The sequence below is a fragment of the Variovorax sp. GW821-FHT09B01 genome (genome assembly GCF_059418345.1).
In genome coordinates this window covers 55,110-108,697 of the sequence record NZ_JBWKPQ010000027.1, presented here as the reverse complement: position 1 = coordinate 108,697, position 53,588 = coordinate 55,110, and the positions used below count along the sequence as shown (strand labels likewise).

Annotated in this window: 61 protein-coding genes (2 of these 61 cut by a window edge); 46 read left to right on the top strand and 15 right to left on the bottom strand. The window is 69.4% G+C overall.

From position 1 onward, the window contains the following. The 9 genes from rplW to AC07RV_RS39865 all read left to right on the top strand — a co-directional run. A protein-coding gene (gene rplW, locus AC07RV_RS39905; protein ID WP_057596149.1) for a 50S ribosomal protein L23 crosses the window boundary here: on the top strand, positions 1 to 313 show its 3' portion. The gene continues 23 nt to the left of window position 1, outside the view; 313 of the gene's 336 nt are visible here — the last part of the coding sequence; its start codon lies beyond the left edge, outside the window; the stop codon is at positions 311 to 313. A 2-nt stretch (positions 314 to 315) separates the two neighbouring features. Continuing rightward, positions 316 to 1,140: a 50S ribosomal protein L2 gene (rplB, locus tag AC07RV_RS39900; protein ID WP_057596151.1), complete on the top strand. Its 825-nt coding sequence runs from the start codon at positions 316 to 318 to the stop codon at positions 1,138 to 1,140. Between the two features lie 10 nt (positions 1,141 to 1,150). Beyond that, a complete protein-coding gene (gene rpsS, locus AC07RV_RS39895; protein ID WP_007838132.1) occupies positions 1,151 to 1,429 on the top strand; it encodes a 30S ribosomal protein S19 in 279 nt (92 codons plus the stop codon). A gap of 9 nt (positions 1,430 to 1,438) precedes the next feature. Beyond that, entirely contained in the window at positions 1,439 to 1,771 is a 333-nt protein-coding gene (gene rplV, locus AC07RV_RS39890) for a 50S ribosomal protein L22 (RefSeq protein WP_007838134.1), read from the top strand. Positions 1,772 to 1,786: 15 nt separating this feature from the next. After that, positions 1,787 to 2,698 carry a 30S ribosomal protein S3 gene (rpsC, locus tag AC07RV_RS39885; RefSeq protein ID WP_057596153.1) on the top strand — a complete coding sequence of 304 codons (912 nt, stop codon included), beginning with the start codon at positions 1,787 to 1,789 and terminating at the stop codon, positions 2,696 to 2,698. A gap of 66 nt (positions 2,699 to 2,764) precedes the next feature. Continuing rightward, entirely contained in the window at positions 2,765 to 3,181 is a 417-nt protein-coding gene (gene rplP / locus AC07RV_RS39880; protein ID WP_057596155.1) for a 50S ribosomal protein L16, read from the top strand. A 13-nt stretch (positions 3,182 to 3,194) separates the two neighbouring features. Beyond that, the gene (rpmC, locus tag AC07RV_RS39875) at positions 3,195 to 3,446 is read left to right on the top strand and encodes a 50S ribosomal protein L29 (RefSeq protein WP_371268850.1); all 252 of its coding nucleotides are present in this window, start codon (positions 3,195 to 3,197) and stop codon (positions 3,444 to 3,446) included. Between the two features lie 9 nt (positions 3,447 to 3,455). Beyond that, the gene (gene rpsQ, locus AC07RV_RS39870; protein ID WP_015867662.1) at positions 3,456 to 3,725 is read left to right on the top strand and encodes a 30S ribosomal protein S17; all 270 of its coding nucleotides are present in this window, start codon (positions 3,456 to 3,458) and stop codon (positions 3,723 to 3,725) included. 97 nt (positions 3,726 to 3,822) lie between these two features. Continuing rightward, positions 3,823 to 4,329 (top strand): peroxiredoxin, encoded by a 507-nt coding sequence (locus AC07RV_RS39865; protein WP_208510579.1) that lies wholly within the window; start codon positions 3,823 to 3,825, stop codon positions 4,327 to 4,329. A 46-nt stretch (positions 4,330 to 4,375) separates the two neighbouring features. Here the strand turns inward: AC07RV_RS39865 and AC07RV_RS39860 are convergent, their stop codons facing one another. Together AC07RV_RS39860 and AC07RV_RS39855 are read right to left on the bottom strand one after the other, a co-directional pair. Next, on the bottom strand, positions 4,376 to 4,963 hold the full coding sequence (locus AC07RV_RS39860) for a GNAT family N-acetyltransferase (protein ID WP_208510580.1): 588 nt from the start codon (positions 4,961 to 4,963) through the stop codon (positions 4,376 to 4,378). Continuing rightward, a complete protein-coding gene (locus AC07RV_RS39855; protein ID WP_296777829.1) occupies positions 4,960 to 5,667 on the bottom strand; it encodes a cytochrome b/b6 domain-containing protein in 708 nt (235 codons plus the stop codon). The genes AC07RV_RS39860 and AC07RV_RS39855 overlap by 4 nt, the downstream gene beginning before the upstream one ends. A gap of 168 nt (positions 5,668 to 5,835) precedes the next feature. Between AC07RV_RS39855 and AC07RV_RS39850 the strand changes: the two genes are divergently transcribed. Then, positions 5,836 to 6,282 (top strand): c-type cytochrome, encoded by a 447-nt coding sequence (locus AC07RV_RS39850; protein ID WP_203203924.1) that lies wholly within the window; start codon positions 5,836 to 5,838, stop codon positions 6,280 to 6,282. Between the two features lie 73 nt (positions 6,283 to 6,355). Here the strand turns inward: AC07RV_RS39850 and AC07RV_RS39845 are convergent, their stop codons facing one another. Continuing rightward, on the bottom strand, positions 6,356 to 6,853 hold the full coding sequence (locus tag AC07RV_RS39845; RefSeq protein WP_208510583.1) for a TlpA family protein disulfide reductase: 498 nt from the start codon (positions 6,851 to 6,853) through the stop codon (positions 6,356 to 6,358). 103 nt (positions 6,854 to 6,956) lie between these two features. On the opposite strand from AC07RV_RS39845, the gene AC07RV_RS39840 reads away from it, so the two are divergent. From AC07RV_RS39840 to AC07RV_RS39765, 16 genes are all read left to right on the top strand, one after another. After that, positions 6,957 to 7,520, top strand: a complete 564-nt coding sequence (locus AC07RV_RS39840) for a hypothetical protein (protein WP_208510584.1) — start codon at positions 6,957 to 6,959, stop codon at positions 7,518 to 7,520. Between the two features lie 43 nt (positions 7,521 to 7,563). Continuing rightward, positions 7,564 to 8,814 carry an MFS transporter gene (locus AC07RV_RS39835; RefSeq protein ID WP_296777838.1) on the top strand — a complete coding sequence of 417 codons (1,251 nt, stop codon included), beginning with the start codon at positions 7,564 to 7,566 and terminating at the stop codon, positions 8,812 to 8,814. Beyond that, the gene (locus tag AC07RV_RS39830; protein WP_093350228.1) at positions 8,811 to 9,266 is read left to right on the top strand and encodes a PTS sugar transporter subunit IIA; all 456 of its coding nucleotides are present in this window, start codon (positions 8,811 to 8,813) and stop codon (positions 9,264 to 9,266) included. The genes AC07RV_RS39835 and AC07RV_RS39830 overlap by 4 nt, the downstream gene beginning before the upstream one ends. Then, complete coding sequence (locus tag AC07RV_RS39825; protein WP_209546125.1) at positions 9,235 to 9,504, top strand: HPr family phosphocarrier protein; 270 nt, start codon at positions 9,235 to 9,237, stop codon at positions 9,502 to 9,504. Before AC07RV_RS39830 ends, AC07RV_RS39825 begins: the two co-directional genes overlap by 32 nt. 12 nt (positions 9,505 to 9,516) lie before the next feature. Next, positions 9,517 to 11,313: a phosphoenolpyruvate--protein phosphotransferase gene (ptsP, locus tag AC07RV_RS39820; protein WP_093350231.1), complete on the top strand. Its 1,797-nt coding sequence runs from the start codon at positions 9,517 to 9,519 to the stop codon at positions 11,311 to 11,313. Between the two features lie 125 nt (positions 11,314 to 11,438). Then, positions 11,439 to 11,807 (top strand): DUF4148 domain-containing protein, encoded by a 369-nt coding sequence (locus AC07RV_RS39815; protein WP_208510587.1) that lies wholly within the window; start codon positions 11,439 to 11,441, stop codon positions 11,805 to 11,807. Positions 11,808 to 11,985: 178 nt separating this feature from the next. Further along, positions 11,986 to 12,450: a Spy/CpxP family protein refolding chaperone gene (locus AC07RV_RS39810; protein ID WP_093350236.1), complete on the top strand. Its 465-nt coding sequence runs from the start codon at positions 11,986 to 11,988 to the stop codon at positions 12,448 to 12,450. Positions 12,451 to 12,533: 83 nt separating this feature from the next. Continuing rightward, positions 12,534 to 13,007, top strand: a complete 474-nt coding sequence (locus AC07RV_RS39805; RefSeq protein ID WP_296777848.1) for a DUF4260 domain-containing protein — start codon at positions 12,534 to 12,536, stop codon at positions 13,005 to 13,007. Continuing rightward, positions 13,004 to 13,399 (top strand): hypothetical protein, encoded by a 396-nt coding sequence (locus tag AC07RV_RS39800; protein WP_296777849.1) that lies wholly within the window; start codon positions 13,004 to 13,006, stop codon positions 13,397 to 13,399. The genes AC07RV_RS39805 and AC07RV_RS39800 overlap by 4 nt, the downstream gene beginning before the upstream one ends. A 38-nt stretch (positions 13,400 to 13,437) precedes the next feature. Next, a complete protein-coding gene (locus AC07RV_RS39795; protein WP_093350245.1) occupies positions 13,438 to 14,133 on the top strand; it encodes a response regulator transcription factor in 696 nt (231 codons plus the stop codon). Next, on the top strand, positions 14,130 to 15,536 hold the full coding sequence (locus AC07RV_RS39790; protein WP_296777850.1) for a HAMP domain-containing sensor histidine kinase: 1,407 nt from the start codon (positions 14,130 to 14,132) through the stop codon (positions 15,534 to 15,536). The genes AC07RV_RS39795 and AC07RV_RS39790 overlap by 4 nt, the downstream gene beginning before the upstream one ends. A gap of 119 nt (positions 15,537 to 15,655) precedes the next feature. Continuing rightward, a complete protein-coding gene (locus AC07RV_RS39785; RefSeq protein ID WP_093350249.1) occupies positions 15,656 to 16,705 on the top strand; it encodes an NADP-dependent oxidoreductase in 1,050 nt (349 codons plus the stop codon). 199 nt (positions 16,706 to 16,904) lie between these two features. Continuing rightward, positions 16,905 to 17,441, top strand: coding sequence for a fimbrial protein (locus tag AC07RV_RS39780; protein WP_093350252.1), 537 nt, complete (start codon positions 16,905 to 16,907; stop codon positions 17,439 to 17,441). A 252-nt stretch (positions 17,442 to 17,693) separates the two neighbouring features. Then, positions 17,694 to 18,419: a fimbrial biogenesis chaperone gene (locus AC07RV_RS39775; RefSeq protein ID WP_296777851.1), complete on the top strand. Its 726-nt coding sequence runs from the start codon at positions 17,694 to 17,696 to the stop codon at positions 18,417 to 18,419. 19 nt (positions 18,420 to 18,438) lie between these two features. Further along, on the top strand, positions 18,439 to 21,237 hold the full coding sequence (locus tag AC07RV_RS39770; protein WP_296777852.1) for a fimbria/pilus outer membrane usher protein: 2,799 nt from the start codon (positions 18,439 to 18,441) through the stop codon (positions 21,235 to 21,237). Next, complete coding sequence (locus AC07RV_RS39765; RefSeq protein WP_093350262.1) at positions 21,234 to 22,289, top strand: fimbrial protein; 1,056 nt, start codon at positions 21,234 to 21,236, stop codon at positions 22,287 to 22,289. Before AC07RV_RS39770 ends, AC07RV_RS39765 begins: the two co-directional genes overlap by 4 nt. Before the next feature lie 80 nt (positions 22,290 to 22,369). Here the strand turns inward: AC07RV_RS39765 and AC07RV_RS39760 are convergent, their stop codons facing one another. The 12 genes from AC07RV_RS39760 to AC07RV_RS39705 all read right to left on the bottom strand — a co-directional run bounded on the left by AC07RV_RS39760 (position 22,370) and on the right by AC07RV_RS39705 (position 34,809). Further along, on the bottom strand, positions 22,370 to 22,693 hold the full coding sequence (locus AC07RV_RS39760; protein ID WP_093350265.1) for a hypothetical protein: 324 nt from the start codon (positions 22,691 to 22,693) through the stop codon (positions 22,370 to 22,372). A 117-nt stretch (positions 22,694 to 22,810) separates the two neighbouring features. Further along, positions 22,811 to 23,962, bottom strand: coding sequence for an SLC13 family permease (locus tag AC07RV_RS39755; protein WP_296777855.1), 1,152 nt, complete (start codon positions 23,960 to 23,962; stop codon positions 22,811 to 22,813). After that, positions 23,959 to 25,200, bottom strand: a complete 1,242-nt coding sequence (locus AC07RV_RS39750; RefSeq protein WP_296777857.1) for an MFS transporter — start codon at positions 25,198 to 25,200, stop codon at positions 23,959 to 23,961. Before AC07RV_RS39750 ends, AC07RV_RS39755 begins: the two co-directional genes overlap by 4 nt. A gap of 19 nt (positions 25,201 to 25,219) precedes the next feature. Then, on the bottom strand, positions 25,220 to 25,957 hold the full coding sequence (locus tag AC07RV_RS39745; protein ID WP_296777859.1) for a hypothetical protein: 738 nt from the start codon (positions 25,955 to 25,957) through the stop codon (positions 25,220 to 25,222). 147 nt (positions 25,958 to 26,104) lie between these two features. After that, positions 26,105 to 27,463 (bottom strand): sigma-54-dependent transcriptional regulator, encoded by a 1,359-nt coding sequence (locus AC07RV_RS39740; protein ID WP_296777861.1) that lies wholly within the window; start codon positions 27,461 to 27,463, stop codon positions 26,105 to 26,107. Then, on the bottom strand, positions 27,448 to 28,908 hold the full coding sequence (locus AC07RV_RS39735) for a sensor histidine kinase (protein ID WP_296777864.1): 1,461 nt from the start codon (positions 28,906 to 28,908) through the stop codon (positions 27,448 to 27,450). The genes AC07RV_RS39740 and AC07RV_RS39735 overlap by 16 nt, the downstream gene beginning before the upstream one ends. Before the next feature lie 37 nt (positions 28,909 to 28,945). Further along, on the bottom strand, positions 28,946 to 30,478 hold the full coding sequence (locus tag AC07RV_RS39730) for a class I adenylate-forming enzyme family protein (protein ID WP_296777974.1): 1,533 nt from the start codon (positions 30,476 to 30,478) through the stop codon (positions 28,946 to 28,948). A 178-nt stretch (positions 30,479 to 30,656) separates the two neighbouring features. After that, entirely contained in the window at positions 30,657 to 31,640 is a 984-nt protein-coding gene (lipA, locus tag AC07RV_RS39725; RefSeq protein WP_093350284.1) for a lipoyl synthase, read from the bottom strand. Between the two features lie 11 nt (positions 31,641 to 31,651). Continuing rightward, complete coding sequence (gene lipB / locus AC07RV_RS39720) at positions 31,652 to 32,347, bottom strand: lipoyl(octanoyl) transferase LipB (protein WP_296777866.1); 696 nt, start codon at positions 32,345 to 32,347, stop codon at positions 31,652 to 31,654. Continuing rightward, entirely contained in the window at positions 32,344 to 33,576 is a 1,233-nt protein-coding gene (locus tag AC07RV_RS39715; protein WP_296777868.1) for an MBL fold metallo-hydrolase, read from the bottom strand. Before AC07RV_RS39715 ends, lipB begins: the two co-directional genes overlap by 4 nt. A 13-nt stretch (positions 33,577 to 33,589) precedes the next feature. Continuing rightward, entirely contained in the window at positions 33,590 to 33,916 is a 327-nt protein-coding gene (locus AC07RV_RS39710; RefSeq protein ID WP_093350292.1) for a YbeD family protein, read from the bottom strand. Then, on the bottom strand, positions 33,913 to 34,809 hold the full coding sequence (locus AC07RV_RS39705; RefSeq protein WP_296777871.1) for a D-amino acid aminotransferase: 897 nt from the start codon (positions 34,807 to 34,809) through the stop codon (positions 33,913 to 33,915). The genes AC07RV_RS39710 and AC07RV_RS39705 overlap by 4 nt, the downstream gene beginning before the upstream one ends. A 126-nt stretch (positions 34,810 to 34,935) precedes the next feature. On the opposite strand from AC07RV_RS39705, the gene AC07RV_RS39700 reads away from it, so the two are divergent. The 20 genes from AC07RV_RS39700 to AC07RV_RS39605 form a co-directional block, all read left to right on the top strand. Next, positions 34,936 to 35,409 (top strand): ATP synthase subunit I, encoded by a 474-nt coding sequence (locus AC07RV_RS39700; protein ID WP_093350299.1) that lies wholly within the window; start codon positions 34,936 to 34,938, stop codon positions 35,407 to 35,409. A gap of 24 nt (positions 35,410 to 35,433) precedes the next feature. Beyond that, complete coding sequence (gene atpB / locus AC07RV_RS39695; protein WP_093350304.1) at positions 35,434 to 36,330, top strand: F0F1 ATP synthase subunit A; 897 nt, start codon at positions 35,434 to 35,436, stop codon at positions 36,328 to 36,330. 61 nt (positions 36,331 to 36,391) lie between these two features. Then, complete coding sequence (gene atpE / locus AC07RV_RS39690) at positions 36,392 to 36,655, top strand: F0F1 ATP synthase subunit C (protein WP_057593982.1); 264 nt, start codon at positions 36,392 to 36,394, stop codon at positions 36,653 to 36,655. Between the two features lie 34 nt (positions 36,656 to 36,689). Beyond that, positions 36,690 to 37,160 carry a F0F1 ATP synthase subunit B gene (locus AC07RV_RS39685; RefSeq protein WP_093350307.1) on the top strand — a complete coding sequence of 157 codons (471 nt, stop codon included), beginning with the start codon at positions 36,690 to 36,692 and terminating at the stop codon, positions 37,158 to 37,160. A 7-nt stretch (positions 37,161 to 37,167) separates the two neighbouring features. After that, entirely contained in the window at positions 37,168 to 37,698 is a 531-nt protein-coding gene (locus tag AC07RV_RS39680; protein WP_093350310.1) for a F0F1 ATP synthase subunit delta, read from the top strand. Positions 37,699 to 37,748: 50 nt separating this feature from the next. Then, the gene (gene atpA / locus AC07RV_RS39675) at positions 37,749 to 39,302 is read left to right on the top strand and encodes a F0F1 ATP synthase subunit alpha (protein WP_093350313.1); all 1,554 of its coding nucleotides are present in this window, start codon (positions 37,749 to 37,751) and stop codon (positions 39,300 to 39,302) included. Positions 39,303 to 39,323: 21 nt separating this feature from the next. Further along, a complete protein-coding gene (atpG, locus tag AC07RV_RS39670; protein ID WP_057593978.1) occupies positions 39,324 to 40,199 on the top strand; it encodes a F0F1 ATP synthase subunit gamma in 876 nt (291 codons plus the stop codon). 89 nt (positions 40,200 to 40,288) lie between these two features. Continuing rightward, positions 40,289 to 40,696 (top strand): hypothetical protein, encoded by a 408-nt coding sequence (locus AC07RV_RS39665; protein ID WP_093350315.1) that lies wholly within the window; start codon positions 40,289 to 40,291, stop codon positions 40,694 to 40,696. A 153-nt stretch (positions 40,697 to 40,849) separates the two neighbouring features. After that, a complete protein-coding gene (gene atpD, locus AC07RV_RS39660; RefSeq protein WP_203203954.1) occupies positions 40,850 to 42,250 on the top strand; it encodes a F0F1 ATP synthase subunit beta in 1,401 nt (466 codons plus the stop codon). Between the two features lie 12 nt (positions 42,251 to 42,262). Next, positions 42,263 to 42,682: a F0F1 ATP synthase subunit epsilon gene (locus tag AC07RV_RS39655; RefSeq protein ID WP_057593975.1), complete on the top strand. Its 420-nt coding sequence runs from the start codon at positions 42,263 to 42,265 to the stop codon at positions 42,680 to 42,682. Positions 42,683 to 42,935: 253 nt separating this feature from the next. Next, positions 42,936 to 44,105: an ROK family protein gene (locus AC07RV_RS39650; RefSeq protein WP_057593974.1), complete on the top strand. Its 1,170-nt coding sequence runs from the start codon at positions 42,936 to 42,938 to the stop codon at positions 44,103 to 44,105. Continuing rightward, the gene (locus AC07RV_RS39645; RefSeq protein WP_296777886.1) at positions 44,102 to 45,619 is read left to right on the top strand and encodes a sugar ABC transporter ATP-binding protein; all 1,518 of its coding nucleotides are present in this window, start codon (positions 44,102 to 44,104) and stop codon (positions 45,617 to 45,619) included. The genes AC07RV_RS39650 and AC07RV_RS39645 overlap by 4 nt, the downstream gene beginning before the upstream one ends. 23 nt (positions 45,620 to 45,642) lie before the next feature. Beyond that, positions 45,643 to 46,653 carry an ABC transporter permease gene (locus AC07RV_RS39640; RefSeq protein WP_057593972.1) on the top strand — a complete coding sequence of 337 codons (1,011 nt, stop codon included), beginning with the start codon at positions 45,643 to 45,645 and terminating at the stop codon, positions 46,651 to 46,653. A gap of 67 nt (positions 46,654 to 46,720) precedes the next feature. Continuing rightward, the gene (locus AC07RV_RS39635; RefSeq protein WP_209546173.1) at positions 46,721 to 47,683 is read left to right on the top strand and encodes a substrate-binding domain-containing protein; all 963 of its coding nucleotides are present in this window, start codon (positions 46,721 to 46,723) and stop codon (positions 47,681 to 47,683) included. Between the two features lie 84 nt (positions 47,684 to 47,767). Next, on the top strand, positions 47,768 to 48,931 hold the full coding sequence (locus AC07RV_RS39630; RefSeq protein WP_296777891.1) for a Gfo/Idh/MocA family protein: 1,164 nt from the start codon (positions 47,768 to 47,770) through the stop codon (positions 48,929 to 48,931). Between the two features lie 49 nt (positions 48,932 to 48,980). After that, positions 48,981 to 49,691, top strand: a complete 711-nt coding sequence (locus tag AC07RV_RS39625; RefSeq protein WP_296777894.1) for a phosphatase PAP2 family protein — start codon at positions 48,981 to 48,983, stop codon at positions 49,689 to 49,691. An 88-nt stretch (positions 49,692 to 49,779) separates the two neighbouring features. Next, positions 49,780 to 50,325: a DUF3617 domain-containing protein gene (locus tag AC07RV_RS39620; protein WP_093350332.1), complete on the top strand. Its 546-nt coding sequence runs from the start codon at positions 49,780 to 49,782 to the stop codon at positions 50,323 to 50,325. 98 nt (positions 50,326 to 50,423) lie between these two features. Continuing rightward, complete coding sequence (locus tag AC07RV_RS39615; RefSeq protein WP_296777899.1) at positions 50,424 to 51,470, top strand: ligase-associated DNA damage response exonuclease; 1,047 nt, start codon at positions 50,424 to 50,426, stop codon at positions 51,468 to 51,470. Then, entirely contained in the window at positions 51,467 to 53,122 is a 1,656-nt protein-coding gene (locus AC07RV_RS39610; protein ID WP_296777902.1) for an ATP-dependent DNA ligase, read from the top strand. Before AC07RV_RS39615 ends, AC07RV_RS39610 begins: the two co-directional genes overlap by 4 nt. Next, positions 53,119 to 53,588 carry the 5' portion of a ligase-associated DNA damage response DEXH box helicase gene (locus AC07RV_RS39605; RefSeq protein ID WP_296777904.1) on the top strand. The gene runs 2,134 nt beyond the window's last position, so the window shows 470 of its 2,604 coding nt (coding positions 1–470); it begins with the start codon at positions 53,119 to 53,121; its stop codon lies beyond the right edge, outside the window. The genes AC07RV_RS39610 and AC07RV_RS39605 overlap by 4 nt, the downstream gene beginning before the upstream one ends.

Genomic DNA, 53,588 nt, shown 5'->3' with positions numbered 1-53,588 from the left:
TGCTCAACGTCAGTTCGACGAAGGCCGTCTCATGAACGTGCTGGTCGCCCCGATCGTGTCCGAAAAGGCCACGATGGTCGGCGAGAAGTCGAACGCTGTCACTTTCAAGGTGTTGCAAGACGCCACCAAGCCCGAGATCAAGGCCGCCGTCGAACTGATGTTCAAGGTCGAAGTCAAGGGCGTGTCGGTTGCCAACATCAAGGGCAAGACCAAGCGCTTCGGCAAGTCCGTCGGCCGCCGCGACCACGTTCGCAAGGCCTACGTCACGCTGAAGGCCGGTCAAGAGCTCAACCTCGTCGGGGAAGGCGCTTAATCATGGCCGTCATCAAGATGAAACCCACTTCGCCGGGCCAACGCGGCGCGGTGAAGATTTCGCGTGACCACCTGTACAAGGGTGCTCCGCTCGCATCCCTGCTGGAACCCCAGTTCCAGAAGGCCGGCCGCAACAACAACGGCCACATCACGACCCGTCACAAGGGCGGCGGTCACAAGCACCACTACCGTGTGGTCGACTTCCGTCGCAACAAGGACGGCATCCCGGCGAAGGTCGAGCGCATCGAGTACGACCCGAACCGCACCGCCCACATCGCGCTGGTCTGCTACGCCGACGGCGAGCGCCGCTACATCATCGCCCCGCGCGGTCTGGAAGCCGGTGCAACGCTGCTGTCGGGTTCGGAAGCTCCGATCCGCGCCGGCAATACGCTGCCGATCCGCAACATTCCGGTGGGTTCGACGATCCACTGCATCGAACTGCAGCCCGGCAAGGGCGCGCAGATCGCCCGCTCGGCCGGTACCTCGGCCACGCTGCTGGCCCGTGAAGGCGTCTACGCCCAGGTCCGCATGCGTTCGGGCGAAGTCCGCCGCATTCACATCGAATGCCGCGCGACCATCGGTGAAGTGGCCAACGAAGAACATAGCCTGCGCCAGCTCGGCAAGGCCGGTGTGAAGCGTTGGATGGGTATCCGCCCGACCGTTCGCGGCGTGGTGATGAACCCGGTCGACCACCCGCACGGTGGTGGCGAAGGCAAGACCGGCGAAGGCCGTCACCCTGTCGACCCGTGGGGCAACCTGACCAAGGGTTACCGTACCCGTAACAACAAGCGCACGCAGGTCTTCATCGTGTCGCGCCGCAAGAAGTAAGGGATAGCAAATGACTCGCTCTCTCAAAAAGGGTCCGTTTGTTGACCATCACCTCGTTGCCAAGGCCGACAAGGCCGTGACGACGAAGGACAAGAAGCCGATCAAGACCTGGTCGCGCCGCTCGATGGTCCTGCCCGAGTTCATCGGCCTGACCATTGCCGTGCACAACGGCAAGCAGCACGTGCCTGTCTACATCACCGACCAGATGGTCGGCCACAAGCTCGGCGAATTTGCGCTCACGCGCACGTTCAAGGGGCACCCCGCGGACAAGAAAGTCCAGAAGAAGTAAGGAACGACCATGTCTGAAACACGTGCAGTCCTCCGCGGTGTCCGCCTCTCGGTCGACAAGGGCCGTCTGGTCGCCGACCTGATCCGCGGCAAGAAGGTCGATCAAGCGCTCAACGTTCTGCAATTCACGCAGAAGAAGGCCGCTGTGATCATCAAGAAGGTGCTCGAGTCGGCCATCGCCAACGCGGAGCACAACGACGGTGCCGACATCGACGAACTGAAGGTCAAGACCATCTACGTCGAACAGGGCGCCACGCTCAAGCGCTTCACGGCGCGCGCCAAGGGTCGCGGCAATCGCATCAGCAAGCCCACGTGCCATGTGTACGTGACGGTTGGCAACTAAGAGCCTGGAAGAAATATGGGACAGAAAATCCATCCGACCGGCTTCCGTCTGGCGGTTACCCGTAACTGGTCCAGCCGCTGGTATGCCAGCGACCGCGATTTCGCGGGCATGCTGGCCGAAGACATCAAGGTTCGCGAATACCTGAAGAAGAAGCTGAAGAACGCTTCGGTGTCGCGCGTCCTGATCGAGCGTCCCGCCAAGAACGCCCGCATCACGATCTACTCGGCTCGTCCGGGCGTCGTGATCGGCAAGAAGGGCGAAGACATCGAGAACCTCAAGCGCGAACTGGGCCGCCAGCTCGGCGTGCCGGTGGCAGTGAACATCGAAGAAGTGCGCAAGCCCGAAATCGATGCCCAGCTGATCGCCGACAGCATCACGCAGCAGCTCGAAAAGCGGATCATGTTCCGCCGCGCCATGAAGCGCGCCATGCAGAACGCCATGCGTCTGGGTGCCCAGGGCATCAAGATCATGTCGGCTGGCCGCCTGAACGGCATCGAAATCGCTCGTACCGAGTGGTACCGCGAAGGTCGCGTGCCGCTTCACACGCTGCGCGCCGACATCGACTACGGCACCTCGGAAGCCAAGACCACCTACGGCGTCATCGGCGTCAAGGTGTGGGTCTACAAGGGCGACACCCTGGGCCGCAACGACCTGCCCGCCGTCGAGACCCCGCGTCCCGAGGAAGAGCGTCGTCCGCGTGGTCCGCGCCGTGATGGCCGCCCTGGTGGCGACCGTCCGGGCGGTGACCGCCGCGGCGGCCCGCGTGCCGGTGCCCGTGGCCCGATCGGTGGCAACACCGCTCCCGCCGACGGCAGCGACAAGCCCGCAGAAGCAACCGGCGGTGCCGGTGCAGACTCGAAACCCGCCGTTAAGCGCGTCCGCAAAGCCGCGCCCGCTGCAGCAGCGGACGGTGCCAAGACCGAGTAATCGGTCTCAGCCCCGGGTGTGCATTCGCACAGGAAGCCCGGGGCAGTCCTCACGGAGTAACAAGACATGCTGCAACCTGCACGCAGAAAGTTCCGCAAGGAACAAAAGGGCCGCAACACCGGCGTCGCCACCCGGGGCAACTCGGTGGCCTTCGGTGACTTCGGTCTGAAATGCACCGACCGCGGCCGCCTCACGGCGCGCCAGATCGAAGCCGCTCGCCGCGCGATTTCGCGTCACGTGAAGCGCGGTGGCCGTATCTGGATCCGCGTGTTCCCCGACAAGCCGATCTCGACCAAGCCCGCAGAAGTGCGGATGGGTAACGGCAAGGGCAACCCCGAGTACTACGTCGCCGAGATCCAGCCCGGCAAGATCGTGTTCGAGATCGTCGGCGTGCCCGAAGAACTCGCCCGCGAAGCCTTCCGCCTGGCCGCTGCCAAGCTGCCGCTGCGCACGACGTTCGTCTCGCGCCAGCTCGGCGCCTGAGAGGAGAACATCCATGGCAACACGTAAGAAGAAAGAAGCCGCGGCTCCGGCCAAGGTGAGCAAGGCAACAGCACTGCGCGAGAAGGACGTCGCCGGTCTGCAAGCCGAAATCAAGGATCTGCAGAAGGCCCATTTCGGCCTGCGCATGCAGAAAGCCACGCAACAGCTGTCGAACACCTCGACGCTGCGCGTGACGCGTCGCGACATCGCGCGCGCCAAGACCGTTCTTGCTCAGAAGCAGCAAGAAACCCAAGCCGCCAAGTAAGGAGTGAACATGACGGAAGCTAAAAAATCCCTCAAGCGCACCTTGATCGGCAAGGTGGTCAGCGACAAGCGTGCCAAGACCGTGACCGTGCTGGTCGAGCGCCGTGTGAAGCACGAGCTCTACGGCAAGATCGTGGCCAAGACGAGCAAGTACCACGCCCATGACGAAAAGGGCGAGTACAAGCTGGGCGACACCATCGAGATCACGGAAAGCCGTCCGATCTCGAAGACCAAGAACTGGGTCGTGACCCGTCTGGTCGAGAAGGCCGTCCTGGTCTGATCCCCCTCGGGTCCGCCGGCTCCGCAAGGCAGCCGGCAGTCCATCGCGAAACGGCCCACAATGTGGGCCGTTTTTCTTTTTCCAGGAGCACTTTCAAATGATCAAAGTCGGCGACACCCTTCCCTCGGCCACCCTGCAGGAGTACTCGGAAGTCGAGGGCGAAGGCTGCAGCATCGGCCCGAACCCCGTGGACGTGAGCAAGGCCGTGGCCGGCAAGACCATCGCGCTGTTCGCGCTGCCGGGCGCCTTCACGCCCACCTGCTCGGCCAAGCACGTGCCGGGCTACGTGCAGCACTTCGACGACTTCAAGGCCGCGGGCGTGGACGAGATCTGGTGCGTGAGCGTGAACGATGCCTTCGTGATGGGCGCCTGGGCGCGCGACCAGAAGACCGGCGCCAAGGTGCGCATGCTGGCCGACGGCAGCGCCGATTTCGCCAAGGCCACCGGCCTCACGCTGGACCTCACGGGCCGCGGCATGGGCCTGCGCAGCAACCGCTACTCGATGCTCGTGAAGGACGGCAAGGTCGCGACGCTCAACGTCGAGGCACCGGGCAAGTTCGAAGTCAGCAACGCCGAAACGCTGTTGGCGCAAGCCAAGGGCTGAGCGGCAGGTCCAACGAGAACGGTCCGCCCCGCGGACCGTTCCTCGCCTACAGGTCCACCTTCAGGTAGTGCGCCCCCGCAATGGGGTTGTGATAGAAGGGCGGCACCTCGGCGAAGCCCAGGTCTTCGTAGAGGGCACGCGCCGACTCCATCTCGTCGAGCGTGTCGAGCAGCACGCAGCCGTAGCCCGCGCCACGCGCCGCGTCGAGGATCGCCTCGGCGAGCTGGCGGCCCAGCCCCAGACCGCGAAAGCCCGGGCGCACGTACAGGCGCTTCATCTCCGCCGCATTCACGTAATCCGCGCTGTCGAGCGGCCGCAGCGCGCAGCAGCCGGCCACATGCGCGATCCGCCCATCGGCGCGCACCAGCGTGGGCGTGGCGCGGCCGGCCTCGTCCTTGACGTGCGCCGGATCGACCAGCGCCAGCAGCAGCGTGCCGCGCGGCTCGACGTATTCGCCCGGCAGCGCGGCCAGTTCCTGGTCGAAATTCTGGAAGTCGAGATCGATGCCCAGCGAGGCGGCGTAGTCGCGGAAGATGAGGCGCGCGGCCTCGAGTTCGTGGGCCTCGTCGGGCGTGAGCAGCACGACGGCCGGCGTGTCCGACAGCGGCAGGGGGCGTGAGACCGAGGAGCTCATGCGCGCAACGATGAAACCCAGTACGCGACGCCCGCGCACAGCAGCGCGAGTACCAGCGCGAAGCCACGCGACGCGGCGTCGTCGCGGCTGCCGGCGACGGGCGCGGCACGATCGGCGGCGGCGATGTCCTTGTCGCCCGAGAGCATCGGCGCGACCAGCCGGTGGCGCTTCACCACCACGTAGAACAGCACCGCGAGCACGTGCAGGCTCGCGAGCGCGATCACGATCCACTTGCCCTGCGTGCTGTGCCAGCCCGTGGCCAGGCTCACGAGATCGCTCGAGACGAAACGCGTGAGCGGCCCGGCGGCCGAGATCTCGTCGTCGGCCACGAGGCCGGTGGCCACCTGCAGCGCCAGGATCGCGAGCACCGCGAACACCGACAGCGCGCCCAGCGGCGTGTGGCCGATCAGGTGATCGGGATGGGCGCGGCCGCGCAGGTAGGCGAGGAGCGAGCCCGGCGCGTAGACGAAGGCCGCGAAGCGCGACCAGCGCCCGCCGACGAAGCCCCAGAGCAGCCGGAACAGCAGCAGCGCGAGCACCGTGTAGCCGAGGCGGAAATGCCATTCCATGACGCCGCCGAGGCCGGTGGCGATCAGCCCGATCACGGCGGCGGCCAGGGCCCAGTGGAACAGCCGGGTCGGCAGGTCCCAGACGCGTGTTCGGGTGGCCTGGCGGGACGCCGCGGCCGCGGGGGAGTCGGTCATCGAAGGTGGGGGGAGCGCATGGCTGCGGAAGGCGCAGATTAGCAAAGTCCGAGCCGCCCGTTCCATCGGGTTGTTGCTATGCGCGCCGACCGGCCTGCCCCTACACTGCCGCGCAGGTGCCGCGCCCGACGGCATCACCCACGATTCCCACATGTCAGAAGGACCACGATGATCCGACTCGCCACCTTCGCGCTGGCCGCCGCCTGCGCCGCCACCACCCTGCCGGCCGCGGCCCAGTTCGCGAAGCCTGAAGACGCCATCAAGTACCGCCAGAGCGCGCTGTTCGTCATGTCGCAGCACTTCGGCCGCCTGGGCGCCATGGCCAACGGCCGCGCGCCCTACGACGCCGCCGCCGCCGCGGCCAATGCCGAAGTGGTGGCCGACATGGCGAAGCTGCCCTGGGCCGGCTTCGGCGCCGGCACCGAGGGCGGCAAGGCCAAGCCCGAGGTCTGGAAGGAAGCGCCCAAGTTCAAGGAGCACCAGGACAAGCTGATCGCCGAGACCGGCAAGCTGCTGGTGGCCGCCAAGGCCGGCAACATCGATGCGCTCAAGACCCAGTTCGGCCCGACCGCCGCGAGCTGCAAGGCTTGCCACGACACCTTCCGCGATCGCTGATCCGCGTTCGGTCGCCCAAGAAAAAAGGCGCTGTCCGGTAACGGGCAGCGCCTTCTTGTCGAGTGAGGCCGGCTCAGGCTTCGGCCAGCAGCTTCTCGATCAGCTTGTGCAGCTCGGCGAAATCGGGCTCGCCCACGTAGCGCTTGACGATCTGGCCCTGCTTGTTCACGAGGTAGGTGGTCGGCGTGAGCTTCACGTCGCCCCAGGCCTGCGCCACGCTGCCGGTGTTGTCGATCGCCACCTTGAACGGCAGCTTGCGGGTTTCGGCGAAATTGACGACGTAGCTCGGCGGGTCGTAGCTCATGGCCACCGCCAGCGTGTCGTAGCCGCGCGCCTTGTACTTGTCGTAGGTGGCGATCACCTTGGGCATCTCGCCGACGCAGGTCACGCAGCTCGTGGCCCAGAAGTTGACCAGCGTGACCTTGCCCTTGAGGTCCTCGGTGCTCTTCCTGGTGCCGTCGAGCAGCACGAAGGTCGAGGCGGGCGCCGCGGTGGTGCCCGAGCCGAGGTACACCCCCACGCCGGTGGCCAGGGCGACGGCAACGGCGGCTGCGATAACGTACTTTTTCATGGCTGCTGACTGAGTGGGGCGGCGCGATTCTAGTTCCGCACGTTCGAACGTGCTGGCGCGCGCGACAGTCCCCGTGGAACGGCGGATCGATAATCCGGTCCCCATGCCGCAGCCCACCTCCCGTCTTCGCCGCCGCGCGCGCGCCTCCTGCGCCGCCGCCGCGGTCCTCGTGCTCGCGGCCTGCAGCCCGACCTTCAACTGGCGCGAAGTCCCGGTGGCCGAGGCCGGCCTGGTCGCGCTGCTGCCCTGCAAGGCCGACCGCGCCACCCGCGCGCAGCCGCTGGGCGCCGAATCGGTGCAGGTCGACATGGCCGGTTGCGAGGCCGGCGGCGCCACCTTCGCGATCGCGCACGCCACCGCCGCCGATGCCGCCCAGGCCGAGAGCTGGCTGCGTGCCTGGCAGCTCGCCACGCGCGAGCAGCTCCAGGGCGCGGCCACCACCGAGGCGCCCGCCACGGTGCCGCGCGCCGCCGCCACGCCCGCGCCGCTGCGGCTCGATGCGCCGGCCACGCCCACGGGCCAGCCGCTGCAGGTGCTGTGGTTCGCCCAGACCGAGACCCGCTCGACGCCGCCCGGCGCCGTGTCGCTCTACCAGGCGATGGTGCTGGGCCGGCCATCGTCGGACGAGGCCGCCAAGACCTTCTTCGAAGGCCTGCGGCTGCCATGAGCCTCCCCCGCCACTTCGGCGCGGCGCTCCCGGCGGCCGCGCGATGAGCGAGGGCACGCTCGGCGGCCGGCGCCGCGTCGCCGGCGTCTTCCTGGCCTTCGCCTTCGCTTACTTCCTCTCGACCCTGGTGCGCGCGATCACGGCCACCCTGTCGCCCACGCTCACCGACGAGTTCGACCTCGAGTCGCGCGACCTCGGCCTGCTCGCGGGCGGCTACTTCCTCGGCTTCGCGTTCACGCAACTGCCCATGGGCGCCTGGCTCGACCGCCACGGCCCCAAGCGCGTGGTGGTGGCTTTTCTCGGCGTGGCGGTGGCCGGCTGCCTGCTGTTCTCGGTCGCCACGCATTTCTCGCTGCTGCTGGCCGCGCGCGTGCTCACCGGCGTGGGCGTCAGCGCCTGCCTGATGGCGCCGCTCACCGGCTACCGGCGCTGGCTCTCGCCCGCGATGCAACTGCGCAGCAACTCGTGGATGCTGATGGTCGGGTCGTTCGGGCTGGTCGGCGCGACGCTGCCGGTGCAATGGCTGGTGCCGCTGATCGGCTGGCGCGCGCTGTTCTGGCTGCTGGGCGCGGGCGTGATCGTGTCGATGCTGCTGATCGCCTGGGTCGCGCCCTCGTGGCGTCGAGCCCCACCCGCTGCGACGGCGGCTCCCGACGACGGCGGCAGCTACGCCGCCGTCTGGCGCGATCCCTTCTTCCGCAAGCTCGCGCCGATCGGCTTCTTCCACTACGGCGGCTTCATCGCGATGCAGTCGCTGTGGGCCGTGCCCTGGCTCACGCGGGTGTCGGGCTACACGCCGCTGCGCGCGGCCGAGGCGCTGTTCGCCATCAGCCTGGTGCTGCTCGCCACCTACTGGCTCTGGGGCGTGGCCAATCCCCGGCTCGCGCAGCGCGGCATTGCGGCGGATCGGCTCATGGCCTGGGGCCTGCCGTTCTCGCTGCTGTTCATGGCTATTGTTTTGATAGCGGGGCCGCGTGCGGGCACGGGAACGTGGGCGGTTTTCCTGTGCCTCTGCACGGTGGTCACGCTGGCCCAGCCGGCCGTGGCGATGGCGCTGCCGCCGGCGCTCGCGGGCCGCGCGCTGTCGGCCTACAACCTCGTGATCTTCGTCGGCGTGTTCGTGGTGCAGTGGGGCGTGGGCCTGCTGATCGACCTGTTCGTGCGCGCCGGCCTCGACACCGTGGACGCTTTCCGTGGCGCAATGGCCATCCTGCTGGGGTGCTGCGTTATGTCGTATATCTACTTCCTCCGGGCGCCCCCGCATAATCGACGCGCCGTCCCCCGAGCCGCATGAACAGCATCCTCATCATTGCCCATTCGCCCTTCGCACAAGCGTTGCGAAAGTGCGCGCTGCATGTGTTTCCCGACAGCGAGAACGCCATCGTCGCGCTCGACGTGCTGCCCAACGTGCCGCCCGAGGAAACCCTGGCGGCCGCGCGCATCACGCTCGCGCAGCAGCTCCACGGGCCGCGCGTGCAGGTGCTGGTGCTGGCCGACGTGTTCGGCGCCACGCCTTGCAACGTGGCGCAGAAGCTGGTGGACGGCGTTCGCTCGCGGCTCGTGGCGGGCGTCAATCTTCCGATGCTGCTGCGCGCCGTGACCTACCGGCACGAGCCGCTCGACGTGCTCGTGCAGCGCGCCATCGCCGGCGGCACCGCGGGCGTGATGCAAGTGGCGGTGGCGGCACCGCAGAACCAGGCCAAGAGAAAGCACAGTGATCAAGAAATCCGTGACCATCAGCAATAAGCTGGGACTGCATGCACGCGCATCGGCCAAGCTGACCAAGCTCGCAGGCAGCTTTCCCTGCGAGGTGTGGCTCTCGCGCGGCGACCGCCGCATCAACGCCAAGAGCATCATGGGCGTGATGATGCTGGCCGCCGGGCTCGGCTCGACCGTCGAGCTCGAAACCAACGGCCCGCAGGAGGAAGAGGCCCTCAATGCCATCGTCCAGTTGATGGACGACAAGTTCGGCGAAGGCGAATAAGGACCACCGCGCATGACCTTCGCAGTCCACGGCCTTCCCGTCGCCCGTGGCATCGCCATCGGCCGCGCGGTGCTGGTGGTGTCGAGCCGCATCGACGTGGCCCACTACTTCATCAAGCCCGAGGAGATCGAGACCGAGATCGATCGCGTGCGCACCGCGCGCAACGCCGTGGCCGAGGAGCTGGCCAAGCTGCAGACCAACGTCGCGCAGATGGGCCCGAACGACGCGCCGCACGAGCTCGCGGCGCTGCTCGAGGTGCACCAGATGCTGCTGCAGGACGAGGCCCTGAGCGGCGGCGTCAAGCACTGGATCAGCGAGCGGCTCTACAACGCCGAATGGGCGCTGACCACGCAGCTCGAGGTCATCGCGCGCCAGTTCGACGAGATGGAGGACGAGTACCTGCGCGAGCGCAAGGCCGACCTCGAGCAGGTGGTGGAGCGGCTGCTGCATCGCATGAAGGGCACGGCCGCGGTGCTGGCGCCGAGCCCGCCACGGCGCAAGCGCGCCTCGTCCGACGAGGACGACGACCTCACCGCGGGCGACGGCATCGACGTGCCGCTGGTGCTGATCGCGCACGATCTCTCGCCGGCCGACATGCTGCAGTTCAAGAAGAGCGTGTTCGCCGGCTTCGTCACCGACGTCGGCGGGCGCACCTCGCACACCGCGATCGTGGCGCGCAGCATGGACGTGCCGGCGGTGGTCGGCGCGCGCACCGCGAGCCAGCTGGTGCGGCAGGACGACTGGGTCATCATCGACGGCGATGCCGGCGTGATGATCATCGACCCCTCGCCGATCATCCTGGCCGAGTACGGCTTCAAGCAGCGCCAGGGCGACCTCGAGCGCGGGCGCCTCGCGCGGCTGCGCCACAAGCCGGCCGTCACGCTCGACGGCCAGCGCGTCGAACTGCTCGCCAACATCGAGATGCCCGAGGACACGGTGGGCGCGATGAAGGCCGGCGCGGTCGGCGTGGGCCTGTTCCGCAGCGAGTTCCTGTTCATGGGCCGCGAGTCGTCGGCGCGCCAGACGCGGCTGCCCAACGAGGAGGAGCAGTACCAGGCCTACAAGCGCGCGGTCGAGGGCATGCAGGGCATGCCGGTCACCATCCGCACCATCGACGTGGGTGCCGACAAGCCGCTGGACAACAAGTCCGCCAACAAGCAGGAGCACCTGAATCCCGCGCTCGGCCTGCGCGCCATCCGCTGGAGCCTGGCCGATCCCGCGATGTTCCTCACGCAGCTGCGCGCCATCCTGCGCGCGGCCGCGCACGGCGAGATCCACCTGCTGATCCCGATGCTCGCGCACGCGAGCGAGATCCGCCAGACGCTGGCGCTGATCGCGCTCGCGCGCACCGAGCTCGACAACCGCGGAGCGGTGCACGGCCACGTGAAGCTCGGCGCCATGATCGAGATCCCGGCCGCGGCGCTCACGCTGCGCACCTTCCTGAAGCACTTCGACTTCCTCTCGATCGGCACCAACGACCTGATCCAGTACACGCTGGCGATCGACCGCGCCGACGAGTCGGTGGCGCACCTCTACGACCCGGCCCATCCGGCGGTGCTGAAGCTGGTGGCCGACACCATCGCCGAGTGCCGCCGCCAGGGCAAGGCCGTGGCGGTGTGCGGCGAGATGGCGGGCGACGTGGCCTTCACGCGGCTGCTGCTGGGCCTGGGGCTGCGCAGCTTTTCGATGCATCCCTCGCGCATCCTCGCGGTCAAGCAGGAGGTGCTGCGCGCCGACACGAGCAAGCTCGAGGCCTGGGCGCGCTCGGTGGTCGACTCGGACGATCCCGCCGCCATGCTCGCGGGCTGAGCGCCGCGCGCGCTTCAAGCCCGCCGCAATAAAACGAAACACGCCGAAACCGCGGCGAAAGGACTTGCCGCGCGCCGGCAAGCACGATCAGGCCTTCTCTTCACCAACCCTGAAAGGCCCGATCCATGAAGCTCTCCCTGACCCAGGCTGTCGCCGTCGCCTCCTTCGCCATGCTCGCCGCCGCGGGCGCCAAGGCCGAAAGCTATGACGGCGTGCACCAGGCCGTGTCGGCCAAGACCCGCGCCGAGATCAACGAGGAAGCCGTGCGCACCGCCGCGGCACCGAACCAGAACGTGACGCGCGGCTCGCGCGGTCCCGAGACCGTGGCGCGCTCGACCGACCGTGCCAGCGTGGCCGCCGAGGCCGTGCGCACCGCCGCCGCGCCCGACCAGAACGTGAGCTCGGGTTCGCGCGTCAACAGCAAGGTGATCTCGACGCTGCAGAACCCGGTGGACGCACGCGCCGCCGCCTCGCGCGACGCCAGCAAGCTCTGAGCGAAGCGGCCTTCCGCGCCCCCCGGAAACAAGCGACGCATCGGCGTCGCTTTTTCGTTTCGGCCCGCCGGCCTCGCGTCGCAATAAAACGAAACACGCCGATACCGCGGTGAAAGGACGCGAAGGCGGCCCGAAAGCACCATCGAGCTTCCTCCTCCAACACACACAAGGACCCGTCATGAAACACTGGATCAAACGCACGCTCTTCGGTTTTGCCGGGCTCGCCGTGGTGGCCGGCAGCGTCGCCGGCTGCGCCGGCCATCGCCACGGCTGGAACGGCGACAGCGCCGAGTTCCGCGCCAAGATGGTCGAGCGCGTGGGCAGCAAGCTCGACCTCGATGCGTCGCAGAAGCAGAAGCTCACCGTGCTGGCCGAGAAGCTGCAGGCGCAGCGCCAGGCCCTGCGCGGCGCCGACGGCTCGGGCGATCCGCGCTCGCAGTTCCGCGCCCTGTTCGCGGGCAACAAGCTCGACCAGGCCGGCGCCACCCGCCTGGTCGACGAGAAGACCGCGGCGCTGCGCAACGGCAGCCCCGAGATCATTGCCGCGGCGGCCGACTTCTTCGACCACCTGAACCCCGCGCAGCAGCAGAAGGTGCGCGAGTTCATGGAGCGCGGCGGACGCCGCTGGAGCCGCCAAGGCTGATGCACCGGCGGCCCCGACCTTCCGTCGGGGCCGCCTTCCGTTCCTTTCGGGGCCCGGCGCCCTCCACCTGATGCGAGCACACCATGAAGACCATCGAACCGAACCTGGGCGACCTGATCGCGCTGCGGCGCCAGGCCGCGCGCCGCGCGAGCGATGCCGCGACCGAGATGCGGGAAGGCGCCGCGACCGGCGGCGTGCGCACCACGCTGCGGCTCGAGGCGCTGGCCATGCTGGCGGGCGCGTTGATCGCCTACGACCGCACCGGCAGCGGCTGGGGCCTGTTCGCGCTGCTGTTCCTGCTGCCCGACCTGTCGATGCTCGGCTACCTGGCGGGGCCGCGCATCGGCGCGCGGGTCTACAACGTCGCGCACTCGTACCTGGTGCCGCTGGGCATCGGCGCGCTGGGCCTGCTGGTGGCGTTGCCCTTCGCGCTGCCGCTGGCGCTGATCTGGGCCGCGCACATCGCGTTCGATCGCGCGCTGGGCTTCGGCCTCAAGTACGAGGCGGGCTTCGGCTTCACGCACCTGGGCCGCGTCGGAAGGCAGGACCCCTGGTGAGCGCGCGTCCCGACGATGCCGTGCGGCCCGTGCTGCGCCCCGCCGTGGCGCGCACCTGGCTGCTGGCCGAGGCGCTCGCGCTCGGCACCGCCTCGGCCGTGCACGCGGGCCGGCTGATCCCCGGCTTCGCGCATGCGCAGGCACGCACGGCCGAGGCCGTGATCGCGCTGGTGCTGGTGGGCGCGGCGGTCGCGAGTTGGCTGCGCCCGGCCTGGACGCGCTGGTTCGCGATCCGCGCCCAGGGCTTCGCGCTGCTCGGCACGCTGGTCGGCCTGTTCACCATCGCGATCGGCATCGGGCCGCAGACCGTGCCCGACGTCGCGTATCACCTGGTCCTGCTCGCCGCGCTCGCGGCCGGCCTCGTCGTGGCGGTGCGATGCCGGGCGGGTTGATCATCAGCCAGCTCCTGGCCAGAAGGCACAATCCGCCCATGCCGCGCATCCTGCTGATCGACGACGACGAACACCTCGGCGCGCCGCTGGCGAGCTACTTCGCGCGCTTCGGCTGCACGCTCGAGAGCGCGGTGCGGCCCAGCGAAGGCCTGGCGCGGCTGCGCGCCGAGAGCTTCGACGCCGCCATCCTCGACGTCATGCTGCCCGAGATGGACGGCTTCGCGCTGTGCCGCGAGATCCGCAAGGAGAGCGACATCCCGATCGTGATGCTGACCGCGCGCGGCGAGGTGATGGACCGCGTGGTCGGCCTCGAGCTCGGCGCCGACGACTACGTGCCCAAGCCCTTCGAGCCGCGCGAACTCGTGGCGCGCGTGCAGACCATCCTGCGGCGCCAGCGCGTCGCGCCGCCCGCGGCCGCCTCATCGCAGCAGCGCGTGTTCGACGGCCTGGCGATCGACCTCGACCGGCGCCTGGTGCTGCGCCAGGGCGAGCGCGTCGACCTCACCGGCACCGAGTTCGAGCTGCTGGCGCTGCTGGCGGCCGAGCCCGGCAAGGTGTTCAGCCGCGACGACATCCTCAACCGGCTGCGCGGCCACGAGGCCGAGCTCTACACGCGCGCGGTCGACATCGTGGTGAGCCGCCTGCGCAAGAAGCTCGAACCGCTGGACTGCATCAAGACGCTGCGCAACGCGGGCTACGCGCTCGCCGTGGCACGCGGCGAGCCTTCTTCATGAACTTCCGCCGCAGGGAACGCCGCGATCGCGAGGGCGCGTGGCATGCCTTCGCCTGCCGCCGCGACGAGCTGCACCGGCAGTGGCATGCGCAGTGGCACGAGAAGGTGCAGGGCAAGCGCCGCTGGCGCCGCTCGCTGCGCATCCGGCTGGTGATGATGTTCGTGCTGCTCGCGGTGGTCATGACCGGCGTGTTCCTCGCGGGCATGAAGAAGTCCTTCTCCACCGGCTGGGCCGAGGCCGCGCAGCCGATGCTGGTCGACTACGCCGACCGGCTGGTGGCCGAGCTCGGCACGCCGCCCGACGTGTCGCGCGCGCAGGCGCTGGTCGACCGCTTGCCGATCACCATCCGCATCGTCGGGCCGACCGTCAACTGGGACTCGAACCCCGGCGAGCACGGCACGCGCGGCGGCTGGATGCGCGACCACGACGAATCGATGTGGAACGACAAGTGGTTCATCCGGCCCACGGCCGACGGCCACCGCGTGATCTTCGGCTGGGCGCCGCGGCTGTGGCAGATCGCGCCGCGCGCTGCCGGCTGGGCCACGCTGAGCCTGCTGCTGCTGCTCGTGGTGCTGGGCTATGCCTACGTGAGCCGGCTGCTGCGGCCGCTGATCGACATCCGCGACGGCGCGCAGCGCTTCGGCCGCGGCGACTTCGAGCGGCCGATCCCGGTGCGCCGCAACGACGACATCGGCGATCTCGCGGAGCACATCAACACCATGGCCCACGACATCCAGGCCATGCTCGATGCCAAGCGCGGGCTGCTGCTGGCGCTGAGCCACGAGCTGCGCTCGCCGCTCACGCGCGCGCGGCTCAATGCCGAGCTGCTGCCAGCCACGGCCGAGGGCCGGGCCGAGCGCGAGGCGCTGCTGCGCGACCTCAACGAGATGCGAGACCTGATCAGCGACCTGCTCGAAAGCGAACGGCTCGCGAGCCCGCACGCGGCGCTGCAGCGCGAGCGCATCGATCTCGCGGCGCTGGTGCGCGAGACCGTGGCCGAGATGCCGGCCGCGCGCGAGGTCCACCTCGACCTCGCCGAGGGCCTGCCGGCGCATTCGGTCGACCGCATGCGCATCCGCCTGCTGGTGCGCAACCTGCTGGACAACGCACTGCGCTACAGCACCGAGGCGCCGCGTCCGCCCAGCGTGTCGGTGCGCGCGGTGCTCGAGGGCCAGGCGCAGGGCGTGGAGATCGAGGTGCGCGACTTCGGTCCGGGCGTGGACGAGGCGCAGCTCGAGCGGCTGACCGAGGCCTTCTACCGCACCGACGGCGCGCGCCAGCGCGCCACCGGCGGCGTCGGCCTGGGCATGTACCTGTGCCGGCTGATCGCCGAGGCACATGGCGGCAGCCTGCGCGTGCGCAACGCGTCTCCGGGCCTGCAGATCGTGGTGCGCCTGGGCTGACGCGGTCCGGGCGGGGAGGGTGGGCTGTCGCCTGCGCTACGCGCGGCCCCGCGCGGCGCGGCTAGCATGCGCCGCTCAGCCACACCCCGGGGCGCGGCCCCATCTCCAGGAGACGCTTCATGACCGACACCACCGCACTCGTCAACCACCAGGTCCGCCTCGCCAAGCGTCCCGAGGCCGCCGCCACGCGCGAGCACTGGAGCTTCGGCAGCGAGCCCGTGGCCGAGCCGGCCGAGGGCGGCGTGCTGGTCAAGACGCTGTCGCTGTCGCTCGACCCGGCCATGCGCGGCTGGCTCAACGATGCCAAGAGCTACATCCCGCCGGTCGAGATCGGCGCCGTGATGCGCGCCGGTGGCATCGGCCGCGTCATCGCCTCGAAGAACCCGCAGTTCGCGGTCGGCGACACCGTCTACGGCACGCTCAACGTGCAGGAATACATGCTGATCCCGCAGGAGGAGATCAAGCGCAACGGCCTGGTGAAGATCGACCTGCGCGTGGGCAGCATCACCCAGTGGCTCAACGTGCTGGGCATGCCCGGCATGACCGGCTACTTCGGCCTGATGGACGTGGGCCAGCCCAAGGCCGGCGAGACCGTCGTGATCTCGGGCGCCGCCGGCGCGGTCGGCCAGACCGTGGGCCAGCTGGCCAAGATCAAGGGCTGCCGCGTGGTCGGCATCGCGGGCGGCGAGGCCAAGTGCGACTGGGTGGTCAAGGAGCTGGGCTTCGACGCCTGCATCGACTACAAGGCCGGCGCCGCCGCGGTGCGCGACGGCCTCAAGCAGCACTGTCCCAAGGGCGTGGACATCTACTTCGACAACGTCGGCGGCGAGATCCTCGACCTCGTGCTCGCGCGCATCGCGCGCAAGGCCCGCATCATCATCTGCGGCGCCATCAGTCAGTACAACAACGCCAACAGCATGCCGGCGGCCGGCCCCCGCAACTACCTGAGCCTGCTGGTGAACCGGGCGCGCATGGAAGGCATCGTGGTGTTCGACTACGCCGACCGCTATCCCGTGGCGATCGCCGAACTGGCGGGTTACCTGAAGGATGGGCGCATGAAGAGCAAGGAAGACATCGTGCAGGGCCTCGACACCTTCCCCGAGGCCCTGAACCGGCTCTTCAGTGGTGCCAACTTCGGCAAACTGGTGCTGCAGGTGGCGACCGAGTGATGTCAGCTCGGTAGTATTTGGCAAAACTTTCGTATCGAAAAGTTTGCAAATGGGTTTAGTTCACAAACATTGAATTAACAATGTCAACCACTGTCAACTGAGTCGAAAACGTCTTCTTCTCCTAGGAATTGGTTAATAGACTGCGCTCTGCCTTGTCAAGGCAAGTAGTTCTTTTTGTTAACAATCCCAGGGAATTCAGATGCGTAAATTCTTCAAGCTGGCGGCGCTGGCCGCTGTCGCCGCTGCGCTGTCGCAAGGCGCGATGGCTGCCGACGGCACCATCAACTTCACGGGCGAAATCGTCGATGCACCTTGCTCGATCTCGCCGAACAGCCAGAACATGACCGTGCCGCTGGGCAAGGTCGCTCGCACGGTGCTCGACGGCGGCAAGGGCAAGAAGGCCACGCCGTCGAAGTTCACCATCGACCTGCTCGGCTGCGGCGCCACCGCCAAGGGCGCGACCGTGTCGTTCACCGGCACGCCCGACCTCGACGACGCCACCAACCTGCGCCTGGCGAATGCCGGCCAGGTCGGCGTGACCACCGCTTCGGGCGTGGCCATCGAGCTGGGTGATTCCGCCGCCACCAAGATTCCGCTCGGCTCGGAATCGGCGCAATACGTTCTGGGCCAGGGCGACAACGCCCTGAAGTTCCAGGCCGTGTACGTGTCGACCAAGGACACCGTGACGGTCGGTCCGGCCAACTCGACGGCCCAGTTCACGGTCAACTACAAGTAAGCCGCCTTCGCGGGATCCGGCCCCTGTCCATTGCGGCAGGCGCCGTCGGATTCCGCACCGGACCGACGCGGCGCGGCGACCTCGCGTGGGCGCGCCGCATCGGCCGGTTTTTCCATCACCCGTCTTTTTTCCGCCGGTGCGCCGCGTGCGCCGCCGTGCTGGGGTACGCCTGGACGCCAGCGTCCGCCGTACCGAGGAACCCGTCGTATGTGCAGCAAGAATCGAATTCGTTGGACCCTGGGCATCGTGGCGATGCTCTGCCTTCAATGGCCGGCCGCGGCGGGCGTGATGCTCGGCGGCACGCGCGTCATCCTGGGCGAGAAGGACCGCGAAGCCTCGATTCCGGTGAAGAACACCGGCACCTCGCCCTACGTGGTCCAGGCCTGGATCGACGCCGGCGAAGGCAAGAACAAGACCCCGATGCTGGTCACGCCGCCGCTGTCGCGGCTGGACCCCGGCATGGAGAACATCCTGCGCATCATGCGCGTGGCGGGCGAGCTGCCCGCCGACCGCGAAACGGTGTTCTGGCTCAACGTGAAGGAGATCCCCGAGCGCTCCAAGGACGAGAACGTGCTGCAGATCGCGGTGCGCAGCCGCATCAAGCTGTTCTACCGGCCCGCCAGCCTGGGCGGCAAGTCCGAGGAGGCCCGCAGCCAGCTGCAGTGGGCGGTGGCCGGCGGCGCGCAGGGCGCGGTGCTCAGGATCGGCAACCCGACGCCGTACCACGTGACCTTCACCGGCCTGAAGATCAACGGCGGCCAGCAGGACATCAACGCCGACATGGTGCCGCCCTTCGGCGAGTCGGTGTATCCGCTGACCGCGGTGAAGGCGCCGCAGGCGATCCAGGTCAACTTCACCACGCTCAACGACTACGGCGGCGAAACGCCCGAGGAACTGGTGCGCGTGCCCGCGGGCGATGCGCCGGTGGCCGTGAAGGCCGAGCTCGCTCCTGTCGCAGCCGACGGCGCGAAGCGCTGAGGCGCGAGGGCGAAAAGCCATGCGCCGCCGCATCCCGTCCCTTTCAGCGATCCGGCGCGCGCCGGTGGCCGGCGGCGCCCTGCGCGCGCCGTTCCGCCTGAGCCTGTGCGCCGCGGTGCTCGCGGCCCTCGGCACGCACGGTGCGCAGGGCGCGCCGGTGCAGGAGCAGGCGCCCGCGCCCCAGAAGCCACCGGTCGCGCAGAAGCAGCAGCTGGCCGCCTCGACCTTCAACGAGGAGTTCCTCGGCATCGGCGGCGACCAGCCCAATGCGGACCTCTCGCTGTTCTCGTTCGGCAACCGCGTGCTTGCGGGCAAGTACACCGTCGACGTCTCGCTCAACGAGCGCGGCGTGGGCCAGAGCGAGGTCCGCTTCGAGGACAAGGAAGGCACCAACGACGCGGTGGCCTGCCTCACGCGCGGCCTGCTCGACACCTGGGGCGTGAACGTCGCCGTGTTCCCGTCGATCGCCGCTGCCGCCGACGAGGCCTGCATCGACCTCGTCCACGCCATCCCCGAGTCGAAGCTCAGCTACGACGCCGGGCGCCAGCGCCTGTTCCTGAGCATTCCGCAGGCCGCGCTCAAGCGCAGCGCGCGCGGCGCCGTGGGCCCCGAGAAGTGGGACAAGGGCATCACCGCCTTCATGCTGGACTACCAGCTCAACTACTCGCGCTTCAGCGGCAGCAACTACCGCAACGACACCCCGCTGACCAACCCGCAGCTCAACGTCTTCGACGCCGCCGATCCGTTCAACCGCAACCGCAACACGCTCCAGCGCAACACCTTCTTCGCGGGCGTGCGCGCGGGTTTCAACATGGGCGACTGGCGCTTTCGCCACTACTCGACTTACAACCGCGGCCTCGATGGCCGAAGCCGCTGGCAGGGCGTCACCAGCTATGCGCAGCGCGACCTGGCCTCGATCAATGGCCAACTGCTGATCGGCGACGGCAACACGCCCGGCAACTTCTTCGACAGCCTGCCGTTCCGCGGCGTGCAGGTGTCCTCCGACGACGCGATGCTGCCCGACAGCCTGCAGGGCTACGCGCCCACGATCCGCGGCATCGCCCAGACCAATGCGCGCGTCACCGTGCGGCAGAACGGCTACATCGTCTACAGCACCTTCGTGGCGCCCGGGCCCTTCGTGCTCGACGACCTGTATCCCACCGCCTCGAGCGGCGACCTCGAGGTCACGATCACCGAGGCCGACGGCCGCCAGACCAAGTACACCCAGGCCTTCTCGGCCGTGCCCACCTTGCTGCGCGAGGGCACCTGGCGCTACTCGGCCACCGTGGGCAAGTACCGCAACGGCTACGACAACGTGAACACCAACCCGCTGCTGCCGAGCCAGGTGCCGGCCGAGCCGGTGTTCCTGCAGGCCACCCTGGCGCGCGGCCTGCCCGACGAGTACTCGGTGTACGGCGGCCTGATCGCCGCGCGCAAGTACCAGTCGGGCCTGGTGGGCCTGGGCAAGAACATGCGCGCCTTCGGCGCCGTCTCGTTCGACCTCTCGGCCGCGCGCACCGTCGACCGCTTCGACAAGACCTACAACGGCCAGTCGCTGCGCTTCCTCTATTCGAAGGCCTTCGTCGACTCGGGCACCAACTTCCGCGTGGCCGGCTACCGCTACTCGACCAGCGGCTACCGCACCTTCCAGGAAGCGGCACAGATGCAGGGCCTGCTGCTGCCCGACAACTTCAACAGCCGCCGCAACGAGCTGCGCTTCGAACTCTCGCAGCAGATCGGCAGCTGGGGCTCGGTGTTCGCCTCGGCGCGCCAGCAGACCTACTGGGGCACGCCCGCCAAGGACCGGCTGGTGCAGGTCGGCTACTCGGGCAGCTACAAGCAGTTCGGCTACAGCGTCTTCTACAACTACAGCACCAACAACGGCGGCATCAACAGTTTCAGCACCGGCTCGATCCGTCCGGTCAGCCGGCAGCTCATGGTGATGGTCAGCATCCCGCTGGGCGACACGCGCGCCAGCGCGCAGTACACCGTGAGCCGCGACAACGACGGGCGCCTCAACCAGCAGGCCAGCGTCTACGGCAGTGCCTTCGAGGACAGCCGGCTCAACTACAACGTCACCGCGGGCCACTCGAACGCCGACGGCCAGGGCTCGAGCGGCAGCGCCAGCGCGAGCTACCTCTCGCCCGTGGGCCGCTTCGATGTCGGCCACTCGCAGGGCAAGGGCTACGGCCAGACCACCTTCGGCATGTCGGGTGGCCTGCTGGCGCACGGCGGCGGCGTCACCCTGTCGCAGCCGCTGGGCGAGACCATCGCGCTGGTGCAGGCGCCCAAGGCCGGCGGCGTGGGCTTCGAATCGCAACCGGGCGTGGCGACCGACAGCGCGGGCAATGCCGTCATCCCGAACCTGAGCCCGTACCGGCTCAACCGCCTCGCGCTGCGCACCGGCGACCTCGGCGACACCGTCGAGGTGAAGAACGCGGCGATGGAGGTGGTGCCCACGCGCGGTGCCGTGGTGGTCGCGAAGTTCGAGACCTCGGTGGGCTTCCGCCTGCTGATGACGCTGAGCGACGCGAAGGGCCGCGTGCTGCCGCTGGGTTCGAAGATCGAGAACGAGGCGGGCCAGGAGGTCGGCATCGTCGGCCCCGACGGCCAGGCCTTCGTGACCGGCGCGGGCCAGAGCGGCAGCCTCACGGTGCGATGGGGGCAGGGCGCGAACGACCAGTGCACGGTGGCCTACACCCTGCCCGAGGACGCCAATCCGCCGCCGATCCGCGAATTCACGGGGCAGTGCATCGGCAGCGCGGTCGACAGTGCGGCGCTGTTCGCGCCGCGAGCAAAGAAGAAGGGAGCGGAATGAACCGCAGCAATCCGTCGGGCGCGATGAAGGCGTTCTTCTCGTCCCCGCTGCGCCGCGGCGCCTCGCTGATCGCCGGGCTCGTGTTGCTGGTGGCCGCGCAGGAGGCGAGTGCCCTGTGCTCGCTGAACACCGCGGGCGGCTACGTCCCGAAGAACATCAACATGGTGATGGGACGCATCGTCGTCAGCCCGGACCTGCCCGTGGGCAGCCTGATCACCACGGCCAAGACCTTTCCCATCTACCAGGCGGGTTCGAACAACACGCCATTCACCTGCTCCGGCGGCGGCACCCTGTTCGGCGTCATCAATTCCGCGGCGGTGGGCGCGGAGTGGTCGGGGAAGGAAAAAGTCTTCGCCACCAACGTGGCGGGCATCGGCATCCGCCTGCTGCGACGGGCCACGGGGGGCAACCCGCCCGACGTGTACTACCCGCACACCTTGTCGACCACCACCACGTTCGGATCGTTCGCGACCAACGCGGACTTCGTGGTCGAGCTCTACAAGATCGCCCCCGTCACCGGCAGCGGCCCGCTGGTCAGCGGCATCTACACCACCTATTCCGGCGACCGGGGCGGCTCGGCCGTGACCACCCGCGTCGACGGCGACGCCATCACCATCGTCACGCCCAGCTGCCTCGTGGACACGGGCTCGAAGAACATTCCGGTGGTGTTCGGCAAGGTGCCGCAGAGCGATTTCAAGGGCCGGGGCACGACCGCGGCGGAGCGCAACTTCAACATCCGGCTCAAATGCAACGCCGGGGTCGGCACGCAGAACACCGTCTACCTGCGCATGGATGCCACGCCCGACCCGGCCGGCGACGCGGGCGTGCTGCGCATCAGCCAGGCCAGCGGCTCGGCCACCGCCACCGGCGTGGGCATCCAGATCATCGATGGACAGAAGGTGCCGGTGAAGTACGGCGACGATGCGCTGGTGGGACCGTCGAAGGACGGCGACTACGTGCTGCCCTATACCGCGCGCTATTTCCAGACCGGCAACACCGTGACGCCGGGGCAGGCCAACGGCATGGCGACCTTCACGCTCGACTACAAGTAACTGGGCAAGGCGATCCGCAAGATGGATGCGCCGGGCCCGGTGAGCACCCGGGCCGGCGAGCGGCCGTCGCCGCTTCGCGTTCAGTCCACGTCCGGCCGCATCGGGATGTCGCCCATCGCGTCATCCTCGCGCAGCCCGCGCGCGGCCTTCAGCAGCTCGATCGACAGTCCGTCGCCGTGGCCCGCGAAGCCTTGTGCGATGCCCTCCAGCGCGGTCGAGAGGCCGAGCTCCCCGTCGGCGCGCGCATCCATGCTGATGTTGAGCACGCGCGCCGCCATCTGGCGGTAGGTGACGGCGCCCGCGCCCTCCAGCGCCGCGACCAGGTCGAGGTACAGCGCCAGGTTCATGTCGAACACGAGCTTGGGGGTGATCTCGAAATCCTCGCTGTTGTTCTTCTTGTCCATGCCATGACTCCTTTCTTCGGGAGTCTCCACTCTAGCCACAAAAAGCGCGCGCGCTCGTCGGACACGGGCGATGTTGCTCAACGCGCACGCGTTCGAGGCCGCGCGCCCCCGAAGCCGTCACCCGAGCCGCAGCAGCAGCGCCGAGGCCGCGCACACCAGCAGGAAGGGCACGCTCAGGCGGTGGAACTCGCGCAGCCCGTTGGGCAGCTTCGCGAGCCGCAGCGCGATCAGGTTGGCGAGCGAGCCCAGCACGCAGCCGAAGCCGCCCACGCTCACGCCGGCGGCCAGCGCCGGCAGGTCGTGCACGTAGCGGTCGAGCAGGATGGTGGCCGGCACGTTGCTGATGAACTGCGAGCTCACGATCGCCGCCAGGTAGGCGCGCCAGCCCTCGGCGATCGGCCACTGCGTCATCAGCGCGGCGATGAAGGGCAGCTCGGCGAGCTGGCGCAGGTCGACGAACATCAGCGCGATGATCGCGAGCAGCGCCCAGTCGACGTCGCGCAGCACGCGGCGCTGGAACAGCAGGTAGGCGCCGAACACGACCGCCAGGCCCGCGGCCAGCCAGTGCCGGTCGAGCGCGACCACGAAGCCCACGAACAGCAGGCCCGACAGCGCCAGCAGCCGCGGCTGCACCGGCGCGCTGTCGGCCGCGGGCTTGAGCGCGATCGCGGTGCGCGGCACCAGCAGCCAGACGGCGGCGAACAGCCAGAACAGCATCACGCCCACGGTCGGCGCCATCATCCCCATGAAGCCCGCGAAGCTCTCGCCGCTGCGGTGCCACAGGTAGAGGTTCTGCGGATTGCCGATCGGCGTGAGCGCCGAACCCGCGTTGACCGCCAGCGCCTCCAGCACCACCAGCCGCGCCAGCGGCAGGTGCGCCTGGGTGGCGAGCACGCGCGTGAGCGGCACCAGCAGGAACAGGCTGACGTCATTGGTGACCAGCGCCGACAGCACGGCGGCGCTGGCCACGAGCAGCAGCGCGAGCTGGCGCAGGTTGGTGGTGCGCGCCAGCAGGCGCTGCGCGGCCGACTGCAGCACGCCGCTCTTCTCTACGCCCTGCGTGATCGCGAGCAGGCCCGCGAGCGCGCCCACGGTCTGCCAGTCGATCAGCTTCAGCCAGTCGAGCGGCGCGCGCGGCCGCAGGAAGGCGAACAGCACGGCCACCGCCACCAGCACCCAGAGCAAGCCGTTGCCGCCGCCCTCGTGGGGCGATGCGGTGTCCGCGGCGGCGGTGGCGGGGGGCAGGGCGGACGCGGTGTCTTTGGTCATGGAGCGGCGGTGGTCAGGGCGGCGGGAGCGTGCGCGGCACGCGCTTCCCGCCCCCGAGTTTCGGGCATGGCGAGCGCGAACAGCGCGAGCGCCGCCGCGGCGATGGCCGCGAGCACGACGAAGGCGGTGCCGTAGCCGGCCGCGTGCGCGATGCTGCCCGCCAGCAGGTTGCTGAGCGCCGCGCCCAGTCCGACGCAGGCCGCGCCCAGGCCGAGCGCGAAGTTGAAGCGGCCGCTGCCGCGCGTGAGGTCGCCGATCATCAGGGTCAGCATCACGCCGAAGATGCCGGCGCCGATGCCGTCGAGCACCTGCAGCGCGAGCAGCGCGGCGGGGCTGTCGGCCAGCAGGTAGAGCAGCCCGCGCACCGGCAGCACCGCGAAGCCGACCAGGAACACCGGCTTGCGCGCGAGCCGCGGCGCCCAGCGTCCGACCGCCATCGCGATCGGGATGGTCACCAGCTGCGTGACGATCACCCCGGCCGAGAGCCACAGCGTGGCCGCGGCGCCGGTGCGCGAGCCGACCTTCTGCGCCACCAGCGTCAGCATCGCGGCATTGGCGAGGTGGAACAGGAAGGCGCAGGCCAGCAGCACGACGAGGCGGCGGTCGTGCCAGCGGACGGTGCCCTGGGCGGCATCGGGCGGCGCGTCGGCGCCGCGCGCCAGCCGCGGGTCGACGTCGCGGTCGCGGATCAGCAGCGCCGCCGCGATGGTCGGCAGCGCCATCGCCACCGCGTAGAAGAACATCGCGCGCGGCCCGAAGGCATGGCCGACCCAGCCGGTGCCCAGCGCCCACAGCACCGTGCCGGCCGCGGTGATCGCCGCGTTGCGGCCGATGCGCGCGTCGAGGCCGGCGCGGCCCACCATGCCGAGGCTGGTGGCCGCGAGGGCGGGCGCGACCAGCGTGCCCGCGGCGCCGATCAGCGACTGGCCCGCGAGGATGGTGCCGTAGAGCGGCCACTGGGCCATCGCCACCAGGCACAGCGCGATCAGCGCGACCGCGCCCGCGATCCAGCGCGGCTTGCGGCGCACGCTGTCGATCAGCGCACCGGCCGGTGCCTGCACCGCCAGCCCGACCAGCGCCGAGACGAACATCACGCTGCCGATGCGCTGCGGATCCCAGGCCAAGGTGCCGGCCATGAAGACCACCAGGAAGGGGCCGACGCCACCCTGGATGTCGGGCGCGAAGAAGGCCAGCGCATCGAGGGCGCGCAGGCTGCGGCGGGTGGGCGCGGTCGTCATGGCGGGACGAGGCCGAAGCTCAGGAAGCCGGACCGCGCGGAGCGGGGCGCGGACCCGGGCCCGCGTCAGGACCCGCGCCCGGACGCGGACCGCGCAGCACCTCGGCCACCGTGTCCGCCGTCGGGCCCAGGCCGGTGGCCTCGAGCACCGTGCCCTGCGCGCCGCGCGTGCCCCAGCCGCGCGCATGGAGCTCGGCGCCCGGCTTCAGTTGGTCGCGGTACATCGCGCCCACGTGCGGCGGGAAGCGCACGATGGTCTGGTCGGTCAGCAGCACGCCGCGCACGTCGCCGCGGTCGGTGTAGAGCAGGCGCTCGATGCGGCCCTGCGCGCTCAGCGCATCGAGCGCGCCCGGTTCGCGCGGCGGCCGCGGCGGCGCCATGCCGGGTGCGGGCGGGGTGTCGACCAGGCTGCGGCCGTTGGCTTCGAGCGAGCGCATGCGCAGCACCGGCACGCCGGGCGCGCGCCAGCCGCCGACCTGCACCGTGTCGCCGGGCTGCAGCAGCTGCATCGCGTCGGCCGACAGGTGCGGCGGGAACGCGACCTGGGTGCCGTCGGCCAGCAGCAGGCCATCGGCCTCGCCGCCGGGGTTGAGCAGGAAGCGCTGCACGCGGCCGGTGACGACCGTGCCGGCCTCGGGCGCGGCGGCCGCGGCGCCCGGGGGCAGCGGAGCGCCGGGCGGCGGGGGCGGCAGCTGGGCGAAGGCCGTGCCGCCCGCGAGCAGGATGGCGGCGGCGATGAAGGGGGTGCGGACTGTCATGGGAGGCTCCTTGCGGGTGGATGTCTCCAGGACATCTCACGCAACGTGCCAGCACCGAAATCCTTTGAAATCAACGACTTGCGGGCGTCGCCGCGGCGGCGTCCGGATGATCCGGAGACAGCGGGCGTCCGCTTTCCGGACACCGCTTCATTCGAGGCCGTACTGCGTCAGCTTGCGATAGAGCAGTTGGCGGTGGATGCCGAGCCGCCGCGCCGCCTCGGCCCGGTTGCCCTGCGTCTGCGCGAGCGCATGCGCGATCAGCAGCCGTTCCAGCCTTTCGACGGCCACCGGCAGCTCGCCCTCGAGCCAGTCCGCGGGCAGCGCCGGCGCGGCATCGGCGGCCGGCGGTGCGCCCAGCGCGGCGGCCAGGTCCGCGTCGCCGATCACGCGGTGCCGCACCAGCGCCTGGCAGCGCTCCATCGCATTGCGCAGCTCGCGCACGTTGCCGGGCCAGGGGTGGCCGAGCAGGCGCCGGGCCGCTTCGGCCGACAGCGATTTCGGCGGCTCGGTCGCATCGCGCGGGACCGCGCGGCGCAGGAAGTGCTCGGCCAGCGGGATGATGTCGGCCAGCCGCTCGCGCAGCGGCGGCAGCCGGATCGACAGCACGTCGAGCCGGTACAGCAGGTCCTCGCGAAAGCGCCCCTCGCGCACGGCCGCGCGCAGGTCGCGGTGGGTCGCGGCGACCACGCGCACGTCGACCTTCACCGTGCGGTGCCCGCCCAGCGGCGTGACCTCGCCCTCCTGCAGCGCGCGCAGCATCTTGGCCTGCACGTCGAGCGCCATGTCGCCGATCTCGTCGAGCAGCAGCACGCCGCCGTCGGCCGCGCGGAAGCAGCCGAGCCGCTCGCCGGTGGCGCCCGTGAAGGCGCCGCGCACATGGCCGAACAGCTCGCTCTCGAGCAGTTCCTTCGGGATGGCCGAGCAGTTGATGGCCACGAAGGGCCCGCCGGCGCGCGCCGAATGGCGGTGCAGCGCGCGCGCCACCATTTCCTTGCCGGTGCCCGTCTCGCCGAGCACCAGCACCGGCATCGCGCTGGCGGCGGCCAGGCCGATGCGTTTGTGCACCTCGCGCATGGCCTCGCCCGGGCCGATCAGCGCGGCGTCGTCCTCGTCGTCGGGAGCGGACGAAGGCGCGGCCGCCGTGCGCTGCTGCAGCGCGCGCTCGAGCACCTCGCGCACCGCCTCGCGGCCGATCGGCTTGGCCAGGTGGTCGAAGGCGCCCAGGCGCATCGCCTCGATGGTGTTGCCCGCGCTCGAGAACGCGGTCAGCACGATCACCGGCGGCAGCCGGCCCGCGCGGGCGCGCAGCGCCGAGAGCGTCTGCAGGCCGTCCATGCCGGGCATGCGGTGGTCGAGGAACACGGCGTCGAAGCGCGTGTGCGCGAGCGCCTCGAGGGCCTCGGCGCCGCCGGCCACGGCCGTCACGCCATGGCCCAGGCCCTCGAGGGTTTCGGCCAGCGTGTCGCGGAAAGCGTCGTCGTCGTCGACGATCAGGAGGTGCGCCATGGAAGCTCCAGTTCGAAACGGGTGCCCGGCGCCAGCGGCAGGTGGCGCAGCTCGCCGCCATGCGCCAGCGCCACCTCGCGCGCCAGCGCCAGGCCCAGGCCGGTGCCGTCGGCGCGGCCGGTGGCGAAGGGCTCGAACAGGCTGGCCTGCAGCGACTCGGGCACGCCCGCGCCGTCGTCGTCGACGCGCAGCGCGAGCGTGCGCGCATCGGGCTGCACCGCCGCGAGCACGACCTCGCCGCCGCGCGGCGCATGGCGCACGGCGTTGTCGAGCAGGTTGTCGATGGCGCGGGCCAGGTGCACGGGGTCGAACACGGCGCTCTCGGGCGCCTCGTGCCGCAGCGCGAGCCGCACGCCCGCGGCCTCGGCCTTCGGCGCCACGGCCGCCAGCCGCTCCTCGAGCCAACGCGCGAGCGGCACCGGCACCGGCGCCAGCGTCACCGGCTGCACCAGCGCGAGCAGGCTCTGCACCAGTCCGTCGAGCCGGTCGATCTGGCCGACGATGGCCTGCAGCGCCGGGCCTTGCCGCTCGGGCGAGGCGGCCAGCGCGTTCTCGGCCTTCAGCCGCATGGTAGCGATGGGGTTGCGGATCTCGTGCGCGATGCCGCCCGTCATGCGGCCCAGCGCGGCCAGCCGCTGGTCGCGGCTGCGCTGCTGCGCGGCCGCGCGCAGGTGGGCGCGCGCCTCCTCGAAGCGCAGCCGGTAGCGGTTGAAACCGTCGACGATGCGGTCGAGCTCGCGCACGCCGGTGCGCGGCAGCTCGGGCATGGCGTCGCCGTCGGCGTCGGCCTGCGCCAGCCGGCTCTCGAGGCGCTGCACGTGGCGCAGCCCGCGCAGCAGGATCGAGCCCAGCCACAGGCCCGAGGCCAGCACCAGCAACAGCAGCACGCCGAGCCCGGTGCGCAGGCTGTCCTGGGCGGCGAGCGCGCCGCCGCTGGTGCGCGTCATGGTCCAGGCGGCGAGGTCGTCGGCCGGCGCGGGCAGCGGGCAGGCCGAGACGATCAGCGCCTCGCGGCTGCCGCGCACCACGTCGGTCTGCGGCTGGCGGGTGCGCGCCGCGAGCTGCGCCAGCTGGGCGATCAGCGGCTGCTCGGCCGCGGGCACGTCGCGCTTGACGCCGCTGCCCTCGTAGGTCGGGAAGGCGTAGGCCAGGGGACCGTCGACCGCGTGCCAGACGCCGCCCTCGACCTGCGGCGCCTCGATCAGCACGAGTTGCAGCAGCACGCGCAGCAGGTCGACCTCGGGCCGCGGCGGCGCGGGCGCGGCGATCGACTTGGCGTAGCGCGCCGCGATCGCGCGGCAGGACTGCTCGGTGGCGGCGCGCCCGGCCGCCACCTGGGCGCCCGCGCTGCTGCGGTAGAGCGTGAACATCACGACCGCGAGCGCGGCGCACATGCCGAGCAGCAGCACCCAGAAGAAGACCAGTTGACCGCGCAGGGATTTCATCTGCCGCGATCCTGCCCGGTCTTCGGGTCGCGGCGCGTCAGCCGCGGACGCGTTCTCGCAGCTCGCGCTTGAGCACCTTGCCGATCGCGCTGCGCGGCAACTCGTCGATCAGCGCCAGACCCGCGAGCCGCTGCGTCTTGCCGACCTGGGCATTGGCCCACTGCAGCAGCGCCTCGGCGGCGGTGGCATCGCCCTCGCGGCGCACCACGAAGGCCATCGGCGTCTCGCCCCATTGCTCGGAGGGCACGCCGACCACCGCCACGTCGGCCACGGCCGCATGGCAGCGCAGCACCGCCTCGAGGTCGCTCGGGTAGATGTTGAAGCCGCCGCTGATGATCATGTCCTTCTTGCGGTCGAACAGCGTGAGGAAGCCGTCGGCGTCGAAGCGGCCCACGTCGCCGGTGCGGATGAAGCGCTTGCCCGTCGCGTCGAACCATTCGGCCTCGCGTGTCTTCTCGGGCTGGCGGTGGTAGCCGGTCATCATGCCGGCCGAGTGGCCGACCACCTCGCCGGCCACCTCGGTGTCGCCGGCCGGCAGCTCGCGGCCTTCCTCGTCGATCAGCCGGATGTCGCTGCCCGGCGCCGGCTGGCCCACGGTGTGCAGCTTGGTCGGATGCAGGTGGGCCTCGAGGATGCAGGTGCCGCCGCCCTCGGTCATGCCGTAGAACTCGATCAGTCCGCCGGGCCAGCGCGCGAGCACGTCGGCCTTGAGCGCGGCATTGAAGGGCGCGCTGGTGCTGAACTTGAAGCGGTAGGCCGAAAGGTCGTGTGCGTCGAAGCGCGGATGCGCCATCAGCCGCTGGTACTGCACCGGCACCAGCATGGTGTGGGTCACGCGATGCCGTTCGGCCAGCTGCAGGTAGCCGAGCGCGTCGAACTTGGGCATCAGCACCACGCAACCGCCGAAGGCCAGCGTGGGGAAGAACACGACCAGCGTGGTGTTCGAGTACAGCGGCGTCGACAGCAGCGTGACGGTGTGGCTGTCGTACTCGTACTTGGCGCCGCGCTGCACATGGGCCCAGCGCATGCCGTGGCCCTGCACGATGCCCTTGGGCTCGCCGGTGGTGCCCGAGGAATAGATGATGTTGAAGGCCGTGCCGGGCTGCACGTCGGCGGGCTCGGGCGTGGCGCCCTCGGGCGCGAGCCAGTCGGCCAGCGATCGGCCGATGGCCGAGCCGTCGAGCGCCACGCGCGCGATGCCGCCGGGCTGCGCCGCACCGATCACCTCGGCCGCGCCCGCGTCGGCGAAGAGGATGCGCGCATCGGCGTCGGAGATCATGCGCGCCAGGCTGGACGGCGTGGAGCCCGGGGCCAGCGGCGCCACCGCCACGCCCGCGCGCAGCGCGCCGAGGAACACGGCCGCGTAGTTCACCGACGAGGCGGCGCAGACCGCGATCGCGTCGCCGGCGCGCAGGCCGTCGCGCTGCAGGCTGGCGGCGATGCGGTCCATCAGCGCGTCGAGCGCGCGGTAGTCGAGCTGCTGCGCGGCGTCGGCGAGCGCGGGGCGCTCGGGGGTGTTGTGCGCGTGGAAGCGGATCAGGTCGGCGATCACGCCGAAGTCGCGTTCCATCAGGGCCTGAAAGGAAGCGTCGGAAGAAGCGGAAGCGGGTTGCTGCAAGGTCGGATCCTCGGTCGTTGCCGGTCTTGCAGGATAGCGAAGATGCCCGGCGCCCGGTGAGCCCGAGGCGACGGGCCGCGCCATGAAAAAAGCGGCCCGGAGGCCGCTCGTCGCAGGGGGCTCGCGCGGCTCAGACGCCGGCCGCGTGCGCCTGCTGGTCCGCGTGGTAGCTCGAGCGCACCATCGCGCCCACGGCCGCGTGCGAGAAGCCCATCTTGTAGGCCTCTTCCTCGAACATCTTGAAGGTGTCGGGGTGCACGTAGCGGCGCACCGGCAGGTGCGAGCCCGACGGCGACAGGTACTGGCCGATGGTCAGCATGTCGATGTCGTGGGCGCGCATGTCGCGCATCACCTGCAGGATCTCCTCGTCGGTCTCGCCGAGGCCGACCATGATGCCGCTCTTGGTCGGGACCTCGGGGTGCAGCGCCTTGAACTTCTTCAGCAGGTTGAGGCTGAACTGGTAGTCGCTGCCCGGGCGCGCTTCCTTGTACAGGCGCGGCGCGGTCTCGAGGTTGTGGTTCATCACGTCGGGCGGCGCGGCCTTGAGGATCTCGAGCGCGCGGTCGTCGCGGCCGCGGAAGTCGGGCACCAGGATCTCGATCTGCGTCATCGGCGAGAGCTCGCGGATGTTGCGGATGCAGTCGACGAAGTGCTGGCTGCCGCCGTCGCGCAGGTCGTCGCGGTCGACGCTGGTGATCACCACGTACTTCAGGCGCAGCTTGGCGATGGTCTTCGCGAGGTTGAGCGGCTCGTCCTTGTCGAGCGGATCGGGGCGGCCATGGCCCACGTCGCAGAAGGGGCAGCGCCGCGTGCACTTGTCGCCCATGATCATGAAGGTGGCGGTGCCGTTGCCGAAGCATTCGCCGATGTTCGGGCACGAGGCTTCCTCGCAGACCGTGTGCAGGTTGCTCTCGCGCAGGATCTGCTTGATCTCGTAGAAGCGCGTGGTCGGGCTGCCGGCCTTGACGCGGATCCACTCGGGCTTCTTGAGCACCTCGCCCTGCTGGATCACCTTGACGGGGATGCGCGAGAGCTTGGCCGCGGCCTTCTGCTTGGCCAGCGGGTTGTAGGTTTCGGCGCTCTGGGCGTCGCGGACGACTTCGGTGGTGCTCATTGGAGTTCTCGTCAAGGCGCCAGGAAAGTACCGAGCTTGCGGCCCAGCACGGCGGCGGCTTCTTCCCATGTGGATTGGACGCCGATTGTAGAAAGGTCGACCGTTTGCAGCCCGGCGTAGCCGCAAGGGTTGATCCGCGAGAAGGGTTCGAGGTCCATGTCGACGTTGAGCGCCACGCCGTGGTAGGTGGCGTGACGGCTGACCTTGATGCCCAGCGCGGCGATCTTGCCGAGGCCGCGGAACGGGTCGTGCTCGGGCCGCGGGCCGGTGAGGGCGGCATGCGAGAACGGGTCGTCCAGGCGCACGTAGATGCCGGGCGCGCCCGCCACGCGGTGGCCGGTGACGCCGAAATGCGACAGCGTGCGCAGCACCGCCTCCTCGAGCCGGTAGACGTATTCCTTGACGAAGTAGCCCGCGCGGCGCAGGTCGATCAACGGATAGGCCACCACCTGGCCCGGGCCGTGGAAGGTGACCTGGCCGCCGCGGTCGGTCTGTACCACGGGGATCTCGCCGGGGTTGAGGATGTGGTCCTGGCGGCCCGCGATGCCCTGCGTGAAGACCGGCGCGTGCTCGCAAATCCATAGCGCATCGGGCGTATCCGGCGTGCGTTCCAGCGTGAACTGCTTCATCGCGGCGAAGGTGGCGGCGTAGTCGACGCGGCCTTGCCGGTCGAGGGCGATGGGGGGCGCTGCGGTGTCGGTGCTCATCGTGGGGGCTGCCGCTCGGGCAGGGTGCGGGTCTCGCCGATGGCGAGCGTGAAGAAATCGTCGGCGGCCACGCCCTGGGCCTGGCGCGCGGCAGCGAGGTCGCGCGGCGGCTGGTCGAGCGCCTCGTCGGTCAGCGCGAAGGTGCCCCAGTGCACGCCCAGGCTGCGCTTGGCGCCGAGCTCGCGGTGGATGCGCACGCTCTCCTCGGGATTCACGTGCTGGTCCTTCATGAACCAGCGCGGCTCGTAGGCGCCCACGGGCAGCAGCGCGAGATCGAAGCCGCCGCCCTGGGCCGGGCCCTGGCGCGGCGCGAAGCGGGCCTGGATGTCGGCGAAGTCGCGCGAATAGCCGGTGTCGCCCGAATAGAAGAGCTGCAGCTTCGGCGACAGCACGGCGAAACCGCCCCACAGCGTCTTCAGCCGGTCGCCGAGGCCGCGCGCGCTCCAGTGCTGGGCGGGCGTGAGGAAGACCTGGGTGGCGTCCGTCGTGGCCGCGAGGCCCGCGCCGTTGCGCTGGATGCGCACCTGCGAAGCCTGCGGCGGGGCGCTGCCGGCGCCGGTGCCGGCCGGCAGCTCGAGGCTGTCCCACCAGTCGAGCTCGACCGCGTTGGCGATGCCGCGCTCGGCCAGCCAGGGCGCGATGCCCAGCGGCACCACGAACAGCGGCGATCCGCCGGGCTGCGCCGCGAGCGCCTTCACGCTGGCCTCGTCGAGGTGGTCGTAGTGGTTGTGGCTGATCAGCACCAGGTCGATGCGCGGCAGTTCGGCCAGCGCCAGGCCCGGCGGCTGGAAGCGTTTCGGGCCCGCGAAGGACACCGGCGAGGCGCGCTCGCCGAACACCGGGTCGGTCAGCACGTTGAGACCGCCGGTCGCGGTCGGCAGCTGCACCAGCACGGTGGCATGGCCGATGAAGGTGGCGGTGGGGCGCATCGGCTGCGCCGTGGCGTTGGCGCGCAGCAGCGCGAGCTCGGGCTTCACCACCGGCGGCGGCGCCTCGGGCGCTTTCGGCAGGCCCTTGAACCAGGACGGGATCTGCCAGCGCACCAGCACGTCGATGAAGAAGTTCTTGGGCTGGAACTCGACGTAGTTGTCCTGGAAGCCGTCGCTGCGGTGGTGCGGGCGGCTCGCGTCGTAGTAGGGATTGGGGGCGGTGGAGCAGGCCACCGCCAGGCCGCCCGCGCACAGCGCGGCCGCGAGGTGCCGCCAGCGTGTCAGCGCGGAATGCGGCATCGCTCGCCCGTGCTCAGAGCACGACCTTGACCATCGGGTGCGAGGACAGGGCGCGGTAGATGTCGTCGAGCTGCTCGCGGCTGGTGGCGGTCACGGTGATCGTCACGCCGAGGTAGTTGCCGGCCTTGCTGTCGCGCAGCTCGACGGTGGTGGCGTCGAAGCTCGGGTCGAAGCGCTCGGCGATCTGGGTGATCGCGTGCACGAAACCGTCGACCTTCGCGCCCATCACCTTGATCGGGAACTGCGAGGGGTACTCGATCAGCGAATCCTTGCGCGGATCGGTGACGGCGTCGGCCGCGTCGGCGGCCGGTGCGGGCGTGTCGGGACGTTCGGTGCTCATGCGGATACTCCTCGTGGCGGCTGCTGCGCCTGTGCGTTGCGTCGCTTGGCCTCCTGGTAGGCCGCGTACAAGCTCTGGTAGATGGGGCCGGGTCGGCCATTGCCAATGGGCCGGTCGTCGAGCTGCGTCACGGGCAGCACCTCCTTGGTGGCCGAGGAGATCATCAGCTCGTCGGCGGCGAACACCTCGTCGCGCGCGATGCGCCGCAGCGCGAACGGGATGCCGTGCTCGGCGCACAGGCGCTCGAGCAGGCCGTAGCGGATGCCGGTCAGCACCAGGTTGTCGCGCGGCGGGCCGAGCACGGTGCCGTCCTTGACCACCCAGACGTTGCTCGAGGCGGCCTCGCTGAGCCAGTCGTCGCGGAACATCACGGTCTCGGTCGCGCCCGCGTCGACGCCGATCTGGCGCGCGATCACCGCGCCCAGCAGGCTGGTGCTCTTGATGTGCGCCTTGGCCCAGCGGAACTCGTCGGCCGTCACGCATCGCACCCCGTCCGTGCGCGCCGCCTCGCCGGGCAGGGTGAGGGAGTTGACCATCGCGAAGACGGTGGGCACGATGCCCTGGACCATCGCGTGGTCGCGCGGCGCCACCCCGCGCGTGACCTGGATGTAGACCGAAACGCTGGCTTCGCCGGCCGCCGAGGCCACCAGCCGCCCGGCCAGCGCGCGCCAGCCCTCGCGCGTGTGCGGGTTCGGGATGCGGACCTCGGCGAGCGAGCGCTCGAGCCGGGCCAGGTGTTCGTCGAGGCAGAACAGGTGGCCGTCGTAGGCCGGGATCACTTCGTAGATGCCGTCGCCGAAGATGAAGCCGCGGTCCAGGACGCTGATCTTCGCGTCGCGCAGCGGAAGGTATTCGCCATCGAGATGGCACAGGGTGGCGGGCAGGGATTGCATGGCGCAAATTATGAGCGCCGGGCCGAAGGTGTCGCTTGTGCGCCCAAGATGTCAGGATCGGCGCGGGTTTGTCCTTATAATCAGAGGCTTTGTAGAATTCGCGGTAGGCAAGGGGTCGCATTCCAAATGACAACCAAGACCCCTGAAGCCGAACCCGAGGCCGAAATCTCTGATTTCGAGCCGCTCACGCCCGAAGAGGCGCAGCGGCTGCGCGAGCAAAATCCCGAACTGTCGCCCTGGTGGGTGATCGGGGCCCAAGTGGCCTTGGGAGTGATCGTGGCGGGAGTTGCATGGGTGTGGACTGGACTGTCGTCCGCCGCCGTGTCGGCGCTCTATGGAGCGATGGCGGTGGCTGTACCGGCGGCGCTGTTCGTTCGAGGCGTACGGCGCGGAACGGGAGCAGTGTCACAGTCCGCTGCCATGCTGAGGTTTTTTGTGTGGGAGTCGATCAAGATCGTGCTGACCGTGGCCATGCTGGTCGCGGCACCGTGGCTGGTCGGAGGGCTGAACTGGCTGGCGCTGGTCGCTGGCGTGATCGCCGCCCTGAAGACGTACTGGATCGCGCTCGTGGTGCGGCCCAGGTTGTTGAACCGGATTTGACTGTTTAAAAAAGAGACGCTGAAGATGGCCGCCGAAGGACACGCACCGACTGCGAGTGAGTACATCGTTCATCACCTCCAGCATTGGCAGGTCGACTGGAGTCTCAATCCCGTGGTGCAGAAGTCGATCGTCGACTTCAACATCATCAATCTCGACTCCGTCCTGTATGCGCTGATCATCGGCGCACTGGGCTGCTTCGTGCTCTGGCTGGCCGCGCGCAAGGCCTCGTCGGGCGTGCCGGGCCGCTTCCAGGCCGCGGTCGAGATCCTGGTCGAGATGGTCGACAACCAGACCAAGGCCAACATCCACAACGCCAAGAGCCGCAAGTTCATTGCGCCGCTCGCGCTCACGGTGTTCGTCTGGATCTTCCTGCTCAACGCGATGGACATGCTGCCGGTGGATCTGCTGCCGGCCATCTGGGCGAAGCTGCATGAAGTTGCCGGCCACGATCCGCACCACGCGTACATGCGCGCCGTGCCGACGGCCGACCTGTCCACCACGCTGGGCCTGTCGACCTCCGTGCTGCTGCTGTGCCTGCTCTACAGCATCAAGATCAAGGGCGTCGGCGGCTGGGCGCACGAACTGGTGACCGCGCCGTTCGGCACCAGCAAGAACCCCGCGTTTGCCGTGATCCTCGGCATCGTCAACCTGCTGATGCAGATCATCGAGTACGTGGCCAAGACCGTGTCGCATGGCATGCGACTGTTCGGCAACATGTACGCGGGCGAACTCGTTTTCATGCTGATCGCGCTCATGGGCGGCGCGATGGCTGCGTCGTTCTCGGGAGTGCTGTTGCCAGTGGGCCACGTCATTGCCGGTACTGTCTGGGCGATCTTCCACATTCTGGTGATCACGCTCCAGGCATTCATTTTCATGATGCTGACGCTCATTTATCTGGGCCAGGCTCATGAGGCCCACTGAGGCTCGGTTCCCTTTCGTTCTTTTTCTTTTGCATTCATCCAGTTAAATCTAAGGAGTCATCATGGAAGCATCCAACGTTCTCGGTCTCGTTGCTCTCGCCTGTGGTCTGATCGTCGGTCTCGGCGCTATCGGTGCATCGATCGGTATCGCCCTGATGGGTGGCAAGTTTCTGGAATCGTCGGCCCGTCAGCCCGAACTGATGAACGACCTGCAGACCAAGATGTTCATCTTGGCCGGTCTGATCGACGCGGCCTTCCTGATCGGCGTGGCCATCGCCCTGCTGTTCGCGTTCGCCAACCCCTTCCTGTCCGCCCTGCCGAAGTAATCCGGTTTCAACGCCACTCTAGAAAGGTGTTGCCGTGAGTATCAACGCGACCCTGTTCGTTCAGGCCATCGTCTTCCTGTTGCTCGTGCTGTTCACGATGAGATTCGTGTGGCCGCCGATCGCGAAGGCTTTGGATGACCGGGCACAAAAGATCGCCGCGGGCCTGGCGGCCGCCGACAAGGCCAAGGCCGAACTGCAGTCCGCCAACCAGCGCGTCGAACAGGAACTGTCGGCTTCTCGCACCGAGACCGCCAGCCGTCTGGCCGACGCCGAGCGCCGCGCCCAGCAGATCATCGAAGAAGCCAAGGGCCGTGCGAACGAAGAGGCCAACAAGATCGTCGCGGCTGCCCGCGACGAGGCCGAGCAGCAGACCGTGCGCGCCCGCGAAGCCCTGCGCGAGCAGGTTGCCGCGCTGGCCGTCAAGGGTGCCGAGCAGATTCTCCGCAAGGAAGTCGACGCCGGCGTCCATGCCGACCTGCTCCAGCGCCTGAAGACCGAGCTCTGAGGACGACATGGCCGAACTCGCGACCATTGCCCGTCCCTACGCTGAAGCGCTGTTCCAGGCCAGTGCCGGCAACCTCGACGCCACCACCGGCTGGATCGACCAGCTGGCCGCCGTCGTCGGGAACCCGCAGCTGCTGCAGTTCGCGGCCAATCCCAAGGTCGCGCCCGAGCAGGTCGTCGGCCTGGTCGCCGGCCTGCTGTCCCAGCCGCTGCCGGACCTCGGCACGAACTTCCTTCGCACTGTCCTCGACAACGGCCGCCTCGCGGCCGTTCCCGAGGTGGCGGTCCAGTTCCGTGCCCTCAAGAACGCCAGCAGCGGTTCGTCCGATGCGGTGATCTACAGCGCCTTCCCGATCGAAGGCGCCGCGCTGCAGGACATCGAGGCGGCGCTCGTGCGTCGCTTCGGTCGCAAGCTCAAGACGAGCGTCGCGATCGACCCCGAACTGATCGGCGGCATCCGTGCCGTGGTCGGCGACGAGGTGCTCGACATGTCCGTCAAGGCCCGGCTCGAACAAATGAAAGCTGCGCTCACCGCCTGAGGCGGTCTGTCGCCGCGGTAAGCCCTATTTATTGAAAGAAGGAAAGAGTCATGCAACTCAATCCCGCAGAAATTTCCGAGCTGATCAAGAGCCGCATCGAAGGGCTTGGCGTCAGCGCAGATATCCGTAACCAGGGCACCGTGGTGTCGGTGACCGACGGCATCGTGCGCGTGCACGGCCTGTCGGACGCGATGCAGGGCGAAATGCTCGAGTTCCCGCCCACGGCCGACGGCGTCCCGTCGTACGGCCTGGCGCTGAACCTCGAGCGCGATTCCGTCGGCGCCGTGATTCTGGGCGAGTACGAGCACATCTCGGAAGGCGACACCGTCAAGTGCACGGGCCGCATCCTGGAAGTGCCGGTGGGCCCCGAGCTCATCGGCCGCGTGGTCAACGCGCTGGGCCAGCCGATCGACGGCAAGGGTCCGATCAACGCCAAGATGACCGACGTGATCGAGAAGGTCGCCCCGGGCGTGATCGCACGGAAGTCCGTCGACCAGCCGATGCAGACCGGCCTCAAGTCGATCGACTCGATGGTGCCCGTCGGCCGTGGCCAGCGCGAGCTGATCATCGGTGACCGCCAGACCGGCAAGACCGCCGTGGCGATCGACGCGATCATCAACCAGAAGGGTCAGAACATGACCTGCGTCTACGTCGCGATCGGCCAGAAGGCTTCGTCGATCAAGAACGTGGTGCGCTCCCTCGAACAAGCCGGCGCGATGGACTACACCATCGTGGTGGCCGCATCGGCGTCGGAATCGGCCGCCATGCAGTACGTGTCGGCCTACTCGGGCTGCACGATGGGCGAATACTTCCGCGACCGCGGCCAGGACGCCCTGATCGTCTATGACGACCTGTCGAAGCAGGCCGTGGCCTACCGCCAGGTGTCGCTGCTGCTGCGCCGCCCGCCGGGCCGCGAAGCCTACCCCGGCGACGTGTTCTATCTCCACAGCCGCCTGCTCGAGCGCGCGGCCCGCGTGAACGCCGACTACGTCGAAGCCTTCACCAAGGGTGAAGTCAAGGGCAAGACCGGTTCGCTGACCGCGCTGCCGATCATCGAAACGCAGGCCGGCGACGTGTCCGCCTTCGTGCCGACCAACGTGATCTCGATCACCGACGGCCAGATCTTCCTGGAAACCAGCCTGTTCAACGCCGGCATCCGCCCCGCCATCAACGCCGGTATCTCGGTGTCGCGCGTGGGTTCGTCGGCACAGACCAAGGCGATCAAGGGCCTGTCGGGCGGTATCCGTACCGACCTCGCGCAGTACCGTGAACTGGCTGCGTTCGCGCAGTTCGCTTCCGACCTCGACGAAGCCACCCGCAAGCAGCTCGACCGCGGTGCCCGCGTGACCGAACTGCTGAAGCAGGCCCAGTACAGCCCGCTGTCCATCTCGCTGATGAGCGCGTCGCTGTTCGCGGTCAACAAGGGCTTCATGGACGATCTCGACGTCAAGAAGGTCCTGGCCTTCGAGCACGGCCTGCACCAGTTCCTCAAGACCAGCCACGCGGCCCTGCTCGACAAGATCGAACAGGCCAAGGCGATCGACAAGGACTCGGAAGCCGAACTGCACGCGGCGATCACCTCGTTCAAGAAGTCGTTCGCCTGATCGACCCCCAAAGGAATCCTCATGGCAGCTGGTAAGGAAATCCGCGGCAAGATCAAATCGGTGGAGAACACCAAGAAGATCACCAAGGCCATGGAAATGGTGGCCGCGTCGAAGATGCGCAAGGCGCAGGAACGCATGCGCGCCGCCCGCCCCTACAGCGAGAAGATCCGCAACATCGCGGCCAACCTCGGCCAGGCGAATCCGGAGTACACGCACGCGTTCATGAAGGAGAACGAGGCCAAGGCCGCGGGCTTCATCGTCGTCACGACCGACAAGGGTCTGTGCGGCGGCATGAACACCAACGTGCTGCGCGCCGTCACCGCCAAGCTGCGCGAGCAGCAGTCGGCCGGCAACGCGGTCGAGGCGGTCGCCATCGGCAACAAGGGCCTGGGCTTCCTCAACCGGATCGGCGCCCGCGTGGTGTCGCATGTCACCCAGCTGGGCGACACGCCGCACCTCGACAAGCTGATCGGCCCGGTCAAGGTCCTGCTCGACGCGTACGCCGAGGGCAAGCTGAGCGCCGTGTACCTGTGCTACACGAAGTTCATCAACACGATGCGCCAGGAATCGGTGGTCGAGCAGCTGCTGCCGCTCGCTTCCGAGACGCTGCAGGTCGAGAGCGGCCAGCACGCCTGGGACTACATCTACGAGCCCGATGCGCAGAGCGTCATCGACGAGCTGCTGGTGCGCTACGTGGAATCGCTGGTCTACCAGGCCGTGGCCGAGAACATGGCGTCCGAGCAATCGGCGCGCATGGTCGCGATGAAGGCCGCCACCGACAACGCGGGCAACGTGATCAGCGAGCTGAAGCTGGTCTACAACAAGACCCGCCAGGCCGGCATCACGAAGGAGCTTTCGGAAATCGTGTCGGGCGCGGCCGCAGCGGCGGGCGTCTGATCGAGGCAATGCACAGGGCCACATTGCCCACGGGTCCGTACGCGGACCGGTGACAACGGCCCAGCTCAGAAAAAAGGGGACTCGATTCAATGAAGAAATTTCTCGCTCTGGTGGCCGTGGCTGCCGCTCTGACCGCCTGTTCCAAGAAGGAAGAGGCACCGGCACCCGCGCCCGCTCCGGCGGCCGCACCGGCTCCGGCGCCTGCTCCCGCTGCTTCGGCTCCCGCCGCGGCACCGGCAGCGCCTGCCTCGGCACCGGCTGCAGCAGCACCGACGGCTTCGGCCGCCGACCTGCCGCAAGAGTGCAACGACTACCTGACGAAGGTCAGCGCTTGCGTCAGCTCGCAAAGCGGTGCCGCCGCCGACGCGATGAAGGCCAGCCTCGATCAGACCAAGGCGACCTGGGCTTCGATGGGTGCCGACAAGGCCGCCCTGGGCCAGGCCTGCAAGGCTGCGTCGGACGCTTTCGCCGCGCAAGCCACGGCGATGAAGTGCTGAGCACGGCGAGCGTAGAGATCCGAACGCATCGTCATTGACCTCGAGGATGCCGGCCCGGCCGGCATTCTTGCAAAAGCGGCCCGCATTGGCACCAGGACGCTTCTGCAAGAACCTGTCGCAAATTTATTGAGAATCCATCCAGAAGGAAACGCCATGGCTGAAGGAAAAATTGTCCAATGTATCGGCGCCGTGGTCGACGTGGAGTTCCCGCGTGACCAGATGCCCAAGGTGTACGACGCCTTGAAGTTCGAAGGCAGCGCGCTGACCCTCGAAGTGCAACAACAGCTCGGTGATGGCGTGGTGCGCACGATTGCGCTGGGCTCGTCGGACGGCCTGCGCCGCGGCCTCATCGTGACCAACACCGGCGCACCTATCACGGTGCCGGTCGGCAAGGCCACCCTCGGCCGCATCATGGACGTGCTGGGCGCGCCCATCGACGAGCGCGGTCCCGTCAGCCAGGAGCTGACCGCTCCCATCCACCGCAAGGCCCCCGCGTACGACGAACTGTCGCCCTCGCAGGACCTGCTGGAAACCGGCATCAAGGTGATCGACCTGGTGTGCCCGTTCGCCAAGGGCGGCAAGGTGGGCCTGTTCGGCGGCGCCGGCGTGGGCAAGACCGTGAACATGATGGAACTCATCAACAACATCGCCAAGGCCCACTCGGGTCTGTCGGTGTTCGCCGGCGTGGGTGAACGTACCCGCGAAGGCAACGACTTCTATCATGAAATGTCGGACGCCAAGGTGGTGGACCTCGACGACCTGCCGAACTCGAAGGTGTCGATGGTCTACGGCCAGATGAACGAACCGCCGGGCAACCGTCTGCGCGTGGCGCTGACCGGCCTGACCATCGCCGAGTCGTTCCGCGACGAAGGCCGCGACGTTCTGTTCTTCGTCGACAACATCTACCGCTACACGCTGGCCGGTACCGAAGTGTCGGCACTGCTGGGCCGCATGCCTTCCGCCGTGGGCTACCAGCCGACGCTGGCCGAGGAAATGGGCCGCCTGCAAGAGCGGATCACCTCGACCAAGGTCGGCTCGATCACCTCGATCCAGGCCGTGTACGTGCCCGCCGACGACTTGACCGACCCGTCGCCCGCCACCACCTTCGCCCACCTGGACTCGACCGTGGTGCTGTCGCGCGACATCGCTTCGCTCGGTATCTACCCCGCCGTGGACCCGCTGGATTCGACCTCGCGCCAGCTCGACCCGAACGTGGTCGGCGAAGAGCACTACAACGTGGCCCGCTCGGTGCAAGGCACGCTGCAGCGCTACAAGGAACTGCGCGACATCATCGCGATCCTGGGCATGGACGAACTGGCGCCCGACGACAAGCTCGCCGTGGCCCGCGCCCGCAAGATCCAGCGTTTCCTGTCGCAGCCTTTCCACGTGGCCGAAGTGTTCACGGGCTCGCCCGGCAAGTACGTGCCGCTGTCGGAAACCATCCGCGGCTTCAAGATGATCGTGAACGGCGAAGCCGACCACCTGCCGGAACAAGCGTTCTACATGGTGGGCAGCATCGACGAAGCGTTCGAGAAGGCCAAGAAGGTCGCTTAAGAAGGAATCACCATGGCAGGCACCATTCATGTGGACGTGGTCAGCGCGGAAGAGTCGATCTTCTCGGGCGAAGCCAGGTTCGTCGCGCTGCCCGGTGAAGCCGGTGAGCTCGGCATCTATCCGCGCCACACCCCGCTGATCACGCGCATCCGCCCCGGCGCCGTGCGCATCGAAACGGCCGACGGCAACGAGGAATTCGTCTTCGTCGCCGGCGGCATCCTCGAAGTGCAGCCGAACGCCGTGACCGTGCTGTCGGACACCGCGATCCGCGGCAAGGACCTCGACGACGAGAAGGCCAACCAGGCCAAGGCCGCCGCCGAGGAAGCGCTGAAGAACGCCAAGAGCGACATCGACATCGCGATGGCGCAATCGGAACTGGCCGTGATGGCCGCGCAGATCGCAGCGCTGCGCAAGTACCGCCAGAAGAAGTAAGCCTGCGGGCTTGCTGCTTTCCGAAGGCCGCCTATCGAGGCGGCTTTTTTTCGTCCCGGCTCGGCGCGAGGCCTGGTCTTCAAGGCCGAATCCAGTCGTCTTCGATCTGAATATGGTCGAAGTTCAGCCTTGTCTGGCTGAAGCCCTGCTCCTAGTATTCGCCTTCGCCCGCCGGCCTCGATGCCGCCGGGTCCCGACAAAGAACCGGAGACAAGCGCGCGTGGCACCCTGGAGCGGCATCACTGCGGACGAAATGCGTTTGCTGGAGACCACCTTCTGGTCGGCCGGCGGTTCGCGCCATGCCATGGCCGAGGAACTCGGCTTCTCCAAGAGCAAGGCCAATGCGCTGATCGCCGGGCTGCTCGAGCAGGGCCTCCTGGCCGAAGCCGGCCTGCAGCGTTCCTCGGGCGGACGCCGCCCCGAAAACCTCCAGCTCCATGCCGACCTCGGCGTGCTCGTGGGCGTCGACATCGGCGCCACCAGCCTCGGTGTCGCCGTGCTGCAGCCCGACCTCACGGTGCTCGCGCAGCACGAGGAAGCGGCCGACGTGCGCGATGGCCCCGCGGTCGTGCTGGCACGCGTGCGCGCGCTGATGCGCGAACTGCTGGGCCGCTGCGGCCGCACGGCGCGCGACGTGTTCGGCATCGGCATCGGCGTGCCCGGCCCGGTCAACTTCGAGATCGGCCAGCTCGTCAATCCGCCGCTGATGCCGGCCTGGGACAGCTTCTCGATCCGCGACTACCTGCGCGAGGACTATGCCGCGCCGGTGTTCGTCGACAACGACGTCAACCTGATGGCCCTCGGCGAACTCTGGCGCCTCAAGCGCTCGCTCTCGAACTTCCTCGTCATCAAGATCGGCACCGGCATCGGCTGCGGCATCGTCTGCCACGGCGAGGTCTACCGCGGCGCCGCCGGTTCGGCCGGCGACGTGGGCCACATCTGCGTCGACCAGGAAGGGCCGCGCTGCCATTGCGGCAACCTGGGCTGCGTCGAGGCGATGGCGGCCGGTCCCGCGATCACGCGCATGGCGGTGCAGGCGGCCGAGGCCGGCGAGAGCGCCGTGCTGGCCGAGGTGCTGCGCAGCCAGGGCCGCATCGAGGCCCTCGACGTCGGCCAAGCCAGCCGCGCCGGCGATCCCGCGGCCAACGCCATCGTGCAGCGCGCGGGCAACCTCATCGGCCAGATGCTGGCTTCGGTCGTCAACTTCTTCAATCCGTCGCATGTGTTCATCGGCGGCGGCATCACGCGCATCGGCCCGCTGTTCCTCGCGGCCGTGCGGCAGAGCGTCTACCAGCGCTCGCTCGCGCTGTCGACGCGCCACCTCGAGATCCAGTACACGCCGCTGGCCGCGCAGGGTGGCCTGATCGGCGCCGGCGTGCTCGCGATGCAGCAGAGCCTCAAGGCGAGGGGGATCGCGCCATGAGCGAAGTGCAAGACAAGACCAGCGTCGCGGTCGAATTCGACGGCGTGCTCAAGTCCTTCGGCCCGGTGCAGGTGCTGCACGGCGTGAGCTTCGCGCTCGCGCCCGGCAAGGTCTACGGCCTGCTCGGCGAGAACGGCGCGGGCAAGTCCACGCTGATGAAGATCCTCTCGGGCTACGAGGGCCTCACGGGCGGCGCGCTGCGCATCAACGGCCAGCCGCAGCAGTTCGCCGGCTCGCGCGATGCCGAGGCGCTGGGCATCGTGCTGATTCACCAGGAGTTCAACCTCGCCGAGGACCTGAGCATCGCGCAGAACATCTTCCTCGGCCACGAGAAGAAGAAGGGCCTGTTCCTCGACGACGCCACGATGGAGCGCGAGTCGGCCGCCGCGCTGGCGGCAGTGGGCCTGCAGGCCGATCCGCGCACCAAGGTGCGCCGGCTCATCGTGGCCGAGAAGCAGCTGGTGGAGATCGCCAAGGCCATCGCGCGCCGCGCGCGCCTGCTGGTGATGGACGAGCCCACCGCCACGCTCACGCCCGGCGAGACCGAGCGCCTGTTCAAGCTGATCGCGCAGCTGCGCGCCGACGGCGTGACCATCGTCTACATCTCGCACAAGCTCGACGAGGTCGAGCGCGTGACCGACGAGGTGATCGTGATGCGCGACGGTCGCTTCGTCGCGCGCTCGCCCACGGCCGAGGTCACGCGCCAGCAGATGGCCAACCTGATGGTGGGCCGCGAGCTGGCCGACCTCTATCCGCCGCGCGACCCGGTGTCCACCGCGCAGGCGCCCGCGATGCGCGTGCAGGGCTTCAGCGTGCCCGGCTGGGCACGGGACGCGAGCTTCGAGGTGCGCCCCGGCGAGATCCTCGGCTTCGCGGGCCTGGTCGGCGCCGGCCGCACCGAGCTGTTCGAAGGCCTGCTGGGCCTGCGGCCCGCGGCCGGCAGCGTCGAGATGCTCGGCCGCGCGGTGCCCAACGGCAAGGGCTGGCGCAGCCCGCGCGACGCCGCGAAGCACGGGCTCACCTACCTGAGCGAGGACCGCAAGGGCAAGGGCCTGCACGTGCACTTCGGCCTGCGCCAGAACCTCACGCTGATGGCGCTCGAGCGCTACGCCACGCCCTGGCTCAAGCCCGAGGCCGAGCGCGGCGCGCTGGCCGAGGCGGTCAAGGACTACGGCATCCGCGCCGGCTCGCTCGAGGTCAAGGCCTCGTCGCTGTCGGGCGGCAACCAGCAGAAGCTCGCGCTCGCCAAGGTGCTGCAGCCGCGCCCGCGCGTGGTGGTGCTCGACGAGCCCACGCGCGGCGTCGACGTGGGCGCCAAGCGCGACATCTACTTCCTGGTCCAGCGCCTGGCGCGCGAGGGCCTGGCCGTGATCGTCATCTCGTCCGAGCTCATGGAGCTGATCGGCCTGTGCCACCGCGTCGCGGTGATGCGCGCGGGCCGGCTGGTCGCCACGCTCGACGCCGACCACCTGAGCGAAGAAGCGCTCATCGCCCACGCCACCGGCGCGCACTGAGCCACGACCCACACCCGGCCCCCATGAACAACAGCCCCGAACCCACCGCCGACACCCACCGCGCCCAGCCCAAGGCGCGCTGGACCGAGCACCTGCACGGCCTCGGCCCCGTCATCGGCCTGGTGCTGCTGTGCATCGCCGGCACCCTGCTCAACGGCGACTTCGCCACCGTCGACAACGCGATGAACGTGCTCACGCGCACCGCCTTCATCGGCATCATCGCGGTCGGCATGTGCTTCGTGATCATCTCGGGCGGCATCGACCTGTCGGTGGGCTCGATGGCCGCGCTGATCGCGGGCAGCGTGATCATGTTCATCAACTGGGCCGGTCCGGCCACCGGCTCGCCGCTGATGGCGGTGATGCTCGGTGCCGTGCTCGCGGTGGTGCTGGGCGCGCTGTTCGGCCTCGCGCACGGCCTGCTCATCACCAAGGGCCGCATCGAGCCCTTCATCGTCACGCTGGGCACCCTGGGCATCTTCCGCGCCTACCTCACCTACTTCGCCGACGGCGGCGCGCTCACGCTCGACAACGAGCTGTCGGACCTCTACGCGCCGGTCTACTACGCGAGCCTCGCGGGCATCCCGGTGCCGGTGTGGGTGTTCGTCATCGTGGCCATCGTCGGCGGCGTGATCCTCAACCGCACCGCCTACGGCCGCTACGTGCAGGCCATCGGCTCCAACGAGCAGGTGGCGCGCTACGCCGCGGTCGACGTCGACCGCGTGAAGATCCTGACCTACGTGCTGCTCGGCGTGTGCGTGGGCATCGCCACGCTGCTGTACGTGCCGCGCCTGGGCTCGGCCTCGCCGACCACGGGCCTCCTGTGGGAGCTCGAGGCGATCGCCGCGGTGATCGTCGGCGGCACCGCGCTCAAGGGCGGCGCGGGCAGCATCACCGGCACCGTGGTGGGCGCGATCCTGCTCTCGGTCATCAGCAACATCCTGAACCTCACCAGCATCATCAGCGTGTACCTGAATGCCGCGGTGCAGGGCTTCGTGATCATCATCGTGGCCTTCCTCCAGCGAGGAAAGCGATGACGCCGTTGGGCGTGGCCACACCTGGTTCCTTCCCGTTCCGTTCCATCCACCAAGAGGAGACATCAGCATGACCCGTTTCACCCGACGCATCGCGCTCACGGCCGTGGCCGCCGCGGCATTCGCCAGCCTGCCCGCGCTCGCCGCGGACAAGGTCAACCTCGGCGTTTCGATCCCCGCCGCCACCCACAGCTTCATGGGCGGCATCAACTACTGGGCCAACCAGGCGAAGAAGGATCTCGAGAAGGAACACAAGGACCTGAAGATCACGATCAAGACCGCCGCCAACGCGCCCGAGCAGGCCAACCAGCTGCAGGACCTGTCGACGGTCACCAAGATCAACGCGCTGGTCGTGTTCCCGTTCGAATCGGCCGCGCTGACCAAGCCGGTCGCGCAGGTCAAGGCCAAGGGTGCCTACGTCACCGTGGTCGACCGCGGCCTGACCGACACCAGCGCGCAGGACGCCTACGTGGCCGGCGACAACACCGCCTTCGGCCGCATCCCGGCCGAGTACATCGTCAAGCAGCTCGGTGGCAAGGGCAACGTGGTGGCATTGCGCGGCATCGCGACCACGCTCGACAACGAGCGCATGGACGCCTTCAACGCGGTGCTCAAGAACAGCCCCGACGTGAAGCTGCTCGACGCCAAGTACGCCAACTGGAACCGCGACGACGCGTTCAAGGTCACGCAGGACTACCTCACGCGCTTCAAGCAGATCGACGCCATCTGGGCCGCCGACGACGACATGGCCGTGGGCGTGCTCAAGGCCATCGAGCAGGCCAAGCGCGACGACATCAAGATCGTGTTCGGCGGTGCCGGCGCCAAGGGCATGGTCAAGACCATCATGGACGCCAAGGACAAGCGCATCACGGCCGACGTGAGCTACTCGCCGAAGTTCATCTACGACGCCATCAAGCTCACGGCCGAGGCGCGCCTGAAGGGCGAGAAGCTGCCCGCGACCACCATCATTCCGTCGGTGCTGATCACCAAGGACAACGCCAAGGACTTCTACCACCCGAACTCGCCGTTCTGAACGGGATCGGCCGGCCGGCCGATCGCTTCGCTCCCTCTCCCCGCGGGGAGGGGGAACCCCGTCTCTGGAACCTCAAGGAGTTGGATGACCGACACCCCCCATCGCAAGCTGCGCTACGCCATGGTCGGCGGCGGCCGCGATGCCTTCATCGGCGGCGTGCACCGCAAGGCCATCGCGCTCGACGCCCGGATCGAGCTCGTGGCCGGCGCGCTGTCTTCCGATCCCGCCAAGGCGCGCGCCTCGGGCGCCGACCTCGGCCTGGCCGACGCGCGCAACCATGGCGACTGGCAGGCCCTGCTGGCCGATGAACTGAAGCGGCCCGCCGGCGAGCGCATCGACTTCGTCTCGATCGTCACGCCCAACCATGTGCACTACCCGGTGGCGCGGGCCTTCGTCGAGGCCGGCTTCCACGTGGTGTGCGACAAGCCGCTGGTCCACACGCGCGAGCAGGCCGATGCGCTGGTCGCCAGCGTGGCGGCACAGGGCACGGTCTTCGGCGTCACCTACAACTACACCGGCTACCCCATGGTGCGGCAGGCCCGCGCGATGATCCGCGCGGGCGAGCTCGGCACGCTGCGCAAGGTGGTCGTGGAATACAACCAGGGCTGGCTCGCGAGCCAGCTCGAGGGCACCGGCAACAAGCAGGCCGACTGGCGCACCGACCCCGCGCGCAGCGGCGCGGCCGGCGCCATCGGCGACATCGGCTCGCATGCCGAGAACCTCGTCGCCACGCTGACCGGCCTCGAGATCGAGAGCCTGTGCGCCGACCTCACGGCGCACGTGGCCGGCCGCCAGCTCGACGACGACGGCAGCCTGCTGCTGCGCTACCAGGGCGGCGCGCGCGGCGTGCTCATCGCCTCGCAGATCAGCACCGGCCTCGAGAACGACCTGCGCGTGCGCATCGCGGGCACCCTGGGCACGCTCGAGTGGCACCAGGAGCAGCCGAGCCGGCTGGTGCACCTGCCGCACGACGGTCCGCAGCGCGTGCTCACGCGCGGCGCCCCCTGGCTGCACGAGTCGGCGCGCCGCGCGAGCCGCCTGCCCGCGGGCCATCCCGAAGGCTTCATCGAGGCCTTCGCCAACGTCTACGCGGGCGTCGCCGCCGACATCCGCGCGCGCCTCGAAGGCCGGCGCGCCGATGCGCTCGAGGCCGACTACCCGCGCGTGGAGGATGGGGCGCGCGGCGTGCGCTTCATCGAACGCACGGTGGCCTCGGCCCGAAGCGATTTAAAGTGGACGCCCTGGTGATGCCGCGGCCCCGCACCCGCGGGGCCCGCGCGCATCGCCTCCGGCGCCCATGACCTCCTTCCCCGACTCCAAGCCCTTAGCAACGCCGACGCCCTGGGCACGCGCCCTGGGCTGCCGCGCGCTCGCGCTGCTGCCGCTCAAGCTGATCGGCAACACCGTCGCCACCATCGGCTTCTTCCCGCTGTACTTCTGGGTCATGCGGCATTCGGGCGAGGCCTGGGTGCTGCCGCTCACGCCGATCGACCGGCTCGTCGCGTTCTGGCCCGCGCTGCTGCCGGTGTACCTGTCGCTGTGGCTCTACATCGCGCTGCCGGTGCTGTTCTCGCGCGACCGGCGCGAGCTCACGGCGTTCTCGCTCGCCTGCGCGCTGATGACGAGCATCGCGCTCGTCGTGTTCTGGTGCCTGCCGACGGCGATTCCCAACTTCACCATCGACACCAGTCCCGGCACCACGCTGCACTTCCTCAAGACCAAGGACTCGGCGGGCAATGCCTTTCCTTCGCTGCACGTGTCGTTCTCGGTGTTCGCCTGCGTGGTGCTCGCGCGCCAGCTGCGCAGCGTGGGTGCGCCCGCCTGGCTGCGCGGCCTCAACATCGCGTGGGCCGCGGGCATCGTCTACTCGACCATGGCGGTGCGCCAGCACGTGCTGATCGACGTGGGCGGCGGCTTCGTGCTGGGCGTGGTGTTCGGGCTGGCCACGCGCGTGCGCGCGGCGGCGAGCGGGGCGCGCTCCATCGCCGGGGCCGGCCGCGCGGCGTAGACCGATCGCGGTATTCCGCGCCGCGGGGGCGCCCTGTACAAATCGGGGCATCGTCGAGCCTTCGACACGCCGCGCCCGGAGCCGCCCCATGAAGACCCTTCCCCTCGTCCTGGCCTTCCTCGCCGCCTTCGCCGCGGTGCTGCCCTGCACCGTGCTCGCCGGGCCCGCGGTGGCGATCGACTATCCCGCGCGCAAGCCCGGCCTGTGGGAGATGCGCAGCGACGACGGCAGCGGCGCGAAGGAGGGCAGCCACACCATGCAGCAGTGCATCGACGCGGCCACCGACAAGGCCCTGCGCGAGATGGGCCAGGGCATGGGCCGCAGCCTGTGCTCGAAGCAGGACCTGCGCGCCGAGGGCGGCAAGCTGGTGATCGACTCGGTCTGCAAGATCGGCAGCACCACCGCCACCTCGCGCGCCGTGATGAGCGGTGACTTCGGCTCGGCCTACCGCGTGGAAAGCAAGTCGACCTACAGCCCGCCGCTGATGGGCCGCAGCGAAGGCATGGCCGTCGTCGAGGCGAAGTGGGTCGGCCCCTGCAAGGCCGGCCAGAAGCCCGGCGACATGGTGATGGCCAACGGCATGAAGATGAACGTGCTCGAGATGACGGCCGCGCGCCGCGGCAAGCAGCCCTGAGCACCGCGGACAGGCACGGCGGGTAGGCGCCGGCCCACGGCGCCTCGCGGCATCCGGGCCGAGGCGCCGCGGGCCGCGAGCGCCTACGATGGCATGCCATGCCCGCGCAGGAAGAAGATCTCGTCGTCGCACGCCCCGAGGGCCTGTACTGCCCGCCGGGCGATTTCTACATCGACCCCTGGCGGCCGGTCGCGCGCGCCGTCATCACGCACGCGCATTCGGACCATGCGCGCACCGGCCACGGCCACTACCTCGCCCACACCGACAGCGCCGGCACCTTGCGCGCGCGCCTGGGCGCCGACATCCCGCTGCAGACGCTGCCCTACGGCGAGGCGATCGAGCACCGCGGCGTGCGCGTGTCGCTGCATCCGGCCGGCCACGTGCTGGGCTCGGCGCAGGTGCGGCTCGAACATGGCGGCCGCGTCTGGGTGGCCTCGGGCGACTACAAGACCGAGCCCGACGGCACCTGCGCGCCCTTCGAGCCCGTGCCCTGCGACACCTTCATCACCGAGTCCACCTTCGGCCTGCCGATCTATCGCTGGCCCTCGCAGGCGCAGCTCATCGCGGAGATCGACGCCTGGTGGCGCGCCAATGCCGAGGCCGGCCGCGCCTCGGTGCTGTTCTGCTATGCCTTCGGCAAGGCGCAGCGCATCCTGCACGGCGTCGATGCCTCGATCGGTCCGATCGTCGTGCATGGCGCGGTCGAGCCGCTCAATGCCGTCTACCGCGCCGCGGGCGTGGCGTTGCCGGCCACCTTGCGCGTCACCGATCCCGGCGTCGACGCGGCGATGCTCAAGCGCGCGCTGGTGCTGGCGCCGCCCTCGGCGCAGGGCACGCCGTGGATGAAGCGCTTCGGCACCTATGCCGATGCCTTCGCGAGCGGCTGGATGCAGTTGCGCGGCACGCGGCGCCGGCGCGGCGTCGATCGCGGCTTCGTGATGTCGGACCATGCGGACTGGCCCGGGCTGCAGCAGGCGATCGCGGGCACGGGCGCCGAGCGCGTGTTCGTCACCCATGGCAGCGTGCAGGTGATGGTGCGCTGGCTGTCGGAGAACGGGCTCGACGCGCAGGGCTTCAAGACCGAGTACGGCGACGAGGACGACCAGGAAGCGCCACCGCCCGCCGGGGAGGCGGCGCCGGCATGAAGGACTTCGCCGCGCTCTACCGCGAGCTCGATGCCAGCACCTCGAGCCTCGCCAAGCAGGCCGCATTGCAGCGCTACCTGCGCGCGGCCGATCCGGCCGATGCCGCCTGGGCCGTCTACTTCCTCGCGGGCGGCAAGCCGCGCCAGCTGGTGCCGACCAAGCTGCTGCGCCTGCTCGCGCAGGAGGCCGCGGGCCTGCCCGAGTGGCTGTTCGACGAAAGCTACGAGGCCGTCGGCGACCTCGCGGAGACCATCGCGCTGCTGCTGCCGCCGCCGAGCGAAACGCACGAGCTCGGGCTCGCGGCCTGGGTCGAGCAGCACCTCTTGCCGCTGCGCGAGGCCGCGAAGGCGGCGCCCGAGGAACTGGCCGAGCGGCTGCGCGCGCAGTGGCGCAGGCTCGCGGCCGAGGAGCGGCTGGTCTATTTCAAGCTCATCACCGGCGCCTTCCGCGTCGGCGTGTCGAAGCTGCAGGTCACGCAGGCGCTCGCGGCGGTCGGTGGTATCGATGCCAAGCGTGTCGCGCAGCGGCTCATGGGCTACACCCACATCGGCGCGCGGCCGCGGGCCGGCGACTACGGCACGCTGATCGCGCCCGAGTCCGATGCCGAGCAGGTGCAGAAGACCAGCGGGCAGCCCTATCCCTTCTTCCTCGCGCATCCGTTCAACCTGCCGCTCGAGCAGTTCGATGCGGCGCTCGGGCCGCCCTCGGACTGGATCGTCGAGTGGAAGTGGGACGGCATCCGCGCGCAGCTCGTGAAGCGCGCGGGCGTGGTGTGGCTGTGGTCGCGCGGCGAGGAACTGGTGACCGAGCGCTTCCCCGAGCTCGCGGCGCTCGGCGAGGCGCTGCCCGACGGCACGGTGGTCGACGGCGAGATCGCCGTGTGGCGCGATGGCCGGGTGCAGCCCTTCGCCGAACTGCAGAAGCGCATCGGCCGCAAGACGCTGGGGCCGAAGCTGCTGCGCGAGATCCCGGTGGTGCTGCTGGCCTACGACCTGCTCGAATGGGAGGGCCGCGACCTGCGCGCGCTGCCGCAGGCCGAGCGCCGCGTGCTGCTCGACGAGCTGGTCGCGCGCCTCGCGCATCCGCTGCTGCTGCCGAGCCCGATGCTGGCCGGCGCCGACTGGGCCGATCTCGCGCGCCAGCGCGAGGCGGCGCGCAGCATGGGTGTCGAAGGCATGATGCTCAAGCGCCGCAGCGCGCAGTACGGCGTGGGCCGCACCAAGGACGTGGGCGTGTGGTGGAAGTGGAAGATCGATCCACTGAGCATCGACGCGGTGCTGGTCTATGCGCAGCGCGGCCATGGCCGCCGCGCCAGCCTCTACAGCGACTACACCTTCGCCGTGTGGGACGGCCCGCCCGAACAGGCCGAGCGCAAGCTCGTGCCCTTCGCCAAGGCCTACTCGGGCCTCACCGATGCCGAGATGGCGCGTGTCGACGCGGTCATCCGCAGGACCACCATCGAGAGCTTCGGGCCGGTGAAGAGCGTCAAGCCCACGCTGGTGTTCGAACTCGGCTTCGAGGGCATCGCGCGCAGCGCGCGCCACAAGAGCGGCATCGCGGTGCGCTTTCCGCGCATGCTGCGCTGGCGCGAGGACAAGCCGGTGCAAGAGGCCGACACGCTGCAGACGCTGGCCGCGCTGCTGCCGTCATGAGCAAGGCGGTCAAGGCGGCGCTCGACGCCTGGTTCGACGCGCGCGGCTGGAAGCCCTTCAAGTTCCAGCGCGAGGTGTGGAAGGCCGTGGCGCAGGGCCGCTCGGGCCTGCTGCATGCGACCACCGGCGCGGGCAAGACCTACGCCGTGTGGCTCGGCGCGCTGCTGGCCCATGCGCAGGCCGCGCGGCCGCGCAAGGAAGGCGCGCGGCCGGCACCGGCACCGCCGCTCACCGTGCTGTGGCTCACGCCGATGCGCGCGCTCGCGGCCGACACCCTGCGCGCGCTCCAGCAGCCGCTGGAAGCGCTCGGTGCCGGGGTGCAGCCCTGGAGCGCGGGCGCGCGCAGCGGCGACACCTCCTCGGCCGAGCGCAGCGCGCAGAACACGCGCCTGCCCACGGTGCTGGTCACCACGCCCGAGAGCCTGTCGCTGCTGCTCGCGCGCGCCGATGCCAGCGAGGTGCTGGG

Excerpts from the sequence above, each read along its gene's own strand:
- rplB (WP_057596151.1), top strand. The coding sequence starts at position 316 with ATGGCCGTCATCAAGATGAAACCCACTTCGCCGGGCCAACGCGGCGCG.
- rpsS (WP_007838132.1), top strand. The coding sequence starts at position 1,151 with ATGACTCGCTCTCTCAAAAAGGGTCCGTTTGTTGACCATCACCTCGTT.
- rplV (WP_007838134.1), top strand. The coding sequence starts at position 1,439 with ATGTCTGAAACACGTGCAGTCCTCCGCGGTGTCCGCCTCTCGGTCGAC.
- rpsC (WP_057596153.1), top strand. The coding sequence starts at position 1,787 with ATGGGACAGAAAATCCATCCGACCGGCTTCCGTCTGGCGGTTACCCGT.
- rplP (WP_057596155.1), top strand. The coding sequence starts at position 2,765 with ATGCTGCAACCTGCACGCAGAAAGTTCCGCAAGGAACAAAAGGGCCGC.
- rpmC (WP_371268850.1), top strand. The coding sequence starts at position 3,195 with ATGGCAACACGTAAGAAGAAAGAAGCCGCGGCTCCGGCCAAGGTGAGC.
- rpsQ (WP_015867662.1), top strand. The coding sequence starts at position 3,456 with ATGACGGAAGCTAAAAAATCCCTCAAGCGCACCTTGATCGGCAAGGTG.
- AC07RV_RS39865 (WP_208510579.1), top strand. The coding sequence starts at position 3,823 with ATGATCAAAGTCGGCGACACCCTTCCCTCGGCCACCCTGCAGGAGTAC.
- AC07RV_RS39860 (WP_208510580.1), bottom strand. The coding sequence starts at position 4,963 with ATGAGCTCCTCGGTCTCACGCCCCCTGCCGCTGTCGGACACGCCGGCC.
- AC07RV_RS39855 (WP_296777829.1), bottom strand. The coding sequence starts at position 5,667 with ATGACCGACTCCCCCGCGGCCGCGGCGTCCCGCCAGGCCACCCGAACA.
- AC07RV_RS39850 (WP_203203924.1), top strand. The coding sequence starts at position 5,836 with ATGATCCGACTCGCCACCTTCGCGCTGGCCGCCGCCTGCGCCGCCACC.
- AC07RV_RS39845 (WP_208510583.1), bottom strand. The coding sequence starts at position 6,853 with ATGAAAAAGTACGTTATCGCAGCCGCCGTTGCCGTCGCCCTGGCCACC.
- AC07RV_RS39840 (WP_208510584.1), top strand. The coding sequence starts at position 6,957 with ATGCCGCAGCCCACCTCCCGTCTTCGCCGCCGCGCGCGCGCCTCCTGC.
- AC07RV_RS39835 (WP_296777838.1), top strand. The coding sequence starts at position 7,564 with ATGAGCGAGGGCACGCTCGGCGGCCGGCGCCGCGTCGCCGGCGTCTTC.
- AC07RV_RS39830 (WP_093350228.1), top strand. The coding sequence starts at position 8,811 with ATGAACAGCATCCTCATCATTGCCCATTCGCCCTTCGCACAAGCGTTG.
- ptsP (WP_093350231.1), top strand. The coding sequence starts at position 9,517 with ATGACCTTCGCAGTCCACGGCCTTCCCGTCGCCCGTGGCATCGCCATC.
- AC07RV_RS39815 (WP_208510587.1), top strand. The coding sequence starts at position 11,439 with ATGAAGCTCTCCCTGACCCAGGCTGTCGCCGTCGCCTCCTTCGCCATG.
- AC07RV_RS39810 (WP_093350236.1), top strand. The coding sequence starts at position 11,986 with ATGAAACACTGGATCAAACGCACGCTCTTCGGTTTTGCCGGGCTCGCC.
- AC07RV_RS39805 (WP_296777848.1), top strand. The coding sequence starts at position 12,534 with ATGAAGACCATCGAACCGAACCTGGGCGACCTGATCGCGCTGCGGCGC.
- AC07RV_RS39795 (WP_093350245.1), top strand. The coding sequence starts at position 13,438 with ATGCCGCGCATCCTGCTGATCGACGACGACGAACACCTCGGCGCGCCG.
- AC07RV_RS39790 (WP_296777850.1), top strand. The coding sequence starts at position 14,130 with ATGAACTTCCGCCGCAGGGAACGCCGCGATCGCGAGGGCGCGTGGCAT.
- AC07RV_RS39785 (WP_093350249.1), top strand. The coding sequence starts at position 15,656 with ATGACCGACACCACCGCACTCGTCAACCACCAGGTCCGCCTCGCCAAG.
- AC07RV_RS39780 (WP_093350252.1), top strand. The coding sequence starts at position 16,905 with ATGCGTAAATTCTTCAAGCTGGCGGCGCTGGCCGCTGTCGCCGCTGCG.
- AC07RV_RS39775 (WP_296777851.1), top strand. The coding sequence starts at position 17,694 with ATGCTCTGCCTTCAATGGCCGGCCGCGGCGGGCGTGATGCTCGGCGGC.
- AC07RV_RS39770 (WP_296777852.1), top strand. The coding sequence starts at position 18,439 with ATGCGCCGCCGCATCCCGTCCCTTTCAGCGATCCGGCGCGCGCCGGTG.
- AC07RV_RS39765 (WP_093350262.1), top strand. The coding sequence starts at position 21,234 with ATGAACCGCAGCAATCCGTCGGGCGCGATGAAGGCGTTCTTCTCGTCC.
- AC07RV_RS39760 (WP_093350265.1), bottom strand. The coding sequence starts at position 22,693 with ATGGACAAGAAGAACAACAGCGAGGATTTCGAGATCACCCCCAAGCTC.
- AC07RV_RS39755 (WP_296777855.1), bottom strand. The coding sequence starts at position 23,962 with ATGACCAAAGACACCGCGTCCGCCCTGCCCCCCGCCACCGCCGCCGCG.
- AC07RV_RS39750 (WP_296777857.1), bottom strand. The coding sequence starts at position 25,200 with ATGACGACCGCGCCCACCCGCCGCAGCCTGCGCGCCCTCGATGCGCTG.
- AC07RV_RS39745 (WP_296777859.1), bottom strand. The coding sequence starts at position 25,957 with ATGACAGTCCGCACCCCCTTCATCGCCGCCGCCATCCTGCTCGCGGGC.
- AC07RV_RS39740 (WP_296777861.1), bottom strand. The coding sequence starts at position 27,463 with ATGGCGCACCTCCTGATCGTCGACGACGACGACGCTTTCCGCGACACG.
- AC07RV_RS39735 (WP_296777864.1), bottom strand. The coding sequence starts at position 28,908 with ATGAAATCCCTGCGCGGTCAACTGGTCTTCTTCTGGGTGCTGCTGCTC.
- AC07RV_RS39730 (WP_296777974.1), bottom strand. The coding sequence starts at position 30,478 with ATGGAACGCGACTTCGGCGTGATCGCCGACCTGATCCGCTTCCACGCG.
- lipA (WP_093350284.1), bottom strand. The coding sequence starts at position 31,640 with ATGAGCACCACCGAAGTCGTCCGCGACGCCCAGAGCGCCGAAACCTAC.
- lipB (WP_296777866.1), bottom strand. The coding sequence starts at position 32,347 with ATGAGCACCGACACCGCAGCGCCCCCCATCGCCCTCGACCGGCAAGGC.
- AC07RV_RS39715 (WP_296777868.1), bottom strand. The coding sequence starts at position 33,576 with ATGCCGCATTCCGCGCTGACACGCTGGCGGCACCTCGCGGCCGCGCTG.
- AC07RV_RS39710 (WP_093350292.1), bottom strand. The coding sequence starts at position 33,916 with ATGAGCACCGAACGTCCCGACACGCCCGCACCGGCCGCCGACGCGGCC.
- AC07RV_RS39705 (WP_296777871.1), bottom strand. The coding sequence starts at position 34,809 with ATGCAATCCCTGCCCGCCACCCTGTGCCATCTCGATGGCGAATACCTT.
- AC07RV_RS39700 (WP_093350299.1), top strand. The coding sequence starts at position 34,936 with ATGACAACCAAGACCCCTGAAGCCGAACCCGAGGCCGAAATCTCTGAT.
- atpB (WP_093350304.1), top strand. The coding sequence starts at position 35,434 with ATGGCCGCCGAAGGACACGCACCGACTGCGAGTGAGTACATCGTTCAT.
- atpE (WP_057593982.1), top strand. The coding sequence starts at position 36,392 with ATGGAAGCATCCAACGTTCTCGGTCTCGTTGCTCTCGCCTGTGGTCTG.
- AC07RV_RS39680 (WP_093350310.1), top strand. The coding sequence starts at position 37,168 with ATGGCCGAACTCGCGACCATTGCCCGTCCCTACGCTGAAGCGCTGTTC.
- atpA (WP_093350313.1), top strand. The coding sequence starts at position 37,749 with ATGCAACTCAATCCCGCAGAAATTTCCGAGCTGATCAAGAGCCGCATC.
- atpG (WP_057593978.1), top strand. The coding sequence starts at position 39,324 with ATGGCAGCTGGTAAGGAAATCCGCGGCAAGATCAAATCGGTGGAGAAC.
- AC07RV_RS39665 (WP_093350315.1), top strand. The coding sequence starts at position 40,289 with ATGAAGAAATTTCTCGCTCTGGTGGCCGTGGCTGCCGCTCTGACCGCC.
- atpD (WP_203203954.1), top strand. The coding sequence starts at position 40,850 with ATGGCTGAAGGAAAAATTGTCCAATGTATCGGCGCCGTGGTCGACGTG.
- AC07RV_RS39655 (WP_057593975.1), top strand. The coding sequence starts at position 42,263 with ATGGCAGGCACCATTCATGTGGACGTGGTCAGCGCGGAAGAGTCGATC.
- AC07RV_RS39650 (WP_057593974.1), top strand. The coding sequence starts at position 42,936 with ATGCGTTTGCTGGAGACCACCTTCTGGTCGGCCGGCGGTTCGCGCCAT.
- AC07RV_RS39645 (WP_296777886.1), top strand. The coding sequence starts at position 44,102 with ATGAGCGAAGTGCAAGACAAGACCAGCGTCGCGGTCGAATTCGACGGC.
- AC07RV_RS39640 (WP_057593972.1), top strand. The coding sequence starts at position 45,643 with ATGAACAACAGCCCCGAACCCACCGCCGACACCCACCGCGCCCAGCCC.
- AC07RV_RS39635 (WP_209546173.1), top strand. The coding sequence starts at position 46,721 with ATGACCCGTTTCACCCGACGCATCGCGCTCACGGCCGTGGCCGCCGCG.
- AC07RV_RS39630 (WP_296777891.1), top strand. The coding sequence starts at position 47,768 with ATGACCGACACCCCCCATCGCAAGCTGCGCTACGCCATGGTCGGCGGC.
- AC07RV_RS39625 (WP_296777894.1), top strand. The coding sequence starts at position 48,981 with ATGACCTCCTTCCCCGACTCCAAGCCCTTAGCAACGCCGACGCCCTGG.
- AC07RV_RS39620 (WP_093350332.1), top strand. The coding sequence starts at position 49,780 with ATGAAGACCCTTCCCCTCGTCCTGGCCTTCCTCGCCGCCTTCGCCGCG.
- AC07RV_RS39615 (WP_296777899.1), top strand. The coding sequence starts at position 50,424 with ATGCCCGCGCAGGAAGAAGATCTCGTCGTCGCACGCCCCGAGGGCCTG.
- AC07RV_RS39610 (WP_296777902.1), top strand. The coding sequence starts at position 51,467 with ATGAAGGACTTCGCCGCGCTCTACCGCGAGCTCGATGCCAGCACCTCG.